General features: G+C 66.7%; 62 protein-coding genes (2 of these 62 running past the window's edge). 31 read left to right on the top strand and 31 right to left on the bottom strand.

Going from position 1 to position 55,125, the window contains the following annotated elements:
• A protein-coding gene (locus tag ACH438_RS27545) for an alpha/beta fold hydrolase (RefSeq protein WP_397010227.1) crosses the window boundary here: on the bottom strand, positions 1–44 show its 5' portion. The gene continues 763 nt to the left of window position 1, outside the view; 44 of the gene's 807 nt are visible here — the first part of the coding sequence; the start codon lies at positions 42–44; its stop codon lies off the left edge, out of view.
• A 171-nt stretch (positions 45–215) separates the two neighbouring features.
• Here ACH438_RS27545 and ACH438_RS27540 point away from each other — a divergent pair, with 171 nt between their 5' ends.
• From ACH438_RS27540 to ACH438_RS27530, 3 genes are read left to right on the top strand one after another with little or no spacing between them, the layout of a single operon-like run.
• Positions 216–692 (top strand): hypothetical protein, encoded by a 477-nt coding sequence (locus tag ACH438_RS27540; RefSeq protein WP_397010225.1) that lies wholly within the window; start codon positions 216–218, stop codon positions 690–692.
• The gene (locus tag ACH438_RS27535; protein WP_397010223.1) at positions 665–1,198 is read left to right on the top strand and encodes a M48 family metalloprotease; all 534 of its coding nucleotides are present in this window, start codon (positions 665–667) and stop codon (positions 1,196–1,198) included. Before ACH438_RS27540 ends, ACH438_RS27535 begins: the two co-directional genes overlap by 28 nt.
• Positions 1,195–2,415, top strand: coding sequence for a hypothetical protein (locus ACH438_RS27530; protein ID WP_397010221.1), 1,221 nt, complete (start codon positions 1,195–1,197; stop codon positions 2,413–2,415). Before ACH438_RS27535 ends, ACH438_RS27530 begins: the two co-directional genes overlap by 4 nt.
• On the opposite strand, the gene ACH438_RS27525 is transcribed toward ACH438_RS27530, so the two are convergent.
• The 4 genes from ACH438_RS27525 to ACH438_RS27510 all read right to left on the bottom strand — a co-directional run bounded on the left by ACH438_RS27525 (position 2,342) and on the right by ACH438_RS27510 (position 5,046).
• Positions 2,342–3,034 carry a PhzF family phenazine biosynthesis protein gene (locus ACH438_RS27525; RefSeq protein ID WP_397010219.1) on the bottom strand — a complete coding sequence of 231 codons (693 nt, stop codon included), beginning with the start codon at positions 3,032–3,034 and terminating at the stop codon, positions 2,342–2,344. The two genes, ACH438_RS27530 and ACH438_RS27525, sit on opposite strands and share 74 nt — an antisense overlap.
• Before the next feature lie 21 nt (positions 3,035–3,055).
• Positions 3,056–3,805, bottom strand: coding sequence for an HNH endonuclease family protein (locus tag ACH438_RS27520; protein ID WP_397010217.1), 750 nt, complete (start codon positions 3,803–3,805; stop codon positions 3,056–3,058).
• Between the two features lie 99 nt (positions 3,806–3,904).
• The gene (locus tag ACH438_RS27515) at positions 3,905–4,444 is read right to left on the bottom strand and encodes a carboxymuconolactone decarboxylase family protein (protein ID WP_397010215.1); all 540 of its coding nucleotides are present in this window, start codon (positions 4,442–4,444) and stop codon (positions 3,905–3,907) included.
• Between the two features lie 14 nt (positions 4,445–4,458).
• The gene (locus tag ACH438_RS27510; protein ID WP_397010213.1) at positions 4,459–5,046 is read right to left on the bottom strand and encodes a peroxiredoxin; all 588 of its coding nucleotides are present in this window, start codon (positions 5,044–5,046) and stop codon (positions 4,459–4,461) included.
• Positions 5,047–5,153: 107 nt separating this feature from the next.
• On the opposite strand from ACH438_RS27510, the gene ACH438_RS27505 reads away from it, so the two are divergent.
• The 5 genes from ACH438_RS27505 (at position 5,154) to ACH438_RS27485 (ending at position 8,673) form a co-directional block, all read left to right on the top strand.
• Positions 5,154–6,062, top strand: coding sequence for a hydrogen peroxide-inducible genes activator (locus ACH438_RS27505; protein WP_397010211.1), 909 nt, complete (start codon positions 5,154–5,156; stop codon positions 6,060–6,062).
• Positions 6,063–6,169: 107 nt separating this feature from the next.
• The gene (locus ACH438_RS27500; RefSeq protein ID WP_397010209.1) at positions 6,170–6,958 is read left to right on the top strand and encodes an MBL fold metallo-hydrolase; all 789 of its coding nucleotides are present in this window, start codon (positions 6,170–6,172) and stop codon (positions 6,956–6,958) included.
• Positions 6,955–7,413 (top strand): gamma-glutamylcyclotransferase family protein, encoded by a 459-nt coding sequence (locus tag ACH438_RS27495; RefSeq protein ID WP_397010207.1) that lies wholly within the window; start codon positions 6,955–6,957, stop codon positions 7,411–7,413. Before ACH438_RS27500 ends, ACH438_RS27495 begins: the two co-directional genes overlap by 4 nt.
• 34 nt (positions 7,414–7,447) lie before the next feature.
• Positions 7,448–8,326: an AMP-binding protein gene (locus ACH438_RS27490; protein ID WP_397010205.1), complete on the top strand. Its 879-nt coding sequence runs from the start codon at positions 7,448–7,450 to the stop codon at positions 8,324–8,326.
• Positions 8,224–8,673 carry a hypothetical protein gene (locus ACH438_RS27485; RefSeq protein ID WP_397010203.1) on the top strand — a complete coding sequence of 150 codons (450 nt, stop codon included), beginning with the start codon at positions 8,224–8,226 and terminating at the stop codon, positions 8,671–8,673. Before ACH438_RS27490 ends, ACH438_RS27485 begins: the two co-directional genes overlap by 103 nt.
• Here the strand turns inward: ACH438_RS27485 and ACH438_RS27480 are convergent.
• From ACH438_RS27480 to ACH438_RS27470, 3 genes are read right to left on the bottom strand one after another with little or no spacing between them, the layout of a single operon-like run.
• A complete protein-coding gene (locus ACH438_RS27480; protein WP_397010201.1) occupies positions 8,658–9,089 on the bottom strand; it encodes an RpiB/LacA/LacB family sugar-phosphate isomerase in 432 nt (143 codons plus the stop codon). The two genes, ACH438_RS27485 and ACH438_RS27480, sit on opposite strands and share 16 nt — an antisense overlap.
• Positions 9,090–9,139: 50 nt before the next feature.
• The gene (locus ACH438_RS27475) at positions 9,140–9,478 is read right to left on the bottom strand and encodes a hypothetical protein (RefSeq protein WP_397010199.1); all 339 of its coding nucleotides are present in this window, start codon (positions 9,476–9,478) and stop codon (positions 9,140–9,142) included.
• 58 nt (positions 9,479–9,536) lie between these two features.
• Positions 9,537–10,277, bottom strand: a complete 741-nt coding sequence (locus ACH438_RS27470) for an SDR family oxidoreductase (protein ID WP_397010197.1) — start codon at positions 10,275–10,277, stop codon at positions 9,537–9,539.
• Between the two features lie 26 nt (positions 10,278–10,303).
• Between ACH438_RS27470 and ACH438_RS27465 the strand changes: the two genes are divergently transcribed.
• Positions 10,304–10,906 (top strand): TetR/AcrR family transcriptional regulator, encoded by a 603-nt coding sequence (locus tag ACH438_RS27465; RefSeq protein ID WP_397010195.1) that lies wholly within the window; start codon positions 10,304–10,306, stop codon positions 10,904–10,906.
• 168 nt (positions 10,907–11,074) lie between these two features.
• Positions 11,075–12,199: an FAD-dependent oxidoreductase gene (locus ACH438_RS27460; protein WP_397010193.1), complete on the top strand. Its 1,125-nt coding sequence runs from the start codon at positions 11,075–11,077 to the stop codon at positions 12,197–12,199.
• Between the two features lie 10 nt (positions 12,200–12,209).
• Here the strand turns inward: ACH438_RS27460 and arfB are convergent, their stop codons facing one another.
• Together arfB and ACH438_RS27450 are read right to left on the bottom strand one after the other, a co-directional pair.
• Complete coding sequence (gene arfB, locus ACH438_RS27455) at positions 12,210–12,638, bottom strand: alternative ribosome rescue aminoacyl-tRNA hydrolase ArfB (RefSeq protein WP_397010191.1); 429 nt, start codon at positions 12,636–12,638, stop codon at positions 12,210–12,212.
• 19 nt (positions 12,639–12,657) lie between these two features.
• Complete coding sequence (locus tag ACH438_RS27450; RefSeq protein ID WP_397010189.1) at positions 12,658–12,864, bottom strand: hypothetical protein; 207 nt, start codon at positions 12,862–12,864, stop codon at positions 12,658–12,660.
• 405 nt (positions 12,865–13,269) lie between these two features.
• Here ACH438_RS27450 and ACH438_RS27445 point away from each other — a divergent pair, with 405 nt between their 5' ends.
• Positions 13,270–13,695 carry a DUF4870 domain-containing protein gene (locus ACH438_RS27445; protein WP_397010187.1) on the top strand — a complete coding sequence of 142 codons (426 nt, stop codon included), beginning with the start codon at positions 13,270–13,272 and terminating at the stop codon, positions 13,693–13,695.
• 61 nt (positions 13,696–13,756) lie between these two features.
• Here the strand turns inward: ACH438_RS27445 and ACH438_RS27440 are convergent, their stop codons facing one another.
• Positions 13,757–14,581, bottom strand: coding sequence for a GNAT family N-acetyltransferase (locus ACH438_RS27440; protein ID WP_397010185.1), 825 nt, complete (start codon positions 14,579–14,581; stop codon positions 13,757–13,759).
• A gap of 72 nt (positions 14,582–14,653) precedes the next feature.
• Between ACH438_RS27440 and ACH438_RS27435 the strand changes: the two genes are divergently transcribed.
• Together ACH438_RS27435 and ACH438_RS27430 are read left to right on the top strand one after the other, a co-directional pair.
• Positions 14,654–15,148, top strand: coding sequence for a hypothetical protein (locus tag ACH438_RS27435; protein WP_397010183.1), 495 nt, complete (start codon positions 14,654–14,656; stop codon positions 15,146–15,148).
• Positions 15,149–15,202: 54 nt separating this feature from the next.
• A complete protein-coding gene (locus ACH438_RS27430) occupies positions 15,203–15,889 on the top strand; it encodes a hypothetical protein (protein ID WP_397010181.1) in 687 nt (228 codons plus the stop codon).
• Positions 15,890–15,924: 35 nt separating this feature from the next.
• Here the strand turns inward: ACH438_RS27430 and ACH438_RS27425 are convergent, their stop codons facing one another.
• The 3 genes from ACH438_RS27425 to ACH438_RS27415 all read right to left on the bottom strand — a co-directional run bounded on the left by ACH438_RS27425 (position 15,925) and on the right by ACH438_RS27415 (position 19,043).
• Entirely contained in the window at positions 15,925–16,695 is a 771-nt protein-coding gene (locus ACH438_RS27425) for a MerR family transcriptional regulator (protein ID WP_397010179.1), read from the bottom strand.
• A 97-nt stretch (positions 16,696–16,792) separates the two neighbouring features.
• Positions 16,793–18,001: an alpha/beta hydrolase family protein gene (locus tag ACH438_RS27420; RefSeq protein WP_397010177.1), complete on the bottom strand. Its 1,209-nt coding sequence runs from the start codon at positions 17,999–18,001 to the stop codon at positions 16,793–16,795.
• A gap of 7 nt (positions 18,002–18,008) precedes the next feature.
• Positions 18,009–19,043: an alpha/beta hydrolase gene (locus ACH438_RS27415; protein WP_397010175.1), complete on the bottom strand. Its 1,035-nt coding sequence runs from the start codon at positions 19,041–19,043 to the stop codon at positions 18,009–18,011.
• Between the two features lie 344 nt (positions 19,044–19,387).
• On the opposite strand from ACH438_RS27415, the gene ACH438_RS27410 reads away from it, so the two are divergent.
• Positions 19,388–20,053: a DUF4097 family beta strand repeat-containing protein gene (locus tag ACH438_RS27410; protein ID WP_397010173.1), complete on the top strand. Its 666-nt coding sequence runs from the start codon at positions 19,388–19,390 to the stop codon at positions 20,051–20,053.
• Between the two features lie 31 nt (positions 20,054–20,084).
• On the opposite strand, the gene ACH438_RS27405 is transcribed toward ACH438_RS27410, so the two are convergent.
• Positions 20,085–20,930 carry a DODA-type extradiol aromatic ring-opening family dioxygenase gene (locus ACH438_RS27405; protein ID WP_397010171.1) on the bottom strand — a complete coding sequence of 282 codons (846 nt, stop codon included), beginning with the start codon at positions 20,928–20,930 and terminating at the stop codon, positions 20,085–20,087.
• 96 nt (positions 20,931–21,026) lie between these two features.
• Positions 21,027–21,371, bottom strand: a complete 345-nt coding sequence (locus tag ACH438_RS27400; RefSeq protein ID WP_397010169.1) for an EthD domain-containing protein — start codon at positions 21,369–21,371, stop codon at positions 21,027–21,029.
• Positions 21,372–21,482: 111 nt separating this feature from the next.
• Here ACH438_RS27400 and ACH438_RS27395 point away from each other — a divergent pair, with 111 nt between their 5' ends.
• Both ACH438_RS27395 and ACH438_RS27390 read left to right on the top strand, forming a co-directional pair.
• A complete protein-coding gene (locus tag ACH438_RS27395) occupies positions 21,483–21,965 on the top strand; it encodes a MarR family winged helix-turn-helix transcriptional regulator (protein WP_397010167.1) in 483 nt (160 codons plus the stop codon).
• 82 nt (positions 21,966–22,047) lie between these two features.
• Positions 22,048–22,434 (top strand): DUF1304 domain-containing protein, encoded by a 387-nt coding sequence (locus ACH438_RS27390; protein WP_397010165.1) that lies wholly within the window; start codon positions 22,048–22,050, stop codon positions 22,432–22,434.
• Here the strand turns inward: ACH438_RS27390 and ACH438_RS27385 are convergent.
• The 7 genes from ACH438_RS27385 to ACH438_RS27355 all read right to left on the bottom strand — a co-directional run bounded on the left by ACH438_RS27385 (position 22,427) and on the right by ACH438_RS27355 (position 31,373).
• Positions 22,427–23,434, bottom strand: coding sequence for an acyl-CoA dehydrogenase (locus ACH438_RS27385; RefSeq protein WP_397010163.1), 1,008 nt, complete (start codon positions 23,432–23,434; stop codon positions 22,427–22,429). The genes ACH438_RS27390 and ACH438_RS27385 overlap by 8 nt on opposite strands.
• A gap of 88 nt (positions 23,435–23,522) precedes the next feature.
• Positions 23,523–24,515, bottom strand: a complete 993-nt coding sequence (locus ACH438_RS27380) for an aldo/keto reductase (RefSeq protein ID WP_397010161.1) — start codon at positions 24,513–24,515, stop codon at positions 23,523–23,525.
• A 113-nt stretch (positions 24,516–24,628) separates the two neighbouring features.
• Positions 24,629–25,084 carry a VOC family protein gene (locus tag ACH438_RS27375; RefSeq protein ID WP_397010159.1) on the bottom strand — a complete coding sequence of 152 codons (456 nt, stop codon included), beginning with the start codon at positions 25,082–25,084 and terminating at the stop codon, positions 24,629–24,631.
• Positions 25,085–25,278: 194 nt separating this feature from the next.
• The gene (gene speD / locus ACH438_RS27370) at positions 25,279–26,493 is read right to left on the bottom strand and encodes an adenosylmethionine decarboxylase (RefSeq protein ID WP_397010157.1); all 1,215 of its coding nucleotides are present in this window, start codon (positions 26,491–26,493) and stop codon (positions 25,279–25,281) included.
• A gap of 8 nt (positions 26,494–26,501) precedes the next feature.
• Complete coding sequence (locus tag ACH438_RS27365; protein ID WP_397010781.1) at positions 26,502–27,602, bottom strand: type III PLP-dependent enzyme; 1,101 nt, start codon at positions 27,600–27,602, stop codon at positions 26,502–26,504.
• A 183-nt stretch (positions 27,603–27,785) separates the two neighbouring features.
• Entirely contained in the window at positions 27,786–30,296 is a 2,511-nt protein-coding gene (locus ACH438_RS27360) for a DEAD/DEAH box helicase (RefSeq protein WP_397010155.1), read from the bottom strand.
• 123 nt (positions 30,297–30,419) lie between these two features.
• Positions 30,420–31,373 carry a proteasome assembly chaperone family protein gene (locus tag ACH438_RS27355; RefSeq protein ID WP_397010153.1) on the bottom strand — a complete coding sequence of 318 codons (954 nt, stop codon included), beginning with the start codon at positions 31,371–31,373 and terminating at the stop codon, positions 30,420–30,422.
• A 216-nt stretch (positions 31,374–31,589) separates the two neighbouring features.
• Between ACH438_RS27355 and ACH438_RS27350 the strand changes: the two genes are divergently transcribed.
• Entirely contained in the window at positions 31,590–32,261 is a 672-nt protein-coding gene (locus tag ACH438_RS27350; RefSeq protein WP_397010151.1) for a DUF5642 family protein, read from the top strand.
• On the opposite strand, the gene ACH438_RS27345 is transcribed toward ACH438_RS27350, so the two are convergent.
• Complete coding sequence (locus ACH438_RS27345) at positions 32,262–33,203, bottom strand: helix-turn-helix transcriptional regulator (protein WP_397010149.1); 942 nt, start codon at positions 33,201–33,203, stop codon at positions 32,262–32,264.
• A 95-nt stretch (positions 33,204–33,298) separates the two neighbouring features.
• On the opposite strand from ACH438_RS27345, the gene ACH438_RS27340 reads away from it, so the two are divergent.
• Complete coding sequence (locus ACH438_RS27340) at positions 33,299–33,703, top strand: VOC family protein (RefSeq protein WP_397010147.1); 405 nt, start codon at positions 33,299–33,301, stop codon at positions 33,701–33,703.
• A 148-nt stretch (positions 33,704–33,851) separates the two neighbouring features.
• Entirely contained in the window at positions 33,852–34,991 is a 1,140-nt protein-coding gene (locus tag ACH438_RS27335) for a DUF4192 domain-containing protein (protein ID WP_397010145.1), read from the top strand.
• A 13-nt stretch (positions 34,992–35,004) separates the two neighbouring features.
• Here ACH438_RS27335 and galE read toward each other — a convergent pair whose 3' ends face one another.
• Positions 35,005–35,985, bottom strand: coding sequence for a UDP-glucose 4-epimerase GalE (gene galE, locus ACH438_RS27330; RefSeq protein ID WP_397010143.1), 981 nt, complete (start codon positions 35,983–35,985; stop codon positions 35,005–35,007).
• A gap of 3 nt (positions 35,986–35,988) precedes the next feature.
• Positions 35,989–36,675 carry an iron dependent repressor, metal binding and dimerization domain protein gene (locus ACH438_RS27325; RefSeq protein ID WP_397010141.1) on the bottom strand — a complete coding sequence of 229 codons (687 nt, stop codon included), beginning with the start codon at positions 36,673–36,675 and terminating at the stop codon, positions 35,989–35,991.
• A gap of 204 nt (positions 36,676–36,879) precedes the next feature.
• Here ACH438_RS27325 and ACH438_RS27320 point away from each other — a divergent pair, with 204 nt between their 5' ends.
• The 5 genes from ACH438_RS27320 (at position 36,880) to ACH438_RS27300 (ending at position 44,637) form a co-directional block, all read left to right on the top strand.
• On the top strand, positions 36,880–38,118 hold the full coding sequence (locus tag ACH438_RS27320; protein WP_397010139.1) for an acetoin utilization protein AcuC: 1,239 nt from the start codon (positions 36,880–36,882) through the stop codon (positions 38,116–38,118).
• On the top strand, positions 38,111–40,861 hold the full coding sequence (locus ACH438_RS27315) for a GNAT family N-acetyltransferase (protein ID WP_397010137.1): 2,751 nt from the start codon (positions 38,111–38,113) through the stop codon (positions 40,859–40,861). Before ACH438_RS27320 ends, ACH438_RS27315 begins: the two co-directional genes overlap by 8 nt.
• Positions 40,862–40,959: 98 nt before the next feature.
• Positions 40,960–43,722 (top strand): phosphoenolpyruvate carboxylase, encoded by a 2,763-nt coding sequence (gene ppc / locus ACH438_RS27310; protein ID WP_397010135.1) that lies wholly within the window; start codon positions 40,960–40,962, stop codon positions 43,720–43,722.
• A gap of 106 nt (positions 43,723–43,828) precedes the next feature.
• On the top strand, positions 43,829–44,194 hold the full coding sequence (locus ACH438_RS27305) for an ArsR/SmtB family transcription factor (protein WP_397010133.1): 366 nt from the start codon (positions 43,829–43,831) through the stop codon (positions 44,192–44,194).
• Positions 44,191–44,637, top strand: coding sequence for an SRPBCC domain-containing protein (locus ACH438_RS27300; RefSeq protein WP_397010131.1), 447 nt, complete (start codon positions 44,191–44,193; stop codon positions 44,635–44,637). The genes ACH438_RS27305 and ACH438_RS27300 overlap by 4 nt, the downstream gene beginning before the upstream one ends.
• 51 nt (positions 44,638–44,688) lie before the next feature.
• On the opposite strand, the gene ACH438_RS27295 is transcribed toward ACH438_RS27300, so the two are convergent.
• Entirely contained in the window at positions 44,689–46,128 is a 1,440-nt protein-coding gene (locus tag ACH438_RS27295; protein WP_397010129.1) for an MDR family MFS transporter, read from the bottom strand.
• A 136-nt stretch (positions 46,129–46,264) separates the two neighbouring features.
• Here ACH438_RS27295 and ACH438_RS27290 point away from each other — a divergent pair, with 136 nt between their 5' ends.
• Entirely contained in the window at positions 46,265–46,849 is a 585-nt protein-coding gene (locus ACH438_RS27290; RefSeq protein ID WP_397010127.1) for a TetR/AcrR family transcriptional regulator, read from the top strand.
• 12 nt (positions 46,850–46,861) lie between these two features.
• Here the strand turns inward: ACH438_RS27290 and ACH438_RS27285 are convergent, their stop codons facing one another.
• The gene (locus tag ACH438_RS27285; protein WP_397010125.1) at positions 46,862–47,713 is read right to left on the bottom strand and encodes an NAD(P)H-binding protein; all 852 of its coding nucleotides are present in this window, start codon (positions 47,711–47,713) and stop codon (positions 46,862–46,864) included.
• A gap of 86 nt (positions 47,714–47,799) precedes the next feature.
• On the opposite strand from ACH438_RS27285, the gene ACH438_RS27280 reads away from it, so the two are divergent.
• Positions 47,800–48,612 carry a helix-turn-helix domain-containing protein gene (locus ACH438_RS27280; protein WP_397010123.1) on the top strand — a complete coding sequence of 271 codons (813 nt, stop codon included), beginning with the start codon at positions 47,800–47,802 and terminating at the stop codon, positions 48,610–48,612.
• A gap of 48 nt (positions 48,613–48,660) precedes the next feature.
• Here the strand turns inward: ACH438_RS27280 and ACH438_RS27275 are convergent, their stop codons facing one another.
• Entirely contained in the window at positions 48,661–49,242 is a 582-nt protein-coding gene (locus ACH438_RS27275) for a TetR/AcrR family transcriptional regulator (protein ID WP_397010121.1), read from the bottom strand.
• Positions 49,243–49,393: 151 nt separating this feature from the next.
• On the opposite strand from ACH438_RS27275, the gene ACH438_RS27270 reads away from it, so the two are divergent.
• Entirely contained in the window at positions 49,394–50,167 is a 774-nt protein-coding gene (locus tag ACH438_RS27270) for a hypothetical protein (RefSeq protein ID WP_397010119.1), read from the top strand.
• 187 nt (positions 50,168–50,354) lie between these two features.
• Here the strand turns inward: ACH438_RS27270 and ACH438_RS27265 are convergent, their stop codons facing one another.
• Positions 50,355–51,323, bottom strand: coding sequence for a sigma-70 family RNA polymerase sigma factor (locus ACH438_RS27265; RefSeq protein WP_397010117.1), 969 nt, complete (start codon positions 51,321–51,323; stop codon positions 50,355–50,357).
• A 385-nt stretch (positions 51,324–51,708) separates the two neighbouring features.
• Positions 51,709–53,247 (bottom strand): methyltransferase, encoded by a 1,539-nt coding sequence (locus ACH438_RS27260; RefSeq protein WP_397010115.1) that lies wholly within the window; start codon positions 53,245–53,247, stop codon positions 51,709–51,711.
• A 404-nt stretch (positions 53,248–53,651) separates the two neighbouring features.
• On the opposite strand from ACH438_RS27260, the gene ACH438_RS27255 reads away from it, so the two are divergent.
• The 4 genes in view from ACH438_RS27255 to ACH438_RS27240 are tightly spaced (at most 45 nt apart) and all read left to right on the top strand, a layout consistent with a single transcriptional unit that may run on beyond the window.
• Positions 53,652–54,032, top strand: a complete 381-nt coding sequence (locus tag ACH438_RS27255; protein ID WP_397010113.1) for an ATP synthase subunit I — start codon at positions 53,652–53,654, stop codon at positions 54,030–54,032.
• A 26-nt stretch (positions 54,033–54,058) separates the two neighbouring features.
• Entirely contained in the window at positions 54,059–54,811 is a 753-nt protein-coding gene (gene atpB / locus ACH438_RS27250; protein WP_397010779.1) for a F0F1 ATP synthase subunit A, read from the top strand.
• A 45-nt stretch (positions 54,812–54,856) separates the two neighbouring features.
• On the top strand, positions 54,857–55,114 hold the full coding sequence (locus ACH438_RS27245; protein ID WP_397010111.1) for a F0F1 ATP synthase subunit C: 258 nt from the start codon (positions 54,857–54,859) through the stop codon (positions 55,112–55,114).
• An 8-nt stretch (positions 55,115–55,122) separates the two neighbouring features.
• On the top strand, positions 55,123–55,125 hold the start of the coding sequence (locus ACH438_RS27240) for a F0F1 ATP synthase subunit B (RefSeq protein ID WP_397010109.1). It continues 504 nt past the right edge of the window; the window shows 3 of its 507 coding nt (coding positions 1–3); its start codon is at positions 55,123–55,125; its stop codon lies beyond the right edge, outside the window.

Raw genomic sequence — 55,125 nt, 5'->3', positions numbered from 1 at the left:
GTACGAGTCGGCCGGAGTGACCCGGCCGCAATCGGAGTGCTCATGATTTCTTCTCCTCGTGCGCTATCCGATGAAAGCTATATCAGGAACCTTATATCAGGTTATTGATATAGGCAAGGGCTGTCCGCCGAAGCCCTCCGAATCGAGGGCATGAGACCACGGTTTCCCCTGCGTAACTTGGTAATCGAGATCCAATAGCACTCGGGATGGGGCCCATGTCGTCTCCCACTGCACCCGCCGCCACCTCGCGACCCGGAGCTCAGCTCGGCCTGCTGCGCGTCCGGCGCGGAGTGGAGTTCGCTGTCGAGCTGATCAGGCTGACACCGGAATTCATCCTCACCGGGCTGCTCATCATTCATCTCTGCGCACCCCACGGCGACCTGCTGCTCGGCGTCGTACTGGGTATCTGGCTGGCGCTCGTGCCGGCAGCCGGGCTGTTCGACCGCGCGCGATACCTGAAGGTCCCCGTGTATGCGGCGCGATTCCCTCAGTCGGTGCCGGAGACCGAGAAAATACTGCTGTTCGTGGCCTGGCACGAGGTTGCCCAGGCCGCCGGAGTGCACGACGGCGCCTTCCCGCTGGCCGTCAAGGAATCCGACGATGTGCAGGGCAGTGCCCCGCGCGCGGGGGCACGATCCTCGTCTCACGGGCAGCGCTACAGCAATTGCCGCCGTCGCAGTTGCACGCTCTGATGGCCCATGAGCTCGGTCATCACCTGATCGTCGGCATGCGCGGTGCGATGACGACGACCATCCTGCTCGTTCTGCCGGTCGTGCTGCTCGAATTGCCGATGATCGCGACCAATTGGGTCGCCGTCCGCCTGAAACGTCGCGCACCGGGCTCGCGAGCCGGCAAGGCGGCGCCCGCTCTCGTGATGTGCGTATCGGACCTCGCGCTGTTTGCCGTGCTGGCATGGCTTTTCGGGACGATGCCGGCGGCCCTGGTGCTGGCGGTGATGCAGCTCGCGCCGCTGTTGCGCGCGATCCACCAGCGGCACGGCGAGTTCGCGGCCGACCGGCTCGCCGTCGACCTCGGGTTCGGCCTCGGCCTGCGCGATCTACTGCGCGACCGTTTCCCGGACTGGCAGCCGGACACGGATCCGTACACCGCCATGTTCATGACCCACCCCACGAATCGTCGCCGCATCCGCCGGATAGAGACCCGGCTGCGCGTCCTCGAAAGGCGTTGTCGCCCATGATCGTTCCCAGACTCGAAGCGGCGACTGCCGAGCAACGCGCCGCGTATCGGCGGCGGATGCGGTGGCGCGGGCTGCCCTGGTCAGTGGGAATGCTACTCGTCTCCTGGCCGATTCCGTTGCTGGTCGGGCTCGTGCTGTACCGGCTGGGGGAGCTGATCGGGCTGTGGGCGGCGTGCACGCTGCTCGTGGTTTGGCTGGGGTTCTCGATGTCGACGCTGGTGCGGCTCTCCATGACGAAAACGATGGACGCGGTGAGCGATCCCCGAATGCCGCGCCGGCCGACTCCCGAGGAATCCGCGATGCTGGATCTGCCGTGGCGGACCACACTGCTGGCGCTCGGAGTGCCGGACTCGACTTATGCGCTGCGGGTTCGAGATTCGCAGGGATCGGCGGGGCAGGCCTGGCCCGGCGGTGTGGTCGCCGTGTCGGCCGAGGCTGTCCGGGAGCTGTCGGCCGTGGAGCTCGAGGGTCTGCTCGGGCATGAGGTCGGGCATTTCGTGGGTGACGGCGGCAGTACCTGGAGACGGCTGTCCTGGTGGCTCTCCGAGCCGATACGGCTTCCTTTCAAGATCGGCGGACGGCTCGCCGGGCGGCCGGCCGTGCTGCTGATCGTTCAACCCTGCGTGTTCATCGGTCTCGTCACGCTGCTGGTCTGGCTGTTCGGGGCCGTCGGGGCTCTGGCATTGCTGGGGGCGGCAGCGGCCCAGTTGCTCGGGCGGAATGCGATTCTGCGGCGCAACCAATCGAATGCGGATCGAGTGGCCGTGGATCTGGGCGCCGGCCGTGGGCTGCGCCTGTACTTCGAACGGCGGCGCTCGAAGGAGATCCGGCGCTGGTACCGCCGCAGTCTGCAGCCGTGGTGGTTGCGGGTCATCTTGGCCGTGTCCGAGGCTTCTTCCCGGGATCCGAATATCGGGCGCCGGGTCGAGGCCATCGGCAATCGAATTCGAGCCCGGGAACGCAAACATCGTGTGCCGCAGGGAGGTCCGCCCCCGCATGCCGTCCGGCGGGCCTATGCCGACCCGCGCCGGGCATGGCTGCGGCGGTTCGGGTCGCCGTCGCCGGGCTTCGTACCCGATCCGCGGGCGGCTCGTCGATTCCAGGCCGGCGCGCTATCCGGGCAGACGTGGAAGCAGCACGGCCCTAGATCAAGACCGGGTGGTCGGGGACCACACGGCCGCCCACCCGGGCCCAGCCGTCGGAATCCCACTCGGTGAAGATCTGGGAGCCCTGGCCCTGGGTGATGTGCAGGCCGCGGGTGAGGAGGGCGGTGAGGGCGATGGCGGCCGCGCCGGTGGCCGGGTCTTCGGGGATTCCGAAGGCGGGGGCGAACATTCGGGCGCGGACGGCGCTGTGGGCTTCGTTGCTCCAGGCCCAGCAGTAGTGCTTGCCCTCGGGGAAGTCGGCGGGGTCGAGGGTGGCGAGTTCCTCGAGGCTGTCGAACTGGTGGAATTCGAACTTGGGCGCCCATTCGGAGCGGGCGCGGACCCAGGTGAGGCCGTCGGTGGTGGTCACGTCGACCGGGCCGGCGGGGACGTCGAGGATATCGACCGGGGTGCCCAGCATGGTCAGCCACCAGGCGGTGCCGACGGTGGGGTGACCGGCGAAGGGGAGTTCGGTGACCGGCGTGTAGATGCGCATGCGGGCGCGGTCGTCCGCGGGATCCTCGACCACGACGGTTTCGCTGTAGCCGAGGCGGGCGGCGAGCGCCTGATGGTCGACATCGATCACGTCACCGGCGCGCGCGATGCCGAGCGGATTGCCGTAGCGGCCCGTGGCGTCGGTGAACACACGCACCACTTCGATCTGAGTGCCATCGCTTTCGGGTGTACCCATGAATTCGGAGCTTACCTACGGTTATCTTCCGGGAACAGGCCCGCAGGCCGCGAGCATGTCGGACAAAGCGGCCTTCTCGGTGGGCTGGACGGTCAGCGACCAGCGGGTTTTCACGCCTATCCAGCGTCGCGCGTAGTCACACCAGTACTCCTGCCGCGGTTTCCACTGGTCCGGAGTTTTGGAGCCCTTGTCCTGATTGGCCTGTTTCTGCACTGCCAGCAGGTTGCCGACATCATTAGCAAACTTTTGGCGTTGGTCGGCGTTCCATTCGGACGCACCCGAACGCCACGCATCGCCGAGCGCCACCACGTGATCGATCTCGATATCGGAGGCCTTGAACCGGTTGTAGGGCAGCTGCGCGCCGGTGTAGGGATCGTGCAGGGTCCCGGACAACGCCAGGCACGAATTGCTTTCTCCCAGACGCACATCCGTGAGATCCCGTTTCATGACATCCTCGCGTGCGGTGCAACCGTCGCTCAACTTCGGTTCACCGCCGCGGCCGGACCAGCCGGGCCCGAAAGCATTGCGCTCGTACGACTCCCAGTTGCGATTCCGGGCCACGGCGAGCCGATCCAGATCGGTGTGGGCCTGTTGCGTGTCGGGGACGGCGGTGCCGGTGGATTCGTCTGTGACCGGCCTGTCGGTATGTGTGCTTTCGTGCCGGTCCAGATACAACGCCACCGCGGTCGCGGCAACGGCCGCGAGCAGCACGGTGCTCGCCAGGAATCTGCGCCGGCGGCGCGGCGCGGGCGTCCGGGAGCGCGGTGCCATGCCGGGAGCTTAAGTGCCAGTCCGGAAGTCCCCGGACAGAGACACGCCCGCCGCACGGAGTGCGACGGGCGTGAAACCCATGCGAGCGGCCCGAAGACCTCAGACGGTGGCGGCAGCCAGCGTCTCCGTCGACTGCACGGCCTGCCCGACACCCGCCACGATGGCGGCCGCGCGCAGCGCTTCGAAGATCACCTCACGCGAGACGCCCGCCTCGCGCAGGGTGTGCTCGTGCGCCTCCAGGCAGTGCTGGCAGCCGTTGATCGAGGAGACCGCGAACGACCACAGCTCGAAATCGGCCTTGTCCACACCCGGATTGCCGATGATCTGCATGCGCAGTCCCGCGCGCAGATCGTCGTAGCGGCCGTCGAGGAACGCCTTGCCCCGGTAGAAGACATTGTTCATGCCCATGATCGAGGCGGCGCCCAGTGCGGCGTCGTACGCCTCCGCCGACAGTGTGTCGGCGGCTTCCTCGGCGATCTCGCGCAGCGTGGTGGCCGAACGGGTGGCGGCCGCCGACGCGAGCAGGGTGCCCCACAGCTGCTGCTCGTTCAGCACGGTGGTGCGCGAAATCGAGGAGAGGTTGAGCTTCAGATCCTTGGCGTACTCGGGTAGCGAGTTCTTCAGGTTCTCGATGGTCACGATGAAAACCCTTCTCAGACCGACGCGGTGAGGAGCTCGCCGGCATTGATGGTCGGGTCGCCCTTCTTCCAGTTGCAGGCGCACAACTCGTCGGACTGCAGGGCGTCGAGCACGCGCAGCACCTCGTCGACATTGCGGCCCACGGAACCCGCGGTGACCGAGACGAACTGGACCTCGTTGTTCGGGTCGACGATGAAGGTGGCGCGGTCGGCGACGCCGTCGGCATTGAGAACGCCGGTGGCGGCGGCCAGTTCGCGCTTGAGGTCCGAAAGCATCGGGAAGGGCAGGGTCTTCAGGTCCTCGTGCTGGGCACGCCACTGGAAGTGCACGAACTCGTTGTCGACGGAGGCGCCGAGCACCTGCGCGTCACGATCGGCGAATTCCTCGTTCAGCTTGCCGAACGCGGCGATCTCGGTGGGGCAGACGAAGGTGAAGTCCTTCGGCCAGAAGAAGATGATGCGCCACTTGCCCGCGTAGTCATCGCTCGAGATCTGGGTGAAGTAGTCGTCGGGCTGCTGAGCATTGACCTTCGACAGATCACCGCCGATGACAGCCTTCAGGTTGTAGGCCGGGAACTGGTCGCCGATGGTCAGCAGTGCCATGCTTGCTCCTCTTCGTAGTCGTTTCGATCGTGTCGTGACTGCTGCGAATGATCTTTCCCGAACCTCGGTAAGAGGTAAAGGTGATCGGTCGCACTATACTGATAGGCGTGACTGATCAAACTTATCAGCCGACCCTGTCACAGCTGCGTGCGTTCGTAGCCATCGCCGAATATCGCCACTTCGGTACCGCCGCAGCCCGGCTGAGTGTGAGCCAGCCAACGTTATCGCAGGCCCTGGCATCATTGGAAAACGGACTCGGACTGCAATTGATCGAACGCAGTACCCGCCGAGTGCTGGTGACACCCGCCGGAAAACGGTTGCTGCCGCAAGCTATTGCGACACTCGAGGCAGCCGACCGATTTGTCGCATCCGCCGCGGGTTCGGGACCGGGCGGCACGCTGCGCATGGGGATCATCCCGACAGTAGCCCCGTATGTACTGCCCACGCTGTTACCTGAATTACGCACCCAGCTACCCGGTTTGGTGCCGCACGTGATCGAAGACCAGACCGCCCGGCTGCTCGACGGACTGCGGTCCGGGGTCCTGGACGTGGCGCTGCTGGCGCTGCCGACCGAGGCCTCCGGGGTGGTCGAGATACCCCTCTATACCGAGGAGTTCGTGCTGGTCGTGCCGCGCGGGCACGGCTACGCCGGACGCCCCGATCTGAAACCCTCTGACCTGGACTCGGTTCCGCTGCTGCTGCTCGACGAGGGGCACTGCCTGCGCGATCAGACGCTCGACCTCTGCCGCGCCAACGACGCCCACCCGGGCACGGTCGGGGATACCCGCGCCGCCTCGCTGGCCACGGTCGTGCAATGCGTGGCAGGCGATCTCGGGGTCACGCTGATCCCGGAAATGGCGGTCGCCGCCGAAACCTCGCGCGGCACGCTCGAAATCGCGCGTTTCGCCGCCCCGGCGCCGGGCCGCACCCTCGGGCTCGCCTACCGCGCGTCCACGGCCCGCACCGATGATTACATCCGGCTCGCGGAAATCATTCGCGCGCACCGGCCGGAATGAGAGTTCCCACTCCGGGGTCTCTCACATCACGTCCCTGAAACCCCCGCACCACGCCCGGGCGATCTGCGAGGTTGCGCCGGTTCGGGGTGTCTGGGAATGTCGGGCCCATGCGGATTCACCACCTGAATTGCGGCACCATGGGAATGGGCATGGTCGACCACTGCCTGCTGATCGAGACGCGCGACTCCCTCGCACTCGTCGACACCGGCTTCGGGGTCGAATGCGTGCGCAATCCCCGCAAGATGGTGGGACTCAGCCGATTCATGCTGCGCCCGAAACTGTCCGAGACCGAGACCGCGCTCTGGCAGATCCGGGCCCTCGGCTACGACCCGCGCGATGTCCGGCACATCATCCTCACGCACCTCGACCTCGATCATTCCGGCGGACTCTCCGACTTCCCGGAAGCCACCGTGCACGTCCACGGTCCGGAGTTCCGGGCCGCCACCGCCACCCCCACCTTCTCCGAACGACTGCGCTACCACGCGGCGCAGTGGGCGCACGGACCCAAGTGGATGGTCAACGAAATCGAGGGCGGCGAAGACTGGTTCGGCTTCACCGCCGTCCGGGATCTGCCCGGCCTGCCGCCGGAGATCCTGGTGGTCCCGCTGCACGGCCACACCCGCGGACACGCCGGAGTGGCCATCGACTCCGGGCGTGGCTGGCTACTGCACGCCGGAGACGCCGCATATCTGGGCAGCTCCATCGCGGCCGAGAATCCGAATACTCCACTGATGTGGCAGATGTATCAGGCCGGGGCCATCGTGCCCGCGGCATACCGGGAGAACCAGCGGCGGCTGCGCGAACTCAACCGCCTGCACGGACCTCAGATCTCCGTGATCACCTCGCACGACCCGGAACTGTTCCGGCGCTTCGCCGGAACGCAGGCGCGTGCATGAACCGCGGCTGGGCCAGGCGGTTACCCGAGCCGGAGCAGCCGCTGTTCGTGTATGGGACGCTGCGGTTTCCCGGAGTGGTCACCGAATTGATCGGGCGGGCACCGGCGTCCGAGCCCGCGCGGCTGCCCGGACACCGGACGGCCGCGTTGCCCGGCCGCGTGTATCCGGGACTGGTGACCGCCGCCGGCGCTGTCGCGCACGGGTTTCTGCTGACCGGGCTGTCCTCCGCGGACTGGCGGGTACTCGACGCGTTCGAGGACGACGAATACTTCCTGAAACCCGTCTCCGTGCACGCGGGGGAGTGCGAGACCTACGCGTGGACCTACGCCTGGACCGCCGAAGTGACGCACGATGATTGGTCGGCCGACGCCTTCGCCGCCGAACAACTCCCGCGGTACCTGCGGAAATGCGCTGCCTGGCGCAACGATCTGATCCTGCTCAACGAGACTGTATGACACAGGCCACAGTTCTGCGGTAGAACGTGATCGCATGGAGACTGCAGCCATCGTCACGGGCGCGCGCCGCCAAGGCCTCGGGGATCTGTTGCGGCGCAGCGCCGCCCGGCAGCCGGACAAGACCGCCCTGGTGTGGCGGGAACGGCGCGAGAGCTTCGCCGAACTCGACGCCGCCGTGAACCGGGTGGCGCACAGTCTCGCCGATCGCGGTGTGGCGCGCGGCGATCGGGTGGCGATCTACTCGCACAACTGCCGCGAGTTCGTGCTGCTGTACTTCGCGCTCGCGCGGCTGGGGGCGATCTCGGTGCCCATCAACTTCATGTTGAAGGCCGATGAGGTGGCTTACATCCTCGCGCATTCCGGCTCGACCGTGTTGATCGCCGAAGATGCTTTGGCCGGTGAGGCCGAGACGGCGGTGAAACAGCTGGGGGACAGCGAGATCGGGCTGTTCGGGTGGATCGGACTCGGTGGGCCGGCTGTCGCGTCCGGCTGGGAATCGGTGTCCGAGTGGGAGAATCACGCCGACAGCTCCGAACTCGATATCGCGGTGGGGGAGGACGACCCCATCCAGCTCATGTACACCTCCGGCACCGAATCCCGCCCCAAGGGCGCGACCCTCTCCAGCCGTGCCCTCATCGCCCAATACGTGAGCGTGGTGATCGAAGGCCGAATGACCGCCGACGACATCGAAGTTCACGCCCTCCCGCTCTATCACTGCGCGCAGCTGCACTGCTTCCTCACACCCGACATCTACCTGGGCGCGTCCCGCCCGGCGTCATCGGCGAAATCGTCCACCGCTCACCGCAAGCGATGCTCGGCTACTGGAACGACCCCGCCAAAACCGCGAAAGCCTTCCGCAACGGCTGGTTCCACAGCGGCGACCTCGGCGTATTCGACTCCGACGGCTACCTGAGCGTCGTCGACCGCAAGAAGGACATGATCAAAACCGGCGGTGAGAACGTAGCCAGCCGCGAGGTCGAAGAAATCCTCTACCAGCACCCCGAAGTCTCCGAAGCCGCCGTCGTCGGCATCCCGCACGCCCATTGGATCGAGGCGGTCACCGCAATCATCGTGGTACGCAGCGGATTCCACCCCACCGCCGACGACCTGATCGCCCACTGCAAGGCGCGCCTGGCCGGCTACAAGGTCCCCAAATTCATCGCCTTCGCCGCAGACCTACCCAAGAACCCCAGCGGCAAGATCCTCAAACGCGAACTCCGCACCACCTACACCCACCTGGCCGATCAACCACTCACATGATCGATGTTCGCCTTGTCGCCGGGATCCTGGCTGGCCACCCCCGCGAACCAGGCATCCAGAATCTCCGTCAACTGCGCCCCCGACGTCAACCGCAAACTCAAGGCCAGCACATTCGCGTCATTCCACTTCCGCGCACCCTCCGCGGTATACGCATCCACACAGAGTGCGGCCCGAATCCCGGGCACCTTGTTCGCGGCGATCGAGGCACCCGTTCCTGTCCAGCAGCAAACCACAGCCTGCTCGGCCCGCCCTTCGGCGACATCCCGAGCCGCGGCCTCACTGGCCCAAGCCCAATCATCCCGCTCCTCGGGCTCCAACGCCCCGTGCGGGATAACCTCATGCCCCCGCCGTCGCAACTCCTCGACCACGCACCCCGCTACGCCGACATTCTCATCCGCCGCCACTGAGATCCTCATACCGGCAGTATCTCTCCTACTCGAACCACATGCGCCGGGCGGTTCGGGGGTCAGGCGGTCCAGGTGAGTGGGTAGTTGGTGTAGGCCGCGGTTTCTGCTGTGAATGTCACGCCTACTGCGCCCAGGTCCTCGCGGGCTTGGATCCGCATCTCCTTCAAGTTGTCCATTTGTGCCGCATGCTCTTCGGAGTCCCAGATGCTCACCTGTGTGAGTGACCCGTCGGGGGAGACTCCCGCGTACCAGTGGAGGAAGCCGGGCAGTCGCTGGATGGCCGGAATCAGGTACTTCGAGGTTTGCTCGTCTGCGGCGACGACCGCGTCGTACAGGCTCGGGTCGAAGGTGACGCGTCCGACACGGACGACTGCTGTGCTCGGCAACGACTCTGGCATGGGAATCCCTTCTGCGATAACGGCAGAACGCTATCCGATCGGAATCGATTGCGCCCGCTCAGCCTTGGCGGGTCGGTCGAATGGTGAGGTCGCCGATTTCGACGTCGTCGGGCTGGTCGATCGCGAAGGCGATCGCGCGAGCCACCGCGGTGGGGTCGAGGCCGAGATCGGCCATGCTCCGGCTCATTTGGTCGCGTACGGCGGGATCGTCGACGGCGTTGTCGATGAGTTCGGTGTTGACGTAGCCGGGGGAGATCGATGTCGTGCGCAGCATTCCGTCGGTGCTCTCCTGTCGCAGGCCCTCCAAAAGGGTGCGTACCGCGTTCTTCGTGCCGGCGTACACCGCTTGAGTGGGGACGATCTTGAGGCCGGAGGTCGAGACGACGGTGACGAGGTGGCCACTGCCCTGACGACGGAAAACCGGTAGGGCCGCGGCGATTCCGTGCAGGATGCCCTTGACGTTGACGTCGATCATCGCCGACCAGCCCTCGACGTCCAGGTCGGCGATGGGGCTGATCTTGCTGATCCCGGCGTTGCCTACCAAGACGTCCAGGCGGCCGAAGTGGTCGACTGCTGTGGTGACGAGCGACCGCAGGTCGTCGGGCTCGGTGACGTCCACGCGGGTGGCGGCCGCCTTGCCGCCGGCGGCTTCGATCTCGGCGACCAGCCGGTCGAGCCGGTCGGTGCGGCGGGCGCCGAGCACGACGGCCGCACCGAGTGCGGCCAGGTGGCGAGCTGTCGCTTCACCGATTCCGCTGCTGGCGCCGGTGATGGCGATGACTTTGCCATGGATGGTCATGACGATCCTCCGTCTATAGTGGACACATGTCCGGTTACATCGACGACCTTAGCGGACACGTGTCCGCTTCTGTCAAGAGCGGCGGAACGCAACGTGCCGACGCACAACGCAACCGCGAACGGATCCTGCAAGCCGCACGCGAACTCGTGCACGAGCCGGGCGAACTGAAGCTCAACGCCGTCGCGAAGGCCTGCGGCATCGGGCAAGGCACGCTCTACCGGCACTTCCCTACCCGCGAGGACCTGCTCGCCGAGGTGTACCGCCACGAGGTGGACGACCTGGTCAGCGCGGTGCCGGACCTACTCGCAACACATCGGCCACTGGATGCGCTGGCGGCATGGTTCGACCGGGTCGCCGCCTACGCGCGGGTCAAACGCGACGTATTCGCCGCCTTCGAGGCCGGAACCTCGCGTGACCTCGCCGCCCACAGCCTCGGCCCGATCGGCGAGGCGATAGAACTACTGCTCGCCGCCGGCCGCTCCGACGGCAGCATCCGCGCCGACGCCGAAGCCCGCGACGTCATCGTCCTCATCGGCTGGCTTTCCCGCCTCGACGATGTAGAACTCGACGCGCGCGGGCCGCGGCTGCTGTCGATCCTCGTCGACGGTCTTCGCGCGAGCCGCTCGTGAGGCTGCCGCGGTCGACGGTGGCCGCACCGACTCGAACGCACAACCCATGATCTGACCAAGAATCCGGCAGGTCGGCGGCCACTCGACGCTTGACACGAACTTAGTTCGTTATATAGAACTTAGATCGTAGATAGAACTTAGTTCGTAACGATTTCTCGGAGGTGCGTGATGCGAGTTTCGGTTATCGGAGCCGGTCTCGGCGGTTTGGCTCTCGCGCAGGGTCTGCGTGGCGCCGGGATCGAGGCGGGCGTGTTCGAACGCGACCCGGGCATCGTCGCGCGGTTCCAGGGCTACCGGCTCGTGTTGAACCCCATCGGTTTTCAAGCGGTGCGCGACTGCCTGCCCGCGCGCTGGCACCGCCTACTCGACGAGATCGTCACGCACGCCTCCGCCGAGCAGCTGATCCTGGACCCGCAACTGAACGAGATCGGCAAGCTCGGCGGGGGCCGCACCGGCATCGTCGTCGACCGGCAGGTGCTGCGGCACCTGCTGCTGACCGGCCTCACCGTGCGTACCGACGCCGCCCTGACCGGCTACGACCTGCTCGCCGACGGCAAGGTCCGAGCCGAGTTCGCCCGCCGCGACCCGGCCACCGCCGACCTGCTCGTCGGCGCGGACGGCATCACCTCCGCGGTCCGCGGCGTGCTGTCACCGCAAACCACCCCGACCGACACCGGCGTCCGTTTCGTCATCGGCCGCACCCCACTGACCGGCGAGTTCGCCGACCTGTCCAAGGCCTACGGCTCGAAGATCGCCGGCGACGGCGTCAGCCTGCTGCTCGGCGCGATGATCTTCCCGACTCCGCCGAAGCAGGCCGCCGAACAACTGGCCCCCGAAGTCACGCTGCCCGATATCGGCGACTACGTGCGCTGGGCCATGATCCTGCCCCCGAACGGCTCACTGGACGACCTGACCGCACAGGACGCCGTGCTCTCCCACATGGAAGGCTGGCACCCCCAGCTACGCGCACTGATCGAGCAGGCCGACCCGGACAACAGCACCCTGCTGTCCATCCGCGTGGTCAAACCCGGTGAGCGCTGGGCATCCGGCCCGGTCACGCTGCTCGGCGACGCGATCCACGCCACCTCCCCGACCGGCGGCAACGGCGCGAACACCGCCCTGCGCGATGCGGACCTATTGCGTCGCTGCCTGATCGAGGCCAACGAAGGACGCCAGGATCTGCTCAGCGCGGTCGCCGACTACGAGCAGCAGATGCTCGAATACGGCGCCGAAGCCGTCCACAGCAGCCTCGAAAAACTGCCCGCCTTCGCCCCCGAAGCGAAACTGTCCTGAGACTGTTCGGCTAGTCGTCGGGCGAGGCGCGACGGTTGCGTTTCGTGATGCCACGCCGCTTCTTCGCGGCAATGCGACGGTCCTTCGAGCCCCGAGAGGGCTTGGTAGCGCGGCGATCCGGCGGCGGCGCGGCAGCAGCGTCCCGCAATAGCGAGGCCATCCGATCACGAGCGGTCGCGCGATTCTGCAACTGCGCACGCTGCTCCGACGCGGCGATCGTCAGCACCCCGCCGACCAATTGGGTGGCCAGCCGCTCGAGCATCCGAGTACGCAGCCACTCCGGCACAGACGGTGAATTGGCGAGATCGAACGACAGCTCCACCCGGCTATCGGTCGTATTGACGTGCTGTCCCCCTGGCCCGGACGACCGCGAAAACCGCTCGCGCAACTCGGATGCCGGTATCACCAGCCCCCGAGTCACGATCAGATCGTCCGCCATGCCTCCATCTTCGCAGCGATCAGTCAGCCGGTTGCGGAGCGACGACCGATACGGTCGTCGGCTGGCTGATGTCCGGCTGAACATCCGGGATCAGCAGGTGACCCGCGAATCCGCCGACCATGAAAGCCCCGATGACGATGGCCGCGATCTTCGAATTGATTCGGCGAGGCTGCTGAACGGCGAACATGCCGAAGTTCTTTACCGAGCCACGTGTCTGGTCGTACATGGTTCCTCCAAAATTTTCGGGCCGCCCCGGCGCGGTGGTTCCACACCGTCGAAATACCCAATGCCTCTCTCCGACTGTGTTTTCGGAGTTCGAGACGTCAACGCGAATTACGCTCCTAGTAGTAGCACGCTGAGACGAGTCGATCCATGGGTGAGCGGCGCCACAATCGGCACCGCTCGATCCCGAATATGACCTGCAGGACAGCCCTTTCGTAGACCCTCGACAAATCGTCACCGACAATCGGTGGAGCGATTCGGAGAATCACACCAAGGAACCGTCGAATTCGCCGGGCGAGACCCCGCTCGCGTGTGCACGCCGTCACCATGAGATCTCCGACACCATCCTGGCGTGACACGGGCTTCCCGCCCCGACCTGTGGGTCCGTGCCGAAAGTTGGGATCGGTAGGTGACCCGCGCGGCATCTACTTTCCCCATGACATTTTCTCAACCTCCCGCCAACCAACCGCAGTCCACCGGCTTGGACAAGAAGACCAGCGCCATCCTGTCCTACGCGCTGGGCTGGCTCACCGGAATCATCTTCCTATTCGTGGGAAAGAACGATCCCGACGTGAAATTCCATGCCTCACAATCGATCGTCTTCTTCGGAGCGGTCTCGGTGGTCAACATCGTGCTGAGCATCGTCGGCTCGCTCCTCGGAGGACTGGGGATCATCTTCAGCATCGTCGGCCTCCTGGTCGCGCTCTTCGCGGTGGTCGTCTGGATCATGGCAATGGTCCAGGCGAACAACACCGGCGGCGTCCGCGCACCCCTTCCCATCGTCGGGAAATTCACTGCCCCCTATGCGGATCAGCTGGCCGGCTCGGTCAAGTAGCGGCAGTCCGAAGACCAACGGCTCGAGGCAATCTCGGGCCGTTGGCATCTGCCCGCCAGGCCTATCGGGTTGCGCCGAGCCGCATTTGGATCTGCTCTTCGACGATCTCGTAGCCCAACCGCTGATAGATCCCGTTGCTCGTCGGATTCGCCTTGTCGGTGAACAGCAGCACCACACGATTTCCCGCGTCCAACGCGGCCTGCGACACATGGTGCGTCACCGCCGCCGCATAACCGTGCCCGCGATGCTCCGGTGGCGTGGCCACGATACCGACCCGCACCATCCCCGCAACGCTGCGCGAGAGCGAGGCAACCGACACCGGCTCCCCGTCGACCTCCCACAACCAGATCCCGTTGTAGGACAGTCGCTCACCGATCTGATCGAACGGCACCGAAGCATCCTCCTGCTCGAACACCTTGGTGAAATCCTCCAGCACCTCCCGATCGGACTCCTGAGCACGCCGAGCCCGCCCCGCCGTCGGCCGAGGCGCCACCAACCCACCCAACCGATACAGAAGCTGGTACCCGACAACCTCGGACCCACGCCGCGCGGCCTCAGCAAAGGCCCGCACAACCTCAACCGGCCCGGCAACAAACTCGACTTCCCGACCGGCGTTGTTCAACGCCGCAACCAACTCGCCCGTATCCCCGGCACCAAGTCCGAACAGACTCAACGGAAACGGCCGCGTCTGCACGATCGCCCCGCAAACCCGACCATCCCGCGTCAACCAGCCGAACAACGGCGGATTCGGATACCCCGGCACATTCCCAGCGGCAACAGTCGCGCTCACAGTCAACGCGACATTGAATTCCGCAGGCCGAGACCGCAAAAACTCCCCAGCCGCCCCCAGATACCGCCCGACATCGTCACTGAACGTCCAGCCCATCCCACCCATGCTGCCGAACCGAGCCCTGCACCGCATCCCAATTGATTGCGAGCCACCCAGCTATCGATTGGTGTGGCTTATCAACAGACCGCTGATTGCCCGTTGATAGGCCAGGTTCGGGGTATCAGACTGGCGGAGCGGCTCGAAAACGGGTGGCCTGCAAAGGTTCTGCGTCGAGTCTTGGAGCGCGGGTGGTTCTCGCCACCGCGGATGCTGTTCATCGAAGGAAGGTTCACCATGACCGAGGCATTGCCGGCGACCGCGGTTGTCCGAGTCGGACTCGCCAGTTTCGACCCGAGCAAGTTCGCCGAGTTCGATGCGCTCGCCAGGAAGCAGGCGGAGTACCTGACGCCGGCCATCGGGCAACTGCCGGGTATTCGGCACTGGTACAGCGCCGTTTCGCCGGAAGGTTCGTATGCGAATGTCAGCATCTGGGACTCCGAAGAGCAGGCGAACCAGATGAACGACCTGAAGGAAATGGCAGTCGTCGCACGCGGCGAGATGGCGGCGATCGGTGGCATCACGTTCCACCCGATCGTCAACCACCCCATCACCTGGACCCTCTGAATCGAGCGGTCGCCCGGTGCACGGGATTCCCTTATTGACCGAGTGATTGATCCCGTGCACGAATTCGATCAGGCGCTGCCGCCGCAGGTCGACGGACAGCCTGATCGAACCACGCCGGGTATCGGGCGTTGGGTTGCCGCCGGATTGGGAGTCGGGCTCGCCACCGGACTCGGCGGCGGTGCGTTTCAAGCCTGGCAGGCGTGGCGCCCCGCACACCCCATCGGAGCGGATCTTTTCGCTGGGATAACCGCCACGACTTGGGACTTCACGACCGTGATTCCGGTCGTTGTAGGCCTGACGGCAGCACTGGCGGTAGGCGCTCCGACACTGACGCTGTTCACCGCCCGGCAGTCAACCCCACTCCGGATGTGGACCATCGCCGCCACGCTCATAACCCTCGCGGCGGTGGTGTTGTGGCCCCTGGCGGCCGCCTGGACGTCGACAGTGTCGCTCGAGACGATCCAACTCCTCTCGGGCGTCGACCCCAACGGCCACTACTGGCCTCAGCTCATCCTTGCGCCGGCAGCGCTGTGGTGGCTCATCGAGTCGATCGCCTTCGCCCTCACGCTGTTCGGATTGCACACGACTATCCGGCGACGCACCAACTCGGACCAGCGCCGAAAACTCACACCCCGTGTCCTACTCGCAACCATTGCCTTGACACTCGTTTTCAGCGGCGTCTTCGCGGCAATCGCGCATCAGACCAACGGACAGCTGATAGTTCACGTGGTCCCGAACTAGGCCACATGTCGACGTCGCGGAGTATCGACCCTGAGCTAGGGGAGTCTGGTGTCGGCGAAGACCACCATCGCGTCGCGGTAATACTCGGCCAGTCCGGGTGCTATCTGCTCGAAATTCGTTGTGTAGGTGGGGTCGGAGAGGTAGGTCTGGGCCAGCTTCTTGAATGCCTGTGCGTCGGGGTTCCAGGTCGGTCGGATGAGTTGGTATGCGGCATCGATCTCGGACTGCACGATGGGGTCATCGACCGGGGTCCCCGACATCATGGATTCGGCCATGCGGATCATCGCTGCCGTTGTCTCCCTTTGCATCTGCTCTGTTTCTTCGGCGCTCAATGAGTCGGTGAACTGTTTCGACCGATCCCACGCCTGCTGTTGATCCGGCCAGTGTTGCGCTATTTCCGATTCGTATCGGCTCGGGTCGAAGCCTTCGAAAAGGTTCTCCGGCCTGTTGATCTCGGCCATGCCCGGTGTTCCTTCCTGCGCCTCGAGTTCCTCGATGGTGCGGGCGACGGTGTGCGCCACTCGAGTAAGGCGGTCACGCTCACCGAGCAATCTCGTGTGGTGCGCGCGCAACGCCTGCAATCGGTCGGTCTGCCTGTCGAGAATCGCGGCGATATCGTCGAGCCCCAGATCCAGTTCACGTAATACGAGAATCTGCTGTAGCCGCAGCAGTTGTTCTTGCTCGTAGTAGCGATAGCCGTTGCTGCGGACCCCCGCCGGCGCGAGCAGCCCTATCTCGTCGTAGTGACGAAGCGCTCGCGCCGTCACTCCGGACATGCGGGCTACCTGCGCAATCGACCAGGACACGCCCTCACCTCCCGCTGGAACTCCGCCGGTCCGCCCGGCACCTTCGACGCTAAACATTGCCCCAGCGTGAACGTCAACACCGCGGCTGTCCTCAGCGTCAAGGGTGTAGATAGACGCCGGGTTGTGCCAGGTGGGTGATCGTTTCGGGGAGATTGCCGTCGGTGCGGCCGAACGCCAGGTCGAAGTAGGTGCGGAGGTAGGTGCGTTGTAGGTCGAGGGATCGGCTGGGGTTGGCGTTGCCGATGATCGACTCGGTGGTGGTGGCGGGGAGTAGGCCGGCGGTGGTCAGTTGGGGGAGGATCAGGCCTACGTCGTTGAAGGACATGTGTTCTGTTCCTGATAGGCGTAGGGGGATTTTTGCTCCGGAGTTGTTGGGCCAGAAGGGGTCCCAGTTCTCGCGGTTGAGCCATCGGGGGTTGTCGTTGCCGAGCATGAGGAGGGGGCGGTTCAGGCCGTCGGCGACGACCGGGCCGAGTAGCGGGCCGTCCAGGTTTGCTCCGGCGCGGATACGCGGGTCGTCGTGCATGGCTTGGGCGGTGGTGGAACCGCCTAGCGAGTGGCCGAACATTCCGACTCGGGTGGGGTCCAGACTGGGTGCCAGGTCTACGGTTTCAGCGGTTGCCGTTCCGGTTGCGATGTCGGTCAATCGGTTCAGGACGAAGCGGGTGTCGGCTACGCGGACCGGGAGTAGTACGTCGCTGAGTACTTCCGGAGGTGAATCCAGGGGGATCACGGTTCGTTCGGTGCGGCCGTCGGGGAATTGGACCGCGAATGCTTCGTGGGTGTGGTTGATCGCGGCCACGATGTAGCCGTGGCTCGCGAGATCCTCTGCTTGGGCGGTGCTCAATCCGGCGGGGTCGTCCATTCCCGGCGAGAACAGCAGGATCGGGAAGGGGCCACCGGCGGTGCGAGCGGGTGCGTCCAGCTGGCTGTGGCCAGGGCCGAATTCCCATCTGTCCGGGTCGATACCGAGATCGGTGAGATCGCTGGTCTGGGCTTGCAACGCGCCGCCTGTTATCCACGGTGTGGTCGGGGCGGACGCGGAATCTGCTGCCGGGTACCAGATCCTGACCATCAGCTCGCGGCGCTGGTCGGCTCTCCACGGATCCGGTCGATCGGAGTCCTCGAACCGAATCTCGGTGACGCCCACCGGGAGATCTCCGGTGGGCGCCGGCAGCGAGATCACCACGGCGGGCGGCGAATCCGCTGTCGCGTGCGCAATGGTGCCGTCGACGGAGAACATCATCGACACAGCAGTGACAGCAAATGCGAGACGGTGCAGGGTGTTCGGGCGGCTGACGGTCATGATCAGTTCACCCGTTCAGTGCGGTCAGGATGTAGGGCCGGGCCTTCCAGAGTTCGGCTTCCCAGTACTTCCAGGAATGGGTGCCTGCGAGGGGGAAGTCGTAGACGGCGGGGATGTTCAGGGCGTTGAGGCGGGCTTGCAGGGCGCGGGTGCCGACCATGGCGAGGGATTCGATCCACATGGCGTCGAAGGTGTCGACTACGCCCATGGCGGAGGTGGGGTGGTCGTATTCGGCGGGGGCGCCGGTGGCGGCCGAGATGTACATGGGGACGCCACGTAGCTGGGGTGCGAAGACGAAGGGGTCCATGCGCAGCCAGGCGGGGCTCCACGGCGGGGCGAGGGAGTCGCGGTTGAATTGGCCGGCGGAGAGCATCATCAGGCGCATGGCCTCGGGCATGCCGGGGGCGGTCAGGTTCAGCGGGCCCGAGAAGGAGGAGGCGTGCTTGAACTGGCCGGGGTAGAAGGCGGCCAGGCGCAGGGCGGCCGGTCCGCTCATCGAGAGGCCCGCCACCGCGTTGTTCGTGCGCGAAACACCGTATCCGGCAAGAAAATCGGGCAGTTCCTTGGTGAGGAACGTTTCCCATTTGTAGGTGAACTTCTGGCCGTTGGTGTTGCTCGGCGACAACCAGTCCGCGTACCAGCTGGATTGGCCGCCGACCGGCATCACCAGGGTCACGTCGTCGTTCTCGAACTGCTGCATGGCATTCGTGTTGATGACCCAGGCGTTCTGGTCGTCGCGGGCGCGCAGGCCGTCGAGCAGGTAGAGGGCGCCGCTGCCGCCGTTCTTGGCCCACTGCACCTGGACCTTCACCGGTCCCATGCTGGACGGAACCATCAACTCTTCGAACCCGCCGGCGGGCGTCCGATGTACCGGACCGAAGGCCGGGGCGGCGAGCGCTACTTCCGGGGCCGATACCGCAGCAGCCAACAGGATCGCCAGTAACGCACCACCTACGGCCAAAAGCCTTTCACCCCAAGAGGATTGGGCTGGCGCCCGCCGAGCCGAAATCGCTCTCGACGGACCGGTGATATCGGGACGCATCAGTATTCCCCTCCGCTTCCGCGACACTCCCTGCCGCAGAGGCAACTTGGTTGCGATATCCCGCATCGACCCCCGACTTGCCGACACAAGTGAAGCGCAGAGTTGTCAAACCTGCGCCCGCTGAAGGGTATTCGACACCCGCAGTTATGACAAGACGAGCATCAAAATGCAACGTTTCCGACGAGTGGGACATGTCAGCGGGTGTGTCAGGTGCGCGTCAGGCCGGTATCAGGCCGACCGGCGACTGTAGTCACATGAACGGCTCAGCGAACACAGTCGCCGAACGGTTCACCGGCCGGGTTCAACGACCCGGCAATCGAATTCACACACCTGAGGAGACAGTCATGACCACCTTCCAGACCCCCGGACCGATCGCCGTCGATATCGATGTGGCCGGCGGCGCCGTCACGGTCATCGCATCCGACCGCACGGACACCACCGTCGAGGTAGTGCCCACCAACCCCTCGAAGAGCCGCGACGTGAAGGCGGCCGAGAAGACCTCGGTCGAGTTCGCCGACGGCGTCGTGCGGATTCACACCGCCGAGCCCCAGAACCGGTACTTCGGCTCGTCGGGGTCGCTGCAGATCACCGTCCAGGTGCCCGCCGGCTCCCGCATCGAGGGCCATACTGCCGCAAGCGAATTGCGCGGTGTCGGCCGCCTGGGCGACATCGTCTTCGATGGCGCGTACCGGCAGATCCAGATCGACGAGGCCGCGAGCATCCGCCTGACCGCGGTCGACGGCGATGTCGAGGTCGGCCGGCTGGGCGGTCCCGCGCAGATCACCACCGCTCGGGGCGCCATCCGAATCGGCCAGGCCGTGCGCGGTGCGGTCGTACTGCACACCCAGCAGGGCGACATCTCGGTCGGCGCCGCGCCCGGCGTCTCCGCTTCCCTGGATGCGGGCACCAGCCATGGTCGAGTCAGCAACGCCCTGAAGAACAATGGCGCGACCGAACTGGATATCCGCGCGACCACCGGCCAGGGCGACATTGCCGCCCGTAGCTTCTGACCGGCGGCGACTCGATCCGCTCGCTCCGGGCTCAGGTCATCTGGATCGAGCGGATCGAGTTGCCCATGACCATGCGGTCGATGGTGCTGGTAGCGCTGCCGGGGTCGCTCGCGGCGCCGACCGTGACGAGCAATGGCACGTAATGGTCGGCCGTCGGGTGCGCGACCTCGGCACCGGGCGCCTTGCGCCGATAGTCGGTGAGGGCATCGACATCGCCGCGCCCGAGCGCGTCGGCGGCCCACTGGTCGAAGGCCTCGGTATGGGCCACCAGGTTCGGGCGGCGGAAGACCGCGAAACTGTGGGTCATGAAACCCGAGCCGATAACCAGAATGCCTTCATCGCGAAGAGGTTTCAGGCGTGCACCGAGCTCGACCAGGGCGGCGGGATCGAGGCTCGGCATCGACAGCTGGACGACCGGAATGTCGGCCGCGGGATACATCGCCATGAGCGGGATGAACGCACCGTGGTCCAGACCCCGGTCGGTGTGCTCGTGCACCGAGGTCCCGAGTACGCCCGCCAGCCGTCGCGCGAGTGTCGTCGCGTCCGGGGTTGCGTAGGGCAGGGTCTTGTAGCGGGGGTGGAAGCCGCTGAAGTCGTAGTAGAGCGGGGTGCCCGCCGCGGCGCCCGTGATCGCCGCCGGTGCGTCCTCCCAATGCGCCGAAATGATCACGATGGCCCGGGGTTTGGGCATGGACTGCGCCCAGGTGAACAGGTCGTCGAGCCATTGCGGGTCATCGAGTGTGAAAGGCGCTCCGTGGCTGACGAACAGGCTCGGCAGCGGCCCGTCGGCGGGGACCCAGAGACGCTGGTCGAGGGCCTGGGGGAGGACCCGGGCGAGGTGATCGTCGTATGCGCCCGCTGGGATGTTGTCGGTCATGGCAGGTGGTTCCTTACCGGAGAGCGGACGCGGCCCGGGCGGCCTGATCGGCAAGCCGCCCGAGATGCGTTCCGCGAGAGTTGATCTCGGCGATGCTCAACCGAAGATCGGCGTTTCGGTGGTGTAGAGGAAACGGGTCTTGGCGCGATCGATGAAATTCTCCTCGTCCGCGGCCACGGTCGTGGTGTAGGTCTCCGAGGTGAACCATCGTGCGGCGTCGGCGATGTCGTCGACCCACACCTCGGCGACGCCGTCGGAGTAGGTGGTGCTGACGCCGGGGATCTCGTCGTCGGTGGGCAGCAGCTGAACGTAGCGCCGCACTGGGACTTCGCCGCCCGGCAGGCTCGCGATCAGGGGCGTGTGCTGCTGGGTCCAGTACTCCACGAACTCCTCGTGGGTGAGGTCGTCCCGCCGGGTCAGGAAGATGCTGAGCTTGATCATCGAGGATTCCTAGCTATCGAGTTTTTACTTGCCTGGGCAACTGAAAACGTACACCCGATTCGCTTGCCTGGGCAATAGAAATTTGTTTCCCAGGCAAGTAAAGTGACCCGTATGGACGAACCGACGCCATGGCTCGACGCCGAGCAGCAGCAACTCTGGCAGGACCTGCTCACCGTCGTGATCGCGCTGCCCGCCGCCCTCGACCGCCAGCTCCAGCGCGACGCCGGCATGTCCAACTTCGAATACAGCGTGCTGGCCCGGCTGTCGATGTCCGACCAGGACACCATGCGGCTCAGCGAACTCGCCCGCGACTGCGACAGCACCCTCCCGCGACTCTCGAAACTCATGGACCGCTTCGAGACCCGCGAATGGATCACCCGCCGAATCGACCCCACCGACGGCCGCTACACCCTCGCCACCCTGACCGACTCAGGCCGGGAAAAGCTCGTGGACAGCGCCCCCGGCCACGTCGCCCAGGTCCGCCACCTCGTCTTCGACCCACTGACCACCGCCCAACGCCGCAACCTCGGCACCGCCCTCTCCCGCATCGCCGAATCCGTCCGGCGCGAAACCGGAGGCGGCTCAACCGGGTGACGAATCCGCTATGTTGTGAGGCGGACAACGCTGGTGCAGGTCGAAGTTCGCTGGTCAGCCGGATTCGATCGGAAGGTCTGCCATGGTCATCGCGGGGCTGGTACTCGCCGGGGTAGCGGCGGTCGTGCACGTGTTCATCTTCTACCTGGAGTCGATCGGCTGGACGGGCGGCTTGGCTCGCAAGACCTTCGGCATGACCCGGGAAGAGGCCGAGGCGCAGCGCGAGCTGGCCTTCAATCAGGGGTTCTACAACCTGTTTCTGGCTGTGGCTGTGGTTGTCGGGATCATCGTCTATGCGGCGGGACAGCACGCGGTGGGGGCGACGCTGGTCTTTGCCGGAGCGGGGTCGATGGTCGCCGCGAGTTCGGTACTGGTGCTGTCGAATCCGAGCCGGGCTGCTGCCGCGGCGAAGCAAGGGCTGATTCCGGCATTAGGTGTGCTCGCGCTGGCGATCGGGCTGATTATCTGACTGCCAGGCGGTCGAGGAGTGCGTCCTTGATCTGTTCTCGGGTGGTGCATACCAGCGCGAATGTCGCTTGCCGCATCAATCGTTCCGGAGTCGAACCGGACAGTGTGGCCCGGCTGCCCGTTGCGACCACGCCGGCTGCCGCGGTATCGAGTGCGGCACGGGCGATGTCGGCTCGCAACGCGTAGGTGGCGTCGGCATTGCCTGCGGCGCCGGGAAACCGGGACCGCAGTTCTTTGAAGAGCGCCTCGTGCGCCGAACTGTCCACGCCGAGCTCCTCGAGCTGGCGGACGCACCGCGCGAGCACGCCGAGCCCGAGCGCGCCATTCACCCAATCCGCGAGACTGCCGCGCGCCGCGAGAAACTCCGCCACCGGCCGGATACCGAGCATCGACGCACTCTCCACCCGCCCCCCGTCGAACGTCACCTGCACGGTCCGGCTGGCGTCGGCGGCGATCAACGGCACCGGCCGCACCGCCGACTCGTCCACATCGCTCACCGGAATCAGCAGCGTCGCAATGGATTCCGTACCGTCGATGAATACTCGGACGGCCGCGATGACCGCATCGATATAGCCCCACCCTGTCACGAACGGCGCCACTCCACGCAATACGAAGCCATAGTCCACCGGGTCCGCGAACAGGCTGGGCGGGTCGACCGCCCCGGCGTAGGACACGCCGCACCGGAACTGCCCGGCCCGCATGGGCTCCAGATACCGATCCCGCAGGGCAGCGTTCTCGGCGAACGCCACGGACCGCAATGCGCCGAGATGCTGCGCCCACACGAACCCCGTTGCCAGACACCCGCTGATCACCGTGGCCGCCGTATCGATCAGGACATCCGGCGTCATTCCCTCGGTCAGCGCGAACCCGTAGAACCCGCGCTCGGCCATCGTGTCGAACGCGGTATCCGGAATCCGCCCCACACGATCGACCTCCGCGGTTCCCGGCTCGAGCACCTCGTCGACCAGCGTCTCCGCCGCCCGAACCCAGTCTGTCGCCACTCGATCGCCCTCCCGAATCCTGGCCGCCCCCAACGACGCCCCCGCGAACCTCGGTCGCCCCGATCGTACGGCCGCGCCGATTGCGTGGCTACCGGCCTGCCGCGCGGGCCAGATCCTCCGGGTAGCGTGCGCCGGCGATGGCATCGGCGGGGGCTGCTGCTTCGATGCGGGCGAGATCCTCGGAAGTGAGGGTGATCTTGGTGGCGGCGGCGTTCTGTTCGAGGTAGGTGCGGCGTTTGGTGCCGGGGATGGGGACCACGTGGTCGCCGCGGGACTGGACCCAGGCGAGGGCGAGTTGGCCTGGGGTGACGTCTTTTTCGTCGGCCAGTTTGCGGAGGGCCGCGACGATGGCGAGGTTGCGGTCGAAGTTGGCGTCGGAGAAGCGGGGAAGGCGGCGGCGCATGTCGTCGGCGGGGAGGTCGGTGGGGGAGGTGAGGGCGCCGGTGAGGAAGCCGCGGCCCAAGGGGGAGAAGGGGACTATGCCGACGCCGAGTTCCGCGCAGGTGGGGGCGATTTCGGCTTCGATGCCGCGGGTCCACAGGGACCATTCGCTCTGCAGGGCGGTCACCGGGTGGACGGCGTGCGCGCGGCGGATGGTGGCGGCGGAGGCTTCGGAGATGCCGAGGTAGCGAACCTTGCCCGCCTGCACCAGTTCTGACAGGGCGCCCCAGGTCTCCTCGACGGGGACGTCCGGGTCCACGCGGTGCTGGTAGTAGAGGTCGATGTGGTCGACGCCCAGGCGCACAAGGGATTCGTCGCAGCACTGCTTCACGTAGGCGGCATCGCCGCGTGCGCCCGCCGGGCCTTGCTCGCCCCAGACGATGCCGAATTTGGTTGCCAGCACGACCTTGTCGCGCCGATCGGCGATGGCGCGGCCCACCAGGCGCTCGTTGGTCTCCGGGCCGTAGACGTTCGCGGTGTCGAGCAGCGTGACGCCGAGGTCCAGCGCCCGGTGGATAGTGGCGATCGATTCGTCATCGTTGTCGCGCACCCCGTAGGCCGAACTCATGCCCATGCAGCCGAGTCCCTGCGCGCCGACGGTCAGTTCGCCCAGCTTCCTGGTTCCGATCAAATCGCTCATGACTTCGACGCTACGACCTGGAGCCCACTCCAAGTCAACCCCGGCGCGCTACGGAAACGTGAACAGGGCGCAACGAAATCCGTTGCGCCCCGCCACGAAATACGAAGTACCACTCAGGCCTGATCGTAGGCGTCCTGCAACTGCTTCATATCGATCTTGGACATGGTGCGCAGCGTGGTGGCCGCGGCCGCCGACTTGGCCGGATTCGCGCCGGACAGCAGATCGGGCAGTTCGGACGGAACGACCTGCCAGGACAGACCGTACCGGTCGGTGAGCCAACCGCACGGGCCGGGCTGACCACCCTCGGTGAGGACATCCCACAACCGATCCACCTCGTCCTGCCCGTCCACCACAACCTGAATGGACGCCGCATCGGTGAAATCGTGCCCGGGCCCGCCATTGAGCAGGCTCAACGCATGCCCGGCCAACTCCAGCGTCACGATGAACGCCGACCCGTCCGGATTGCGGGTGACACCGGTGACGCGAGAATCCTTCACCGCCGACGCATAGAAGTCCGCGGCCTCTTCGGCCTGATCTTCGAACCAGAGAAACGTGGAAACGGTGGTCATGATGGGCTCCTTGTCGAGGTGGTGAGCTGCTGTCACCCTGTGGTCGGAGTCGCGCGCTGCCGTTCGACACATCTTCGTGAGATTTCCGGAGAGATTTTTCCCGAGCCTACTTCCCGATCACGAAAGCCCCGGAAACGGCGAATGCCCGCACGGATCGTCATGATCCGTGCGGGCATTCGCCGCATGCGATTCGGTTAGACCGAGACACCTACGCGGAGGGCGTGGGGCTCGATGGCGCCGCGGACCAGGGCCCGCTCGTCGATGGTGGCTGCCGTGTAGGGCAGGGTCGACAGGGTGGCGGTCATCTTCGCGACCGGATCTTCGATGGCCTTCGGCGTACCGAAGATGAAGGTCCACTCGTGCTCGTCGCTGACGTAAGGAACCACGGTCTCGAAGAGATTGTGGAAACGGGTCCACGAACGCTTCAGGGTTTCGTTGCGCCACATGGTCTGACAGCCGGCCTGGGCCGCCAGCACGCCGCCCTCGGCGAGCAGCGCCTTACAGCGGTTGAGGAAGTCGTCCTCGTACAGGCGGTTGTGCTGGGCATCCTCGACGCGCTCGTCGGGAAGGTCGATGCAGATCATGTCGTAGCGCACGCCCGCGGCCTCGGCCTTGGCGAGGAAGTCCCAGCCGTCGGCGTAATGCATCTTGATCGGGCCCTGCTGCGCGACCGCCTCGGCCAGATCGGCCTGGGTGTAGCCGTAGGGGAGGTGCTCGGCGCACAGCTCCACCTCCAGCTGGTCGATGTCGACGTGGTCGACGAGCGAAGCGCCCGCGGCCACCGACATCTGCGAAGCGACGCCCTCACCGGAACCGATGATCAGCACCTTCTCCAGCTTCTCGGCCAGCGCGTAACCCGGGACCAGCATGGCCTCGTGGTAGGTGAGCTGCGAGAACTCGGTGGACTGGCGATCGTCGTCGGAGAACAGGGAGATGCCCTGCTCGGTCTTGGCGATCACCATGTGCTGGTACGGGGTGTTGGTGTCGACGATGACCTCGGTCATGTTCCAGACCCGGGTCAGGCCTTCGCCCACCGGCTCATGGATCCGGCGCGAGGCGTGCCCGCGCTGGATGACCTCCATGTTGACCGTCTTCGGCGACAGCTCCTCCTCGAGCAGTTCGACGGCCTTGGTGGCGCCGGAACCGATACTGCCGCAAGTGAATACGTCGACGAAGATGTCGCCCGATTCCGGGTAGGTGTGGATCGAGGCATGGGACTCGGACAGCAGCGCCAGCACGGTGACCCCGTGCGGCTCGAACTGTTTACGCACGACATCGCAGATGGTCACCCCCGAGGCGACCAACGATTTTCGAAGTGCGGTTTCGAGTCGTTCGAGGTCGTCGCAGAGATTGGCGTCGACACCACCGAACTCGGCCAGCACATGCCAGCCGGTGAATTCTGCCGTCATGGCTAAACTCACTCTCGCTCAGCGCCAATGACATGCACAGTCAGAGGCGGAAAACCGTTGAAGGACACCGACGAATAGCTCGCCGTATAGGCGCCGGTATCGAGGATCCGAACAGGATCACCGGCTTGCAACGTGGTCGGAAGAAGGACCCGCGTGCGTTGATAGAGTACATCGTCCCCGTCACACGTAGGACCAGCTATCACAGCCTCGTCCTTCGGATCCGAGTCCCGATCCGTACGGAATCGGTAGGCGATGTACTCGTTCTCGGTTTCGGCCATGCCGTTGTAGCGGCCGATATCGAGGTATATCCAGCGCCGCCCGTCCGGAGCTACACGAACATTCACCACTTCGGCATGGATCTCACCGGTGTTGCCCACCAGGGCGCGACCGGGTTCCACCACGAGCGCGGTGTGTTCCGGGAGATAGCGGGCCGCGGCGTCGGCAATGGCCGCGCCCAGCTCCGCGAGTCGAGGCGCCGGGTCGGCGTACGAAATCGGAAGTCCCCCACCGATATTCACCGCCGTCACCGGAATGTCCTTGATTTCCAACGCTTCCGCGATGGCGCCGGCCTGCTCGATCCCGATGCCCCAGGCCTTCGGGTCCAGCTGCTGCGAGCCGACATGGAAGTACGGGCCGACCACCTGCAGGCCCAGATCCCGCGCCCGCACCAGCAGCCGTTTCGCCTCACCGGGCGCGCACCCGAACTTGGTGCCGAACGGCGTCTGAGATTGCGGCGCGGACGACAGAAACCGGCACTCCACCTCGGAACCCGGCGCATGCTCGGCGATCCGCAGCAGGTCGTCCTCGGTGTCAAAGGCGTAGCGCCGCACGCCCGCCGCATAGGCGGTGGCGATCTGCGAGGCCTTCTTGATGGGATTGCCGTAGCACATCACGGCCGGGTCGACACCCTGCGCGAGGCAGAGTTCGATCTCACCGACGCTGGCGACGTCGAACTCCGCGCCCTCGTCGTTCAGCAGCCGGATGATCTCCGGCACGGGACTCGCCTTGACGGCGAAGCGAATTCGCGCCGCGGGGAGTGCGGCATGCAGTGCGCGGTAGTTCGCGCGGACCTTGTCCAGGTCGATGACCAGACAGGGCGACTCGGGCAGGTTTCGATCCAACAATCTAAGGGAACTCTTTTCGGTCGGCCGCAACCGGCGGGACTCAGGCAACCTGCGCGACAATACACGCGATCGGCCGCGGAAAACGAACCGAAGACCGATCGAATACGTCACTCTTACGGCCGAAATGGATAAGACGGCCGAATCGGCTGCCGCGGGCGGGCTCCGGGCTCAGCCCGCGGTGACCGCGACCTCGTCGAAGACGACCTCGCCGGCCGCATCCGATTCGGCCAGGTCGACCGTCGCGTGGATGGCCCAGCCGTGGTCGCCGTTCGGGTCGTCGAGGACCTGCCGCACATCCCAGAAACCGTCCCGCTGCTCCACCTGGAAGAGCTTCGGGCCGCGCGCATTCGGACCCGTGCCGAGGGTTTCGTACTCGGCGAAGTACGGCTCCAGCTCCGATTCCCAATCCAGCTCGTCGCCCAGCTCCTCCAGGGCGTCCCAGCGGTGCAGTGCGGCCAGATCCACGCGGCGGAACATGGCATTGCGGATCAGCACCCGGAACGAGCGCTCGTTCGCCGAGATCGGCCGCACGGTCTCCGCGCCGAACGCCACCTGCTGCTCATCGGATTCCGCGCCCGGATTGGTGAGCTGCTCCCACTCGTCGAGCAGGCTGGAGTCCACCTGCCGGATGAGCTCGCCCAGCCATTCGGTGATGTCGTCGAGCTCCTCGGTGCGGGCCTGCTCCGGCACCGTCCGCCGCAACGCCCGGTAGGCGTCGGCGAGATAGCGCAGCACCACGCCCTCCGAGCGGGCCAGCTCGTAGCCGGACACCAGTTCGGCGAAGGTCATGGACCGTTCCACCATCTCGCGCACCACGGACTTGGGGGAGGGCTCGAACTCCGACACCCAGGGGTGACCGGCCTTGTAGGTCTCGTAGGCCGGTTCGATGAGCTCGGGTCCGAGCGGTTTGGGCCAGGTCACCTCTTCGAGCAGCTCCATGCGCTCCTCGTATTCGATGCCGTCGGCCTTCATCTCCGCGACCGCGATCCCGCGCGCCTTGTGCTGCTGCGCCATCAGCAGCTGCCGCGGATCCTCGAGCGTCGATTCGATGAGCGAGATGACATCGAGGGTGTAGGTCAGCGACTCCTTGTCGAGCAGCTCCAGCGCCGCCAGCGCGAAGGGGGACAACGGCTGGTCCAGGGCGAAATCGCGCTGCAGATCGACCATCAGGCGGGCGTGGCGGCCGTATTTGTCCGGCTCGTCCAACTGCTGTACGACGCCCGCGTCGCGCAGCGCCCGATACAGGCGGATCGCCTTGAGAATGTGCTTGCGCTGCGCCGCGCGCGGCTCGTGATTCTCCTCCAGCAGATGCCGCATGGCGTAGAAGCAATTGCCTTTGCGCGCAATCACATTCAGCAGCATGGAGTTGGTCACATTGAACCGGGACATCATCGCGTCCGGCGTGGCCGCGACCAGCCGGTCGAAGGTTTCCTCCGACCAGGACACGAAACCCTCGGGCGGCTTGCGCTTCTGGACCTTCTTCAGCTTCTTGGGATCGTCGCCGGCCCTGGCGATCAGGCGCGCGTTCTCCACCTCGTGCTCCGGGGCCTGCACCACGACCGTGCCCAGGGTGTCGTAGCCCGCGCGGCCGGCGCGGCCCGAGATCTGGTGGAACTCGCGCGCATTCAGCCGGCGCGTGCGCACCCCGTCGTACTTGGTGAGACCGGTCAGCAGCACGGTGCGAATCGGCACATTGATGCCGACGCCGAGTGTGTCGGTGCCGCACACCACCTTCAGCAATCCGTCCTGCGCCAGCTTCTCCACCAGACGCCGGTACTTGGGCAGCATGCCCGCGTGATGCACGCCGATGCCGTGCCGGATGAACCGCGACAGCGTCTTGCCGAAGCCGGTGGCGAAGCGGAATTCGCCCAGCGCGGCCGCGATGGCTTCCTTCTCCGCCTTGGAGGACATGTTCACACTCATCAGCGCCTGCGCGCGTTCCATCGCGGACGCCTGGGTGAAGTGCACGACATACACCGGCGCGAGGCTGGTGGTCACCAGATCCTCGAGCGTCTCGGTGATCGGGGTGCGAACATACGAAAAGCTCAACGGCACAGGACGTTCCGCGCCCGAGACGATCGCGGTCTCGCGACCGGTGCGACGGGTCAGATCCTTCGCGAAGAAGTCGACTTCACCGAGCGTGGCCGACATGAGCAGGAATTGGGCCTTCGGCAGCTCGATCAACGGCACCTGCCATGCCCAGCCGCGATCCGGATCGGCGTAATAGTGGAACTCGTCCATGATCACCTGGCCGACATTGGCGTCCGCGCCCTCGCGCAGGGCCAGATTGGCCAGGATCTCCGCGGTCGCGCAGATGATGGGCGCTTCCGGGTTGACCGCGGCATCGCCGGTCACCATGCCGACCTTGTCCGCGCCGAACACCTCGCACAGCGCGAAGAACTTCTCGCTCACCAGCGCCTTGATGGGTGCGGTGTAGTAGCTGCGCTCACCCTTGTGCAGGGCCGCGAAGTGCGCGCCCAGCGCCACCAGCGACTTACCGGACCCGGTCGGGGTATTGAGGATGACGTTCGCGCCGGTGACCAGTTCGAGCAGCGCCTCCTCCTGCGCCGGGTACAGGCTCAGCCCCTGCGACTCGGACCATTCGGCGAATTGCTCATACAGCCAATCCGGGTCCACGTCGGGTACGGCACGGTCGGGAACCAATTCGGACAGCTGCACGCCGCCCAACGTTACCGGTCGGCAAGCCGGATCCCGGCAGCGGAAGCCCCCAACTCTCGGGGACCCTCAGAGGCAAGCCCCTGAAACCCCCTCGAACCGCTGCGTGAGCGCCGCCGGGCAATCTCAGCGCAGGGGCGGGTTGTCCGTGCCGTCGGGGTCGCCGAAGCCGGTTTGCTCGGCTAGGAAGCGCTCGAACTCGGCACCCAGTTCGTCGCCGGTGGGGAGGTCGTTTTCGCTGGCCAGGAGGCTGGACTGGCGTTCCTGGGCGGTGACGAAGCTGTCGTACTGGCGTTCCAGGGCCTGGACCACGGTCTCGACCTCGGAGTTGCCGGCGATGTGCTCGTTGACCTGCTCGCGGACCCGCGCGGCGGCATCGGTGAGGGCCGCGAGCGGGAGTTCCAGGTCGGCGTTCTCGGCCACGTTCTCCAACAGGGTCTGCGCGGCCTCGGGGTAGGCGGTCTGGGTCAGGTAGTGCGGCACGTGCACCGAGAAACCGACCGACTCGTGGCCGTGCTGGGCCATGCGGTACTCCAGCAGCGAAGACGCACTGCCCGGCACCTGCAGCTCACCCGGCCAGCGCTGATGATCGCCGATCAAGTCGTTGTCGCTGGCATGCGCGGTCACACCCAGCGGGCGGGTGTGCGGGATCGCCATGGGAATCGCCGAGAGGCCGATCGTGCGGCGCACACCCAGCTGTTCGGACAGCAGGCGCACCGCGGTGACGAACTTCTCCCAGCGCAGATCCGGTTCCAGCCCGGACAACAGCAGGAACGGTGTCCCCGCGGTGTCCTTGAGCGCCCACAGATTCAGCTCGGGCTCGGTGTAATCCGAGAAGTGATCGGTCTTGAAGGTCATGAGCGGACGGCGCTCGCGGTAGTTGAGCAGCTCGTCCATATCGAACGAGGCCACGAGTTCGGACTCGAGGCTCTCGCGCAGATGCGTGGTGGCCAGGCGAACCGCATGCCCGGCATCGGTGAAACCTTCCAGACCGTGCACCAGGACCGGACCCGAGCCATCGTCGGACGACAGCTGCGGAGCCGGGAATTCCAGCTCGTACATTCGCGACTCGTAGTCCATCGCGTGCTCCTTCCTGCGTGGCCCACTTCCGCGACCCATCCACATTGTCCCTCATGGCCATGCACGCCGCGCACGGCCCGCACCAGCGGTGCAACACGGCAGCATGGGACACGCATTCCCCGAGGCCCCGCCACGCGGCGTGGCATTCGGTGTGAACAGCAGATATTCGGCATAGTTGGACGCGTGATGGTGCCGGATTCTCGCAGCTTGTGCCGCTTGACCGTACGCGCTGCGGGAGTCGTCGCGGCCGGGTCGCTGCTCGCCGCGTGCGGCGCCACCGTCTCGGGTCATCCGGTCGCCTCGCGGAATCCGGTCACCGCGGTGCAGACCGACGGCGGGCTGGCCAAACTGCTGCCGGACGCATCCCAATTCCCCTCCAGCTATACGGCTATTGCGTTGCCGCCGGACAGCGCGGGAGAGGCGGCGGCCGATCTCGAGGGCATGCTGCCCGGCGCGACCGTCGATCCCGCCGCTTGCGCGCCCGCCGCCCCGACCGCGGGGCCGGTTGTTTCCGTGGGCACCGATGACAACACGCGATCGACGCTCACCGTCGAGTTGATTCGGACGGATAAGAAGCTGTCTTCGGTGCGAGATCAGTTGCAGCAGTGCGGAACCGTGCGGATCGGGCACGCGGGGACTACCGCCACCGTCACGACCAAGATGGATCCGGCGCCGCCGGCCAATGCCGATGACACACTGGCATTGAATCGCACCGTCGAATCCGCGCGTGGGGGAGCGGGACTCACGCGGTCGATGCAGACGCTGCTCGGTCAGATCGGGGATGTGCGGGTCAGCGTGACGTACATGACTTTCGGTGACGGCAAGCCCGATACCGGTGCGCTGGACGCGCTCTTCACGACCGCGTTGCGCAAGGTGCGTAAGGGGTAGTCAGGGCCGATACCGTTCCGCCAGTTCGGCGCCCAAGCGGGCCAGCTCGATGCGCACCGATTCCGGCTCGACGACTTCGAGGGCCGTGCCCCAGCCGGCCAGCTGCTGGGCGATCATGAGCGGTGTCGGCGCGGTGATCGATACCCGCACCCGGCCATCGGGAATCGTGGTGTCCACCACGCAATGGCGGCCCTGCTGGTGGCGCAGGACGGGCAAGAGGGAGGCCGGGACCAGGACGGTCGCCGACAGGGTCGAGCGGTGTCGTTCCACCTCCTCGACGACCTCCGACCACGCCTCGGAGAGATCGAAATCGTCTGGGCGGGAGAAGGTTTCGTCGGTGAGCTCGGTACCGGTGATGCGGTCCACGCGGAAGGTGCGGCGACCGCGGTCGGTGCCCGCGACCAGGTACCAGATGCCGTCCTTGTCGACCAGGCCCCACGGATCGACCAGGCGCTCACTGTGTTTGCCCGCGCGCTCGTAGCCGAGGCGGATCCTGCGGCGGCGCACCACCGCGGCCTGGAGTTCCGTGACCTGCTGGGGCGGTAGTTCATCGCGTTCGCCCCAGCGGGCCGGGTCGACGACCACCGCATTGGCGGCGGCCTCGGCTTCGGTGCGGAAGGTCTGTGGCAGGGCGCGCAACAGCTTCCGCAGGGCGGATTTGGTGGCGGGAGTGGTGGTGGCGACGGGGCCGAGCAGCAGGAACAAGGCCTGCGCCTCGCCGGCGGTGAGGCCGCTGAGATCGGTGCGGGCGCCGCCGACCAGCGCCCAGCCGCCGCCGCGGCCCTGCTGGGGATAGACCGGAATTCCGGCCGCCGACAGGGCTTCCAGGTCGCGGCGGGCCGTGGCCACCGATACCTCGAGCTCTGCCGCGACCTCGGCGGCGGTGACCCGGCCGCGCGTCTGCATGAACAAAAGGGTGGCTACCAATCGATCCGCTCGCATACCGGAAATTCTCCCCGGAAAAGTGCTCATTCGGTGAGCACTTTGACTCCGATGATGGATACATCGAACAGCTCGACCCGACCGAGGAGACTCAAATGTTGCGAGGCATGGCGACCGTCAACTACTACGCCGACGACCTGGAGGCAGCCAAGGACTGGTACGCCGAATTGCTCGGCGTGGCACCGTACTTCAGCGTTCCCGGCGGCTACTACGAGTTCCGGATCGGCGACTACCAGGCCGAACTCGGCATCATCAACCGCAAGTTCGCACCCACCAGCCCGGACCAGCCGGGCGGGCAACTGGTGAACTGGCACGTGGACGACGTCGCCGCGACCCTCGAGAAGCTGCTCGCCATGGGCGCGCAGATCTACGACCCGATCACCGAGCGCGGGAACGGAACCGGCTTCGTCACCGCCTCGGTCGTCGACCCCTTCGGCAACGTGCTCGCCATCATGACCAACCCCCACTACCTGGAGATTCTCGCCGCCCGGCCCGAATAACATCGGCCACCGACAGATTCACCCCGCCGACCCACCCGCCGCGCCGAGTAGTCCACGACACGCGAACCGCGCCAAGCCATCCACAGGCCCCCGGAAATCGCGGTTCCGTGTCGTAACTCCGTCGGTGCCCCGGCGGACGGTCGGCCCCATGACAACACCAACCGAACCCACCCCTGCCAACGAACCTGACGAAACCTCCGAGCCGGAACCGCGGCTGCGCAAGCCGGGTGATCTCATTGCGGCGGTGCCCGCGCTGCTGGGGTTCATACCCGTGCGGTCGCTGGTGGTGACCGTTTTGCGGCCCGAGCCCGGGGTGCCGTTGCGGGCCGCGGTGGATTTCATGACGCGCATGGATCTCGATGGGAACGGGCGGGCCGCGACGGCGCAGCTCATCGATCGGATCGCGCAGATCTGTGTGGCGCACAATGCGCTTGCGGTGCTGGCGCTCATCATCGATGACCGGGCCACGGCGCCGAAATCCGGACATCGCGGTGTGCGGGGGCGTAAGCATCGCGATCTGCTTGCGGCGATCGAGCATCGGCTCGATGCCGAGACGATCCCGCTGGCGGGGGCGTGGGCGGTGTCGGAGATCGGGCCGGATCTGCCGTGGTGGAGTCTGACCGGTCCGCCGCGGGAAGGGCGGCAACCGGATCCGGCGACCTCCGAGGTCGCTTTGCGGCAGGTGCTCGAAGGGCGGCTGCTGCGGGCCTCGCGGGAGGAGCTGGCCGCGCTTGTGGCGCCTGATCCTGGTTTGCAGAGTGAGATGCGGCTGCTGTTGAAAGCTGTCGGCAGCACGGCCTCCGGACGATTCGCCGAGGCATTGCGGCGTGACGATGCCGAGTCCTACACGCGGACGACGCTGCGCAAGGTGCTGCGGCACGTGGCGAAGCTCGAGTCAGGGATCGAGCCGGAACCGCCGGCACTCGCGGAATTGGCTGTGGCGCTGCGTGATTCGTCGGTCCGCGATGTCATGTTCGCCCTCACCCCGGGCCCGCATGCCGCGGCTGCCGAGGCATTGTGGTCCCGGCTGACCCGCGCCCTGCCGGACCCGGACCGCGCCGAGGCCGCCGCCCTGCTCGCATACTGCGCGTACGTCCGCGGGGACGGCCCCTTCACCGGTGTAGCGCTCGAGGCCGCATTATCCGCGGACCCCGAGCACCGCATGGCGATCCTGCTCGACGCCGGCCTGCAGACGGGCATGCGCCCCGAAAGGCTGGGCCGCCTCGCCGATTCCGGCCGGGAGGCAGCCCTGGACCTGGGCGTCGACCTGGATCGGGAGCTCTCCTGAGCCCCGGGGCCGGTCAGCGGGCGCTGTGCGCGCGGTCGCCCAGCGACCGCAGGAAATCCCAGGCGTCGGAGACGATCTCGTCGAGGTCGGTGTGCTCCGGCCGCCAGCCGAGTTCGGCGACGGCGAGATCGCTGGAGGCGATCAGCACGGCCGGGTCGCCGGCGCGGCGCGGGGCGTCCACCGAGGTGATGGGCAGGCCGGTGACGCGGCGGCAGGCCGAGATGACCTCGCGGACCGAGAAACCGGTGCCGCTGCCGAGATTGAAGATGCGGTGCACGCCGGGCTGCGACCGGCCGAGGGCCAGCAGGTGGGCCTGCGCCAGATCGCGAATGTGGATGTAATCGCGGACCGCGCTGCCGTCCGAGGTCGGGTAGTCGGTGCCGAACACCGCGATCGACTCACGATGGCCCAGCGCCGTCTGCAGAACCAGGGGGATGAGATGAGTTTCCACGTCACGGTTCTCACCGAGCCCGGCGTACGCGCCGGCCACATTGAAGTACCGCAGGCTGGTCGCCGCCAGCCCGTGCGCCGCCGCGTACGAGGTGATGGCGTAGTCGATCGACAGCTTCGAGGCGCCGTACGGATTGGTCGGCTGCTTCGGGGCGTGCTCGACGATCGGCACCTGCTCCGGCTCGCCGTACACCGCCGCGGTGGAGGAGAACACCAGCCGCGGAGTACCGGCCCGGCGCATGGCTTCCAGCAGTGCGAGGGTCTTCACCACATTGCCGTGCCAGTATTTCTCCGGCTGCTGTACCGATTCACCGACCAGCGACTGCGCCGCGAAATGCAGTACGCCGTCGAAGGATTCGGCGGTGATCAGCTCGACGCCCGCGGTGGCGATATCGCCCTCGACGAACTTCGCACCGGTCGGCACGCCCTCGGCGTTGCCGGTGGAAAGATCATCGACGACGACCACCTCGTGGCCCTCTTCGAGCAGAACCTGCGCGCAGACGCTACCCACGTAGCCCGCGCCTCCGGTAACCAGAAGCTTCACGTATCAGACCAATTTCACCTGGACGGCATGCGCCATCTCGTCGGACAGTTCGAATCCCTCATGACCCGGCACGGAAATGGTCACCGCACCCGGCTTGGTCTCCACGGTCACGCGCGCATCCGGTACGACGCCCGCCTCGCGGAGCTGATTGATGACCTCGGGGTCGGTCTGGATGTGCTCGGACAACCGGCGCACCACGACCGCCTGCGACTGCCCGGACGGCAGATCGCTGAGACGTACCAGCTTCTCGTCGGCGCTCGAGCCCGGCTTCACGCCCAGCTCGTCCAGACCCGGAATCGGGTTGCCGTAGGGAGAGGTGGTGGGGTGATTGAGCACCTCCACCAGGCGGCGTTCCACATCCTCGCTCATGACGTGTTCCCAGCGGCACGCCTCGGCGTGCACGTTCTCCCACTCCAGACCGATGATGTCGACCAGCAGCCGCTCGGCCAGTCGATGCTTGCGCATGACCGCGACCGCCATGGAGCGGCCCTTGTCGGTCAGCTCGAGGTGGCGATCACCGGCAACGGTCAGCAGACCGTCGCGCTCCATACGCGCGACCGTCTGGCTCACCGTGGGTCCACTCTGCTCGAGGCGTTCGGCGATCCGCGCGCGCAGCGGCGTCACACCCTCCTCCTCGAGGTCATAGATGGTACGGAGGTACATCTCCGTGGTGTCGACCAGATCCTTCACCTGTTAAACCCCTTCGTCGGCACGAATTCTACCCATGCACGGCGGCTGCACCGGGCGACAGCATATTTCGCGAACACAGCGACAACACCCAGGACGGCCTGCGTGTTCCCCGCTCTTTTCACGGGAGATACCTTGCCACCTCGGTATGACAGCGTTGCGGTGTCGACAGCTTACGAACTCCGGCGACGCATTAGCGTGGCAGGTATGCCAGGCGCACAAGGTACCGACGGAACCGTGGTGTGGAGCGATCGGTTCCTCGACTACACCTGGACACCGGAACACCCGATGCGACCCGTGCGCCTCGAGTTCACGATGGCGCTCGCGCGGGGTCTGGGACTGCTCGACGGGGTGGAGACGATCACGCCGGCCGCGGCGGGGGATGCCGAACTACTGCGGGTGCACACCCACGACTATGTCGAGGCGGTCAAGCACGCGCAGCAACCCGCGGGCCCGGTGCCCGCCGCACCGCCCTACGGTCTCGGCTCCGCCGACAACCCGGTGTTCCCGCACATGCACGAGGCGGCCTCGGTCATCGTCGGCGGCACGCTGGCCGCGGCACAGGCCATCGTGGCCGGGCACACCCGCCGCGCGGTGAGCATCGGCGGTGGCATGCATCACGCCATGCCGGCCTCGGCCGCCGGGTTCTGTGTGTACAACGATGTGGCGGTGACCATTTCGTGGCTGCTGGACAACGGCTTCGACCGCATCGCGTATGTGGACGTGGACGTGCACCACGGAGACGGCGTGCAGCGCATGTTCTACGGCGACCCGCGGGTCCTGACCGTGTCGATCCATCAGCATCCGGCGACCTTGTGGCCCAATACCGGCTGGCCGGAGGAGACCGGCGTGGGTAAGGCCGAGGGCACCGCTATCAACCTGCCCATCATGCCGGGGACCCGGGATTCGTTGTGGCTGCGCGGATTCCACGCGGTGGCGCCGGGCGCGCTGGCCGCGTTCCGGCCGCAGATCGTGATCAGCCAGTGCGGGGTCGACACCCATCGCGAAGATCCGCTCGCCGATCTGGAACTCAGCGTCGACGGTCAGCGCGCGGCCTTCCTCGCCATGCGCGACCTCGCCGACCGCTATGCCGAGGGCCGCTGGCTGGCGGTGGGCGGCGGCGGATACGGGCTGATCCGGGTGGTCCCGCGCGCCTGGACCCACCTGCTGGCCGCCGCGCTGGACCGCGAGATCGATCCCGCCACCGCCATCCCACAGGAGTGGAAGGACCTGGTGGGCCGCTACGCCCCCATGGTCGCCGCGCCCGGCACCATGGGCGACGGCGCGGACATCTCCTTCGCCCGCTGGGACGGACCGGGCGGGGGCCGCGACACCGGAGACGAGCATGTCGACCGGGCCCGCCGCGCCCTGGACACATCCGTATTGGCCACTCGCCGAGCGACTTTCGGCCTGCTCGGCCTGGATCCGGAGGATCCCCGTGACTGAATCCACCGGTCCCGCCCCGCATCCGGGCAACGGCGCGAGTCCCGCGACGGCGGCTGCGCCGCCGTTGCCGCCCGATACGCCCGGGACGCCACTCGAGCCGCCACCGCCGCCGGAGCATTGGTTCGCTGACGTGCTGGCCTCCGATGGGGGCGTGGTGCGGTTGCGGCCCATCACACCCGACGACGCGGAGGCGCTCGAGCGGTTCCATGCGCGACTGTCCGATCGCACGCGGTATCTGCGCTACTTCGGGCCGTATCCGCGGATGACGCCGAAGGATCTGTACCGCACCACCCATGTCGACTATCACGACCGGGTGGGATTGGTCATCGAGCTCGGCGACGAGATCATCGCGGTCGGGCGCTACGAGTATCTGGCCGAGCGCAGCGGGCCGCGGTCGGCCGAGGTGGCGTTCGTGGTGGCCGATGAGCATCAGGGGCGGGGACTCGGGTCGATCCTGCTCGAGCATCTCGCGGGCGCGGCCGCCGAACAGGACATCGACACCTTCGTGGCCGAGGTGCTGGCCGAGAACAATGCCATGGTGCAGGTGTTCCGGGATGCCGGATATCAGGTGCAGCGCAGCCGCGACGGTTCGGTGCTGCACCTGGAATTCGACATCGATCCGTCCGAAGCGCTGCTGTCGGTGCGGGATTCCCGCGAGCGCGCCTCCGAGGCGCGCAGCGTGGGCAATCTGCTCGCGCCGAAGTCGGTGGCGGTCATCGGCGCTACGCCCTCGACGAGCCGGGTCGGTGGTGCGGTGATGGCCAATCTGCTGTCCGGGGCGTATCAGGGTCCGGTGTTCCCGGTGAACCGCAATCGCACCGCGGTGCGCGGTGTGCGCGCGTATCCGACCGTGCGCGATATTCCGGACGAGGTCGATCTGGCGGTGATCGCGGTGCCCGCCACCGAGATCGGCTCGGTGCTCGACGACTGCATGGCCAAGGGTGTGAAGGGGTTGGTCGTATTGACGGCCGGCTTCTCCGAGACCGGTCCGCGCGGATACGAGAAGGAACGCGAACTCGTCGATTCCGCTCGCGCGCACGGTATGCGCGTGGTCGGGCCCAGCGCGCTCGGCATCGCGAACACCGATCCGGCGGTGGCACTGAACGCGACGCTCGCCCCGATCCTGCCCGGGCGTGGTCGCATCGGATTCTTCTGTCAGTCCGGTCCGCTCGGTGCGGCCATTCTCGGTGAGGCCGCCGCGCGGCAGCTCGGACTGTCCACCTTCGTCTCCGCCGGTAATCGTGCGGATGTGTCGGGCAACGACCTCCTGCAGTACTGGGACAACGACCCGGATACCGATGTGGTGCTGCTGTATCTGGAGACCTTCGGCAATCCGCGCAAGTTCTCCCGCATCGCGCGCCGGGTGGCGCACTCCAAACCGATTGTCGCGGTGAACAGCGGCCGCAATGTGGCGCGCATCGACGCCGAACAGGATCTCGATCGCTCGCTGGTGCGGAACCTGTTCGCGCAGGCGGGAATCATCCAGGTCGATTCCATCACCGAGCTTTTCGACTGCGCCATGCTGCTGGCGTATCAGCCGTTGCCGACCGGACCGCGGCTGGCGGTGATCGGCAACAGCGCCGCCCTGAGCTGGCTGGCCGTGGACGCGGCGCGGGGCGAGGGGCTCGAAGTCGGTGCGCCCGTGGACCTCGGGCCGCAAGCCGGTCCGGCCGATTACCTCACCGCCGTGGCCGCGGCCGTCACCTCGGCGACGGTCGACGCGGTCATCGTGATCTATTCGCCGCCGGTCCCGGCCGCTGTCGCCTCCTTCGCGGAGGCGATCCGGTCCGGTGCGCGATCGAATCCGACCACGCCGGTACTCACCACCTTCGTCGCGGATCAGGGCATGCCCAACCTGCTCGCGGCCCGTGGGCCCGGCGGCATTCTGGAGCGCGGATCGATTCCGTCCTATGGGGATCCGGAGCGGGCGGCGCGGGCGCTGGCGCGCGTGTGGCGGTACGCCGACTGGCGCAACCAGCCGATCTCGCCGGTGGCGCGGCCCGGCAGTCTGGATACCGCGCGGGCGCGGGAACTGGTGGCGCAGTGGATGTCCGATGATCCCGGGCACTGGCTGACCGACCTGCAAGCGGCGGAACTGCTGGGCTGCTACGGGATTCGGGTGGTCGAGTTCCGCGAGGTGCGCGACGCCGATGCCGCGGTGGAAGCCGCGGAGGAACTAGGTTTCCCGGTGGCCGCCAAGGCGACGGGAGAGATGTGGCGTAACCGCCCGGATCTCACCGGTGTGCGGCTGGACCTGTGGCGACCGGATGCGGTGCGGCGCGCGTTCAACGATCTCGCCGAGATCTCCGGGAATCCGGTGCACATCCAGCGGATGGCCGCCAAGGGCATCGGCTGTATGTTCCGCGTACAGGACGATCCGTCGTTCGGTTCGGTCATCAGTTTCGGCTTGTCCGGCACCATCATCGATCTGCTCGGCGACCGGGTGTACCGGGCGCTGCCGCTGACCGAAGCCGAATCCGCCGCGCTGATCGACGCGCCGCGGGCGGCCCCGCTGTTGTCCGGCACCGTGGCCGGGCGCGAGTTCGGCAAGCCGGTGGACAAGCCGGCGCTGGCCGAACTGGCGCAGCGGATCTCCGCGCTCTGCGACGATCTGCCGGAAGTGCGAGAGTTGCTGTGTGAGCCGGTGCTGGCCTCCCCGGAGGGCGCGGCCGTGCTCTACGGGCGGGTGCGGATCGGACCGGAACCCAGCCGGTTCGATATCGGGCCGCGGCGTATGGGTTGAGTGAGCTGACAGTGCGGTGAGCTGACGGGCAAGGCGGTGCGCAGGCGCCGGAATGTGTCGGTACGTACGAGAAATCGTCGGTTAGGAGAGGTGAGCCAGTGCGAGAAGACCAGATCGAGAACGCGACCGCGCCACTGCGGGACGACATTCGCTTCCTGGGCGGAATACTCGGCGACACCATTCGCGATCACGAGGGCCCGGACGTCTTCGACCTCATCGAACGAGTCCGGGTCGAGGCGTTCAAGATCCGCCGCTCCGAGGTGGAGCGCAGCGCCGTCGCCGATATGCTGCGCGATGTCGACATCCACACCGCGATCCCGGTGATCCGCGCGTTCAGCCACTTCCTGCTGCTGGCCAACCTGGCCGAGGATCTGCAACGCGACCGCCGCCGCGCGGTGCACGTGGCCGCCGGTGAGCCGCCACAGGATTCGAGTCTCGCCGCCACCTACCGCAAGCTCGACGAAGCCGGGCCGGACGGAGACGTGGTGGCGGATCTGCTCACCGACGCCCTGGTCTCGCCGGTCATCACCGCGCACCCGACCGAGACGCGCCGCCGCACCATCTTCGATGTGCAGGGACACATCACCGAACTGATGCGGACCCGCCAGCGCTACTCGCTGCACGAGCCGGAGTTCGCCGAGATCGAGACCGATATCCGCCGCCAGGTGCTGCAACTGTGGCGGGCCGCGCTGATTCGCTTGGCGCGCTTGCGGATTCAGGACGAGATCGAGGTGGGGCTGCGCTACTACGACCTCACGCTCTTCGATGTGATCCCGCGCATCAACGATCAGGTGCGGGCCGCGCTACGGGCGCGGTGGCCGCAGCATCAGCTGCTGGAGCGTCCGATTCTGCGGCCCGGTTCCTGGATCGGCGGCGATCGGGACGGCAATCCGAACGTCACCGCCGAAGTGGTGCACCGGGCCACCCATCGCGCCGGCACCGTCGCCTTCGAGCGGTATCTGAAATCGCTGCTGGAGCTGGAGAAGACGCTCTCGCAGTCGGCGCGGCTGGTGCCTATCACGCCCGGGCTCGCGGCACTGGCGGACGCGGGTTTCGATGATTCTCCGCAGCGGGCCGACGAACCGTATCGGCGTGCGCTACGCGGGATCCGGGCCCGGTTGAGCGCCTCCGCGCAGCAGGCGCTGGGCGAGATTCCTTCCGATGGCATCGATGTCGGGGCGGAACCCTATGCCGGGCCGGAGGCCCTGCTGGCGGATCTGGCGATCGTCGACGCCTCCATGCGGGCTTCCGGTGACGGCCTGCTCGCCGACGATCAGCTGGCCGCGTTGCGGGCTGCGGTGGAGACCTTCGGTTTTCATTTGCAGGGCTTGGACATGCGCCAGAACTCGGAGATGCACGAGCAGGTGGTGGCGGAGCTGTTCGCCTGGGCCGGAGTGCATTCCGACTATGCGTCGCTGGACGAGGCGCAGCGGGTCGAATTGCTGGCCGCCGAACTGACCACGCGCCGCCCACTGGTCGGGCCGAACGCCGCCCTGAGCGAGCTGGCCGCCAAGGAGCTCGGCGTGGTCCGCGCGGCCAAGGCGGCGCTCGACGATCTGGGCCCGGATACGGTGCCCAACTACATCATCAGCATGTGCACCTCCGTCAGCGACATGCTGGAGGCCGCACTGCTATTGAAGGAAGCCGGGATCCTCGACCCGGGCGACGCCACCACCCCGCCGTCCAGTGCGGCCGGTGTGGTGCCGCTCTTCGAGACCATCGACGACCTCCGCAGCGGCGCCGAAATCCTTTCCGCCGCACTGGAAGTCCCCGCCTATCGCCGCCTGGTCGAGGCGCGGGGCCGCCAGCAGGAGGTCATGCTCGGCTACTCCGACTCCAACAAGGACGGCGGCTACCTCGCTGCCAACTGGGCGCTGTACCGCGCCGAACTGGACCTGGTCGATGTCGCCCGCAAGACGGGAATCCGCCTGCGGCTGTTCCACGGTCGCGGCGGCACGGTCGGCCGCGGTGGCGGCCGCAGCTACGACGCCATCCTGGCCCAGCCTGCCGGCGCCGTCCGCGGCTCCCTGCGCCTGACCGAGCAGGGCGAGGTCATCTCCACCAAGTACGCCGATCCCGGCGCGGCCTTCCGCAACCTGGAAGCGCTGGTAGCCGGCACCCTCGAATCGACCCTCCTGGATGTCGAGGGCCTGGGTGAGGACGCCGAACCGGCCTACGAAATCCTCGACGAGCTGGCCGAGCTTGCGCGCCAGGCCTATTCGCGCCTGGTCCACGAAACCCCCGGCTTCGTCGAGTACTTCCGCGCCTCTACCCCGATAGCCGAAGTCGCCGACCTCAACCTCGGCAGCCGCCCTGCCTCCCGCAAGCCCACCAACTCGGTCTCCGACCTCCGCGCCATCCCCTGGGTGATGGCCTGGAGTCAATCCCGGGTCATGCTCCCCGGCTGGTACGGCACCGGTGCCGCCTTCGAACAGTGGATCGGCAACGACCCCGCCCGCCTGGCCACCCTCTCCGACCTCTACCGCCGCTGGCCCTTCTTCCAAACGGTCATGTCCAACCTCGCTCAGGTAATGGCCAAGGCCGACATGGACATCGCCGCCAGCTACGCCGAACTCGTCCCCGACGAGTCCCTGCGCGCCACCGTCTTCGGCATGATCTGCGACGAGTTCACTCGCACCGTCCGCATCCACGCCGCCATCACCGGCACCGACGAACTCCTCGCCGACAACGCCGCCCTCGCCGAATCCATCCACAACCGTTTCCCCTACCTGGAACCCCTCAACCAGCTCCAGGTAGAACTCCTCCTCCGCCGCCGAGCCGGCGACGACTCCGAACTGGTCGAACGAGGCATCCTCCTGACCATGAACGGCCTGGCCACCGCCCTCCGCAACTCCGGCTAGCCGGCCCTCCGGGCAGCCCGGCTCGCTGGGCTGCCCTTCGAACGACCAATGCGTAGGAAAAAAGCTACGGTTGACAGGTAGGGGAAATCCTACCTATGGTGACCGCATGCCGTACCGCTTGAAGTCAGGGACTGCTGATCGGGTGTTCGGGGCGTTGGCCAATCCGACTCGGCGCGACATCCTCGAGCTGTTGCTCGAGGGGGAGCAATCGGTGCAGGTGATCGCCGAACGATTCGATATGGCCAGGCCCAGCGTGTCGGAGCACTTGAAGGTGTTGCGGGATGCGGGGCTGGTGGAGGAGGAGAAGCGGGGGCGGCAGCGGTTCTATCGGGTCGAACCGCATCCGCTGCACGAGTTGCAGTCCTGGCTCGATCCGTTCGAGCGGTTCTGGCGCGGGCGGTTGCGTGCCATGGGTGCGGTGCTGGATGCGCTGCCCGACGACGACATTCACGAGAAAGAAGAGAAGTCATGACCGATATCGCGACCTCGATCGAGCTCGACCACTTCTATCCGCATCCGCCGGAGAAGGTGTGGCGGGTGCTCACTACGCCGGAACTCATGGGGCAGTGGATGATGCAGCCCACCGGGTTCGAAGCGGTGGTGGGCAATGTCTTCGAGATGAAGACTCAGCCCATGCCCGGGCAGGCGTTCTCCGGCGAGATTCGCGGCGAGGTGCTGGAAGTCGTTGCGCCGGAACTGCTCCGGGTCACCTGGAACGATGCGCAGTCGGGGAAGCCGACCGGGTGGATCATCAGCTGGGAGCTGCGGCCCGAGGGGCATGGGACTCGGATGCTGTTCAGCCACACCGGCTTCGATCCGGAGGACGAGGTCATGCAGCGGGCTCGCAAGATCATGGGCGGCGGCTGGGGCGGCATGCTGGGGCGGCTGGAGTCGGTGCTCGCCGAGACCAACTGAACGGCGATCGCGGCCCGCACCCTCGGGAGGGTGCGGGCCGCAAGCGTTCGATCAGGAGGGCTGTGCCACAGGCTCTTTCGCCGGTTCCTTCGGTGCGGCCGGCGGGCCCTGCCGCAGCGGCACCTCGACGATGAACAGCGAGGCGACCAAGGCGATCGCGCACAGTATCGACGACCAGGTGAAGATGCTGTCGATGCCCGCCGCGATACCGGCGTGGGCCTGGTGGTTGAACAGCGCGCCGAACAGGGCCACGCCGAACGAGCCACCCAGGGTCCGGAACAGGGTCGAGACTCCGGACGCCGCGCCGATGTCCTTCATTTCCACGCTGTTCTGCGCGATGAGCACCGTCATCTGCATGAGGAACCCGAGGCCCGCGCCGAACACGACCATGTAGATGCCCGCCTCGAGCCGGCTGGTGTCATTGCCCATGGTGGCCAGCGCGATGCTGCCCGCGGTCAGGCACAGTCCACCGAGGATCGGGAACAGCTTGTAGCGTCCGGTCTTGCTCATGATCCGGCCGGCGATCTGCGACACCACGATGATCGGCACCATCATGGGCAGCAGGAGCAGTCCGGAGTTCGAGGCCGAGGCCCCCTGCACCTTCTGCTGGAACAGCGGCAGGAAGCTGACCGCGCCGAACATGGCCGCGCCCACTATGACCGACAGCACCGAGGTCAGCACGAAGTTGCGATTGCGGAACAGGCCGAGCGGAATGATCGGCTCGGGCGCCCGCTGCTGCGACCACAGGAACGCCGGCAGCCCGAGCACCGCGACCGCGATGGTGATGAGCACCTGCGGTGAGCCCCAGGCGTATTGGGTGCCGCCCCAGGTGGTGACGAGCACGATCGCGGAGATGGTGACGGTCAGCAATGCCGCGCCCAGGTAGTCGATCTTGGCATTGGGCCGCCGCGCGTTCAGGTGCAGCATGACCTGGCACCACGCCAGCGCGATCAGGCCCAGCGGCAGGTTGAGGTAGAACGCCCAGCGCCAGCCGAAGTGATCGGTGACGAAGCCGCCGACCAGCGGTCCGCCGATGGTGGCCAGCGCCATCACCGAGGCGGTCATGCCCATGTACTTGGCGCGTTCCCGCGGCGGGATGAGCTCGCCGATGATGGCGAACGCGCCCGCGGCCAGCCCGCCCGCGCCGATGCCCTGCAGCACGCGGAAGCCGATGAGCTGATCCATGGATTGCGCGGCGCCGGAGAGTCCGGAGCCGATCAGGAAGATGACGATCGAGGTCAGGAAGTTGGGTTTGCGGCCGAAGAGGTCGCCGAGTTTGGCCCAGATAGGGGTGGAGGCGGCGGTGGCGAGTGTGTAGGCGGAGACCACCCAGGACAGGTGGTTCAGGCCGCCCAGCTGGCCGACGATCGTGGGCATCGCGGTGCCGACGATCATGTTGTCGAGCATGCCGAGCAGCATCGCGAGCATGACGCCGAGCAGGATCCAGCGCACATTGCGCGGGGCGTGAGCTGCGGGGATTGCGGTAGTCATGGCGGTCCCTCCCTTCTTTCATCGAGGTTCTGTGTGGGCGCCCGGTGGCGCCGTGACTCCAGAAAACCATAACGACTTAAGAAATTCAACCGCTTAGAAATTTGTATGACTTAGGAAACATGGCTAGGGTGGAATCATGACCGGACTTCGTGAGCGCAAGAAGGCCCAGACCCGCAAGGCCCTGGCCGACGCGGCCCTGCGGATGTTCCTGGAACGCGGCTACGACGCGGTCAGCGTGAAGGAGATCGCCGAGGCCGCCGACGTCTCGGTGCCCACCCTGTTCGCGCACTTCCCGGACGGGAAGGAATCCCTCGTCTTCGACATGGACGCCGACCGGGAGCAGCAACTCATCTCCGCCGTGCGCGACCGCGCGGCCGGCAAGACCCTGCTGGAGGGTTTGCGCGAGGCCTTCGGCGCCCTGCCGCGGCCCGGCACCGAAGGCCAGATGCACGACTTCCGGCAGCTCATCCAGGACACTCCGGCGCTGTCGAGCTACTTCCGCAATATGTGGCAGCGGCACGAGGACGCGCTGGCCGGCGTCATCGCCGAGGATCTCGGCCTCGATCCCGGCGATGTCGCCGTCACGGCCTTGGCGCACTTCATCTTCGGCGGCCTCGACGTCGCCCGCCGCAGCGACGATCCGGTGGCCGCCCTCACCCGTATCTTCGGACTCCTCGAAACCGGCTGGGGCGCAATGCTCGAGCAGCCGCGGCGGGCGTGATCGGAGGTCGCGTCAGCCCCGGAAGGCTGCCGCGTGATCACGCGCCCAGTCGGCGTAGGTCCGCGGCGCCCGGCCGAGGACTCGCTCGACATCCGTTGTGACCGTGGTGTTCCCGCCATTGCGAATGAACGCCTGACCGGCCGTCGCACGATCCGCGAACGCCTCGGACCGGCCCGCCGCCAGCAGGGCTTCCCGGACCTGTTCGAGCGGAATATCGTCCACTTCGAGTTCACGACCGAGCGCGGCGCCCAGCATCGCAGCCTGCTGGTGGACGGACAGGGGTTCCGGTCCGGTGAGCGTGTAGACGCGGCCCGCATGCGCGTCGGAGGTCAGCGCTGCCACCGCGACTGCCGCGATATCGCGCGGATCGATCACGCCCTGCGCGCCCGTGCCGGTCATATTGGGTACCGGCTTCCCCTCCTTGATCGGAGCCGCCCAGCTGAGCGTGTTCGAGGCGAAAGAGCTGGGCCGCAGGATCGTCCACACCCGCCCGCTCTCGCTGATGGCCTTTTCACCCGGCATATGCCAGGTCGCGAACGGTCCGAGAATGGTGTCACCCGTGCCGATAGCGGACAGCTTCACCAATCGCGCCACACCCGCATCGCGCGCGGCGGCGATGAGCTTCGCGTCCACGTCGCTGTTGTCCGGCGTCACCTGACCGACCAGGAAGGCCGCCTCCGCACCGGCGAAGGCCGCCGCGAGCGACGCCGGATCCGCGTAATCCCCGCGCACCACCTCGACCCCCTCCGGTACCCGCGCCTGCTCCGGATCCCGCGTCACCGCACGCACTTTCTCCCCGCGCTCGGCGAGCTGCCGGACCACTTCACTTCCGATGGTGCCCGTGGCACCCGTAATCACGATCATGTCCTCGAGCCTGCGCCGCGGACCCCCGCCGCCTCTAGGAAAAACCGGCACAGCCTGCGGCTCCGGAACTGCCTACAGTGGATCGGGTGACCACCGCTCAACTGCCGGCGACCGTCGTGACCGGAGACGACCTCGAATACCGGATGCCCGCTCCGGAGGCGCTGCGGCCCTGGATCACCGAGATCGGTCACATCCCCACGGTGTCGATCTGGTCCGAGCCGTTCACCCATGTGCCGCAGGCCGTCACCGCGATCGTGCTCCGCGTGGAAGCCTCCGGACAGCGTGATGCGCTGGTCGTCGGCCCACGCACCCGCGCCACCTATGCGCGCGCCAAGGTCTCGGCCGGCTGCCTCCGCCTCCGGCTCGCCCCCGGCGCGACCCAGCCGTTGCTCGGCATCCCCGCCGCGGACCTCACCGACCGCGTCTTCCGGCTGCAGGATGTCCCCGGCCCCGCCGCCGACCTGGCGGGCGCGCTCAGCGAACTGGACCTCGGCGAGGTCGTCCCCTACCTGGAAGAGGCACTCCCGCAACATCTCTCCGAAGACTCCACCCGCCGCGCCCACCGCCACCTCCTCGGCTCCGCGGTCGCCGCCCTGGGCGCTGCCCCCTCGGTCCGCGACCTGGCCGCCGACCTCGCGGTGAGCGAACGCCAACTCCGCAACCTCTTCACCGCCGGAATCGGCGTATCCCCCAAGCATTACGCCCGCATCGACCGCGTCCGCCAGGTCATCGCCGCCGCCGGCAACACCCCCTGGTCCGTGATCGCCTCCGCCACCGGCTATTACGACCAATCCCACATGACCGCCGACTTCCGCGCCATCATGGGCGTCCCACCCACCGCCTTCTTCCGCGGCGACGTCCCCGCCCCGACCCCCTGCCAGGCACTGGCGAAAATCTGACCGCCCGCGAGGGTGCGCGTCGGAGGGAGCTATCGGATCTGATCGATGTCAGCTCGCCTGGGGTCGTGCCGGACGGTGTGGACCCAAGCGAGCCAGGTGGGATACGTCCGCGGTGAGTTGTTTTGGGGAGCGGGTGAATTCGGTGTCGATCCACCAGACCAGGAGACCGGTGGTCGCGGCGGCGTAGTAGTGCGCCACCACCTCGGTGGGTGGGCCGTCACCGGAGCGCTGCTGTGGCAGGTGCCGTAGCAGTTGGTCGACGATTAGTTCGTGTAGGTGGCGTTGTACGACTGTGCCGCCCTGTCGGCCGCACAGGGCGCGGTATACCCGCTGGTTGCGGTAGGCGTGGTCGAAGATGAGTGCTGCGGGGCGGTCGACCTCGATGGGCCTTCCCGCGGAGGCCATTTCGTCGAAGTCGTGCTCGAGTTGTTCGCGGACGTCGTCGAAGGAGGCGGTCAGTAAAGCCTCCTTGTCGCGGAAGTGGACGTAGAAGGTGGAGCGGCCGACGTCGGCGCGGTCCAGGATGTCCTGGACGGTCGTCTGCTCGTAGCCCTGTTCGAGCACCAGGGCGATGAATGCCTCGTGCAGCATCTTGCGGGTTCGCCTGACCCGGCGGTCCTGTTCTGCCACGGTGCCGCCTCTCCTCGTCCGGGACAATTCCCGGTTGCTGTTCAGTGCTGAACGGAAACCCGGAATTGGTTGTTGCCCAGCCCCTTACCGTCGCCAGCATAATCGAACACGGTGTTCATAAAAAGACATCGTATTCACGAAGGAGCTTGCTGTGACCCAACTTCCCTGGCCGGTTTGGCTGATCGTCGTTCTCGGTGTGATCGGACTTCCCGGCCTGACATTCGCCGGTCTCTGGCGTGGCAGCGCCACCGGCCCGGCACGCACCACCGCGCGATATGTCGCGCTCGCGGGCGTCCTGGTCTGGACGCTGTGGGGAGTGACGAGCCTCCTGCTCGCCCACGCCCACGTGTATCGCCTGCGCGCCGACATGCCCAACCCCCTGATCGGCGTCGCGGCCCTGGCCGCCTTCGGAGTCGCGCTGGCGTGCACCCGGATACCGGCGGTGTCCCGGCTCCTCGCCGCACCGGACATCCTGTGGCGCTTGACCTTCCCGCAGATCCTCCGGGTAGGCGGCGTCGCTTTTGTGACCGCTTACGCCCTCGGTCACCTGCCGCCGGTCTTCGCCATCCCCGCCGGTTTCGGCGATATCGCCGTCGGCATCGAGGCGATCTTCATGACCCGCAACCTCCGCCGCGGCACCCCCGGCCGTGGCGCCGTCTGGTTCAACCTGCTCGGCATCTTCGACCTCATCGTGGCCTTCACCATCGCCTTCACTGCCGCCCCCGGCCGCCCGCAGATACTCCCCGCCACCCCCACCACCGAGATCCTCGGCAATCTCCCGTTGGTCCTCATCCCCACCGTGATGGTCCCCATGGCGCTGGCCCTTCACACGGCGTCCCTGATCAAGATTCGCGCCGCCGCCCGAGCCGCCCGGCTCGCCGCGCAGCCTGCCGTCCTCACGGGCACGCCCGCGATGGGCGTCTGATCGGCACACGAAAACGCCGGTCGGCGTGCGCTTCCCGGAGGGGGACGTTCGGGAAGCGGTGCCGACCGGCGCGACCGGGTCGGCGCCTCGAATGACGACCCGATGTATTCGGTGGTTTCGGTGTTGGTGAGTTGTGCTGGGGGAGTGGGGGATCGGCGGCGCCGGTCCGGTGGCTCACCCGGTATGGTCAGCTCGCGTAGGCGCGCAGGCGGTCGGCGCGCTCGCCCTTGCGGAGCTTGGACATGACCTCGCGCTCGATCTGGCGGACCCGCTCGCGGGAGAGGCCGAAGAGCTTGCCGATCTGGTCGAGGGTGCGGGGCTGGCCGTCGTCGAGGCCGTAGCGCAGGCGGATGACCTGCTGTTCCCGCTCGTCCAGGGTGGCGAGCACGGTGCGGACGTCGCGGTGCAGGAGGCCGGCGATGACGGCGCTCTCGGCCGAGGTGGCCTCGGAGTCCTCGATGAAGTCGCCCAGCGGGGCCTCTTCGTCGTTGCCGACCGGCATGTCCAGGGATACCGGGTCGCGGCTGTGGTCGAGCAGATCGGCGATCTTGTCGACCGGGATGCCGGACTCGTTGGCCAGTTCCGCGTCGGTGGCCTCGCGGCCCAGCTGCTGATGCAGTTCACGCTTGATCCGGGCCAGCTTGTTCACCTGTTCGACGAGGTGGACGGGCAGGCGGATGGTGCGGGACTGATCGGCCATGCCGCGCGTGATGGCCTGGCGAATCCACCAGGTGGCGTAGGTCGAGAACTTGAAGCCCTTGGTGTAGTCGAACTTCTCCATGGCGCGGATCAGGCCCAGGTTGCCCTCCTGGATGAGGTCCAGGAGCGGCATGCCGCGGCCGGTATAACGCTTGGCAAGGGACACCACGAGGCGCAGGTTGGCTTCGAGCAGGTGCTGCCGGGCGGCTTGGCCCTCGCGGACGAGTACCGCGAGATCCTTCTTCTTGACCGCGGACAGGCGCTTGTTCGTCTCCAGCAGGTGCTGCGCGTAGAGGCCCGCCTCGATGCGCTTCGCGAGCTCGACCTCGTCGGCCGCGGTGAGCAGTGCCGTCTTACCGATCCCGTTCAGGTACACACGTACCAGGTCGGCGGCGGGGCTCGCGGCGTCGAGGTCCTGTTCGCTGATGCGCACGTCAGTGGTGGCGGGGCTTGTCATGACTTGCCTCCTGTCGGTGGTGTCTCGCTCCGTTCAACGGACCCGACATCAGGAAAGTTCCCCGCCATGCTCCGCATAAACCGCGCCTGAGCTGCGGGTTTTACGGTGCACGGCTGAGAAGTTCCTGAGAAGCAGGCGATCCGGGGAACGCATGCGACCGGTCGGTGGCGATCGGTGTCCGGGCGGTTGCCACCTCGATCTCGAACTTCGCTATGCGGCAATCGAATAGCTGTCGACGACCCTTGTCCGCTGTGTGATTGTTTGGACAGCTAATAAAACGGCGGGAATGCAGTCCGCATTCCCGCCGTAATAGTCCATGGGACCAAATTGTGACTCAGCTCACCGCCATAATCGCGGGCTCACGACACCGCCGCAGTGCATCGCCTCACTGCACCGGCCGGATCAGGCCGTGCCGGACCAGACCGGTTACGACGCCCAGCGCGGCCGCCTCGAATTCCGGTGTGGCCGCCTCGCCGGTCTCGCCGAACGCCAGCAACTCCAGCAGTTCCCGCAACGGCAGCCCGTCCGGGCGCATCCCCGCCAGCAGGGCGGCGGTGCTGTCATCCACCTCGTGCCGCCACTGCGGGCCGTCGCCGCGGTGCACACGGGCCACCCGCTGTTCCCAGCCCTCCACACCCGGCAAGTAGACGCGTTCCAGTGCGGTCGCCGCGTCGACCTCGTAGCGCGCGGAGAGGACGAGCCCCGGATCCGCGGCGACCGCGCGCAGCCAGGCCGACCGCTCGAAGTACTTCATGGCCTCGGGGCCCAGCGGATCGTCGAAGGCGTACGTGAGGTCCTCGGCCAGGAGTTCGGTGGGGCCGTCGATCGCACGCAGATAGACGAACCCGAAACCGATGCCGTCGACATTGGACTCGGCGAACGCGTCGAGCCAGCGTTCGGCACCCGCCTGGGCCGCGCCCTCCCGCGGATCCAATCCCGCGTCCCGCAGCCAGGTTCCGACATACAGCGCCGGATCGGCGATGTCGCGCTGCACGATCCACGCCTCCACGCCGTGGTCGGGCAGCCAGGAGGAGACGCGGGCGCGCCAGTCCACGCCCTCCATATGTACCCAGGAGGCCAGCAGCGCCGCGGTGCCGCCGGGATTCAGCAGTTCCGGAATCCCGGAGATGACGAGTTCGCTCGCGCCGTCCAGGGCCAGGCCGGAGTCGCGGTAGGTGTGTTCGACGCGGGCCGGGCCTACCACGAACGGGGGATTGGCCACGATCCGATCGAAGCGCCGGCCGGCGACGGGTTCGAACCAGGAGCCTTCCAGCAGTTCGATATCCAGCTCGTTGAGAGCGGCGGTCGCTCCGGCGAGCCACAGCGCGCGCGGGTTGACGTCGGTGCCGGTGACGGTGCGCCCGTAGGAGGCGGCGTGTACGGCCTGCACGCCGCAGCCGGTGCCGAGATCCAGGACGGTGCCGGTCTTTTCGGTCGGGGTGGCGCGCAGCAGTGACAGCGACGCCTGTCCGACGCCGAGCACGTGGTCGGTGTCGAGGCTGCGCCGGCGCATGGAGTCGTCGAGGTCGGAGAGCACCCAGCGGGTGCCCGCGCCGAGGTCCAGCGGGCGCAGGTCGAGGGCGGGGCGGATCTGATCGCCGTCGCGTTCGAGCAGGCCGGCGGCGACGGCGCGGTCGATGCGCAGGGGTGAGAAGGCCGCGGCCGCTTCGTGTTCCGGGACCGGGTCGCCGAGCAGCAGCAGGCGTACCAGGGTGCCGAGCTCGCCGAGGTCGCGGGTGGCGCGCCGGACGGGGACGGGTTCGCCGCGGCCGAGGGCGGCGTGGGTGGCGGGGCCGAGGGCGTCGAGCAGGGTGCCCGCGTCGTAGCCGACGCGGAGGAGCGCGGCGCGTAGCTCGGGGGCGAGCTCGGCGAGCGGGGACGAGGTGGTCGTCGAGCGCTGGTCGAGGGAGCGGTTCGTCGGCATGAACAGGAACTCTGCCACCGCAACCTTCGGGCATCGGGCACCGGCCCCGGGTCGGGCGGTAGGGAAAGGTTTCGGCTGTTTCCCGTAAAGGTAAAGGAATTCTAAAGTCCGATTTGTCTGAATTGTTATTATGAACGCATATCAGCTGTCCATCCCGCTAACGTTCGCCCCGAACTGTCTGGGCTGGATGCCCCCGCTGACGGGCAGTCGTGTGCGCGACGCCGAAGTGCGCCGTACCGGATTCCGGAAATGATCGCTGAAAGGTGGCTGTGGGCTCATAATGGAATCCAAGATCAACAATTTGAAGATCAAAAATACTGGCCCCCAACAGGGTTGGTCTGTGTATGCTACTGATCATGCACAGCCCCACTACAAGGTGGGATGACGGCAAGGCGGTGTCGTAAGTGGACGTCAACAAGCTCCGGATGCGCCGGGCGACGGCTATTGCAATTGCCATCGGCGTATTGGCACTGATGGCCACGGGGGCTCTGGATAGATGGTTGCTTGGGGTTTTCATGAGCGCGGGTTTGGCGCTCGGATGGCTCAATGCACGGCTCACGTGGATGTCGATTGTGCGTATCACTGATGCGGAAACTCCCAGCAAACAAAAGCTGGCACTTTCCTCGGCTTCGCGCTTGATCATCCTGACCGCGCTGTCGATAGTCATCGCGTACTTCACCAGACCGTACGGAGTCGGAATCTTCTTCGGGCTGGCCGTATTTCAGCTGATATTGATCCTCCACACCGTGGTGCCCGAGGTGAAAGGGCTTCGACAGCAATCATGAGCATTCCTGTCGCTTCGATCGCGCGGATGTCCGCCCAGGTGCAGTTACAGGCCGACGGGGCATCCAAAATCAAAGTCGGCGACCACGCCACGGCGCAGCTGTGGGGTCTGACCTTCAATATCGACACCATCGTGTCGACGAGCGTCGCCGCCGTCATCGTGCTCGCGCTGGCGTTCTACCTGCGCATCAGGCTGACTTCCGGTGTCCCCAACGGGGTTCAGCTGTACTTCGAGACCATCACGGTCCAGATGCGCAATCAGGTCGAGGGCGCCATCGGCATGAAGGTCGCGCCGTTCGTACTGCCGCTCGCGGTCACGCTGTTCACGTTCATCCTGCTGTCCAACTGGCTTTCGGTGCTGCCGGTCCAGTACGGCTCGGGTGAATTGATCGCGCCGCCGGCCTCGGACTTCAACTTCACCCTCGCGCTCGCCCTGTTCGTGTTCCTGCTGTATCACGCCGCCGGCATATGGCGCCGGGGCGCGGGCAAATACGCGAAGGGTCTGCTCAAGGGGCATGCCGGCTACGGCATGGTTTTCATCAATGTGATCGAGGAAATCGCCAAACCGCTGTCGCTCTCGTTGCGGTTGTTCGGCAACATGTTCGCGGGCGGCGTCATGGTTTCGGTGATCGCGTTGTTCCCGTTCTGGATCAGCTGGGGTCCGAACGCAATCTGGAAGTTGTTCGACCTCTTCGTCGGCGCGATCCAGGCGTTCATCTTCGCTCTGCTGACCGTCCTCTACTTCAGCCAGTCGATGTCGCTGGAGAGTGAAAACCACTGAGCGGTCCACTCCGTTCAGGGATAATCCGCACAAGGGAAGTGAAAAATGGCAGATCCAGCAACCGCGAGTATCGTCCAGGGCGCTCTTATCGGCGGCGGCATCATTCTGGCGGGCGGTGCCATCGGTGCGGGCATCGGCGATGGCCTCGCCGGCGCCGCATTGATCAACGGTGTCACCCGGCAGCCGGAGGCGGAAGGCCGGTTGCGCAACAACTTCTTCCTGACCGTCGGTCTGGTGGAAGCGGCCTACTTCATCAACCTAGCCTTCATGGCGTTGTTCGTATTCGCGACTCCAGGTAAGTAGACGTAATCATG

It is taken from the genome of Nocardia sp. NPDC020380 (genome assembly GCF_044386975.1).
Classification (GTDB): domain Bacteria; phylum Actinomycetota; class Actinomycetes; order Mycobacteriales; family Mycobacteriaceae; genus Nocardia.
Note: the sequence above shows the minus strand (reverse complement) of the source record. Positions and strands in the feature narration are given on the sequence as shown.

Coding starts and splice junctions, on each gene's coding strand:
- ACH438_RS27540 (WP_397010225.1), top strand. CDS start 216: ATGTCGTCTCCCACTGCACCCGCCGCCACCTCGCGACCCGGAGCTCAG.
- ACH438_RS27530 (WP_397010221.1), top strand. CDS start 1,195: ATGATCGTTCCCAGACTCGAAGCGGCGACTGCCGAGCAACGCGCCGCG.
- ACH438_RS27525 (WP_397010219.1), bottom strand. CDS start 3,034: ATGGGTACACCCGAAAGCGATGGCACTCAGATCGAAGTGGTGCGTGTG.
- ACH438_RS27520 (WP_397010217.1), bottom strand. CDS start 3,805: ATGGCACCGCGCTCCCGGACGCCCGCGCCGCGCCGCCGGCGCAGATTC.
- ACH438_RS27510 (WP_397010213.1), bottom strand. CDS start 5,046: ATGGCACTGCTGACCATCGGCGACCAGTTCCCGGCCTACAACCTGAAG.
- ACH438_RS27500 (WP_397010209.1), top strand. CDS start 6,170: ATGCGGATTCACCACCTGAATTGCGGCACCATGGGAATGGGCATGGTC.
- ACH438_RS27495 (WP_397010207.1), top strand. CDS start 6,955: ATGAACCGCGGCTGGGCCAGGCGGTTACCCGAGCCGGAGCAGCCGCTG.
- ACH438_RS27490 (WP_397010205.1), top strand. CDS start 7,448: ATGGAGACTGCAGCCATCGTCACGGGCGCGCGCCGCCAAGGCCTCGGG.
- ACH438_RS27485 (WP_397010203.1), top strand. CDS start 8,224: ATGCTCGGCTACTGGAACGACCCCGCCAAAACCGCGAAAGCCTTCCGC.
- ACH438_RS27480 (WP_397010201.1), bottom strand. CDS start 9,089: ATGAGGATCTCAGTGGCGGCGGATGAGAATGTCGGCGTAGCGGGGTGC.
- ACH438_RS27475 (WP_397010199.1), bottom strand. CDS start 9,478: ATGCCAGAGTCGTTGCCGAGCACAGCAGTCGTCCGTGTCGGACGCGTC.
- ACH438_RS27470 (WP_397010197.1), bottom strand. CDS start 10,277: ATGACCATCCATGGCAAAGTCATCGCCATCACCGGCGCCAGCAGCGGA.
- ACH438_RS27465 (WP_397010195.1), top strand. CDS start 10,304: ATGTCCGGTTACATCGACGACCTTAGCGGACACGTGTCCGCTTCTGTC.
- ACH438_RS27460 (WP_397010193.1), top strand. CDS start 11,075: ATGCGAGTTTCGGTTATCGGAGCCGGTCTCGGCGGTTTGGCTCTCGCG.
- arfB (WP_397010191.1), bottom strand. CDS start 12,638: ATGGCGGACGATCTGATCGTGACTCGGGGGCTGGTGATACCGGCATCC.
- ACH438_RS27450 (WP_397010189.1), bottom strand. CDS start 12,864: ATGTACGACCAGACACGTGGCTCGGTAAAGAACTTCGGCATGTTCGCC.
- ACH438_RS27440 (WP_397010185.1), bottom strand. CDS start 14,581: ATGGGCTGGACGTTCAGTGACGATGTCGGGCGGTATCTGGGGGCGGCT.
- ACH438_RS27420 (WP_397010177.1), bottom strand. CDS start 18,001: ATGACCGTCAGCCGCCCGAACACCCTGCACCGTCTCGCATTTGCTGTC.
- ACH438_RS27415 (WP_397010175.1), bottom strand. CDS start 19,043: ATGCGTCCCGATATCACCGGTCCGTCGAGAGCGATTTCGGCTCGGCGG.
- ACH438_RS27410 (WP_397010173.1), top strand. CDS start 19,388: ATGACCACCTTCCAGACCCCCGGACCGATCGCCGTCGATATCGATGTG.
- ACH438_RS27405 (WP_397010171.1), bottom strand. CDS start 20,930: ATGACCGACAACATCCCAGCGGGCGCATACGACGATCACCTCGCCCGG.
- ACH438_RS27400 (WP_397010169.1), bottom strand. CDS start 21,371: ATGATCAAGCTCAGCATCTTCCTGACCCGGCGGGACGACCTCACCCAC.
- ACH438_RS27395 (WP_397010167.1), top strand. CDS start 21,483: ATGGACGAACCGACGCCATGGCTCGACGCCGAGCAGCAGCAACTCTGG.
- ACH438_RS27390 (WP_397010165.1), top strand. CDS start 22,048: ATGGTCATCGCGGGGCTGGTACTCGCCGGGGTAGCGGCGGTCGTGCAC.
- ACH438_RS27380 (WP_397010161.1), bottom strand. CDS start 24,515: ATGAGCGATTTGATCGGAACCAGGAAGCTGGGCGAACTGACCGTCGGC.
- ACH438_RS27375 (WP_397010159.1), bottom strand. CDS start 25,084: ATGACCACCGTTTCCACGTTTCTCTGGTTCGAAGATCAGGCCGAAGAG.
- speD (WP_397010157.1), bottom strand. CDS start 26,493: ATGACGGCAGAATTCACCGGCTGGCATGTGCTGGCCGAGTTCGGTGGT.
- ACH438_RS27355 (WP_397010153.1), bottom strand. CDS start 31,373: ATGGACTACGAGTCGCGAATGTACGAGCTGGAATTCCCGGCTCCGCAG.
- ACH438_RS27345 (WP_397010149.1), bottom strand. CDS start 33,203: ATGCGAGCGGATCGATTGGTAGCCACCCTTTTGTTCATGCAGACGCGC.
- ACH438_RS27340 (WP_397010147.1), top strand. CDS start 33,299: ATGTTGCGAGGCATGGCGACCGTCAACTACTACGCCGACGACCTGGAG.
- ACH438_RS27335 (WP_397010145.1), top strand. CDS start 33,852: ATGACAACACCAACCGAACCCACCCCTGCCAACGAACCTGACGAAACC.
- ACH438_RS27320 (WP_397010139.1), top strand. CDS start 36,880: ATGCCAGGCGCACAAGGTACCGACGGAACCGTGGTGTGGAGCGATCGG.
- ACH438_RS27305 (WP_397010133.1), top strand. CDS start 43,829: ATGCCGTACCGCTTGAAGTCAGGGACTGCTGATCGGGTGTTCGGGGCG.
- ACH438_RS27300 (WP_397010131.1), top strand. CDS start 44,191: ATGACCGATATCGCGACCTCGATCGAGCTCGACCACTTCTATCCGCAT.
- ACH438_RS27295 (WP_397010129.1), bottom strand. CDS start 46,128: ATGACTACCGCAATCCCCGCAGCTCACGCCCCGCGCAATGTGCGCTGG.
- ACH438_RS27290 (WP_397010127.1), top strand. CDS start 46,265: ATGACCGGACTTCGTGAGCGCAAGAAGGCCCAGACCCGCAAGGCCCTG.
- ACH438_RS27285 (WP_397010125.1), bottom strand. CDS start 47,713: ATGATCGTGATTACGGGTGCCACGGGCACCATCGGAAGTGAAGTGGTC.
- ACH438_RS27265 (WP_397010117.1), bottom strand. CDS start 51,323: ATGACAAGCCCCGCCACCACTGACGTGCGCATCAGCGAACAGGACCTC.
- ACH438_RS27260 (WP_397010115.1), bottom strand. CDS start 53,247: ATGCCGACGAACCGCTCCCTCGACCAGCGCTCGACGACCACCTCGTCC.
- atpB (WP_397010779.1), top strand. CDS start 54,059: ATGTCCGCCCAGGTGCAGTTACAGGCCGACGGGGCATCCAAAATCAAA.
- ACH438_RS27245 (WP_397010111.1), top strand. CDS start 54,857: ATGGCAGATCCAGCAACCGCGAGTATCGTCCAGGGCGCTCTTATCGGC.